The following is a 57,671-nucleotide window of genomic DNA, read 5'->3' as shown; positions in this document are numbered from 1 at the left end:
AATCTGATTGCTCTTTTGAATATTCTCTTAGTTTCTTTGTATCGTTGACCACATCTGGGTCACTAAGCAATTCATTTAAATTATTATAACGATCTTCTACCGATTGTAATCGATCAAACATCGAGCTCACCTCGTTCGTTTCAGTCTATATCAATTTAAAAGCGTAAGCGCCTGTCACTGTCCCGACAAGCAAATGTGGGATAGCGAGGAGGCAGTTCCCCAGCCACCACAGCTATTTCACATTTGACCTCGAGGGACAAGGCGCTGAAGTCTGGACAACTACTTTCTACTATTATAAAGAAAAATTCCACTAACCGCTACCTTTTCTATTTCAGTATTGTTACTGGTGCCTGGCACCAAAACAAACGTGAAAGTTGAAACAAACACGAATGTTTAAACATTCATGAAAGTTTCAGTGCCAGGCACCAATCACCAAAAACAAAAAAGAGCAGCTATTGCTACTCTCTTGCGTGTTGTTGTTGTAATGTTGTTGTACCAATCGGTACTTCATGGTGATGACGGCATCTTGGTTCGTAAGCTTCTGATGCTCCTACAAGAATAATTGGATCCTCGGCACCGGCAGGTTGTCCATTGATGAGTCGCTGTGTTCTGCTTGCTTCTGAACCACATACAGCGCACACTGCATGAAGTTTCGTTACTTGTTCTGCCATACATAAAATGGCAGGCATCGGACCAAATGGCTTTCCACGAAAATCTTGGTCAAGCCCCGCTACAATTACACGATAGCCATGGTCAGCAAGTTTTGCGACAACATCCACTATTCCTTCATCGAAAAATTGTGTCTCATCTACAGCAATTACATCGATTTCATCGGAAATATGGAGCCAAATTTCTTCTGATTGTTGGATTGGAATCGCAATCGTTGAGGTTCCATCATGACTTACTACTGCCTCTTCACTATACCTATTGTCAATCATCGGCTTAAACACGACAATTTTCTGTTTTGCAAATTGTACACGTCTAATACGACGAATTAGCTCTTCTGATTTACCAGAAAACATACTTCCACATATTACTTCTACCCAGCCCATTTGGGACGTAATAAACATTCAGATACTCCCTTTCAAACAATCTTTACTCATCATACCGAAAAACAAATTAAAAATCTTGTCTTTTATTTATTATGAAAATGTGCTATTGGAAACTTGTTTCCATACACTTCAAATTTTGTATAGATGTTTATGCTGTTTTTTCCTCTATCTATTTATAACATACGAATCTAACTGTCGATACTTAAAAAAATATTTTCATTTTTATGTCTGTTCTTTAGAAGCATCATTTTTCCAAATAAAAATACCTGCAAAACACAATGTGCTTTACAGGTATTTGGTACTTAGTTTTTAGCTTCTTCTTGAATACCGTATTTTTTGTTGAAGCGATCAACACGGCCATCCGCAGCTGCGAATTTTTGACGTCCAGTATAGAATGGATGACAATCGTTACAGAACTCGACTTTAATGTCTGATTTTACAGAACCTGTTTGGAATGTGTTACCACATGAACATGTTACTGTTGCTTCTTTGTAATCTGGATGAATTCCTGCTTTCATCTTTATCTCTCCTCTCGCCCTGAACCATCTGGAACAGAGTTGGTTATGAAACTGATACCTTACACGATCCGAATGATGCCAATCGTATATGTAGCAGAAATTTGTAAACTTACGAAGAACATAATACCATATATTGTTTTAATATGCAAGTTGTTTTGATATGAACTTTTCTTCTTACAGCGTAACTTTTCCGCTACGATGTGCTTTCATTTCTTCCGTAAGTTGTTCAAAAAACGCTTCGTTCGTTTTTGATTGGCGTAACTTTTTCAAGAAGCGCTCTGCAAAATCGGATGTGTCTGAAAATGTTTTGCGAATAGCCCATAGTTTATCAAGCTGCTCTTTTGGAATAAGAAGCTCTTCTTTTCTTGTACCTGAGCGACGAATGTCGATTGCAGGGAACACTCGACGTTCCGCAAGACTTCTATCTAAGTGAAGTTCAAGGTTTCCTGTTCCTTTAAACTCTTCATAAATTACTTCATCCATACGAGATCCAGTGTCAACTAATGCTGTTGCAAGAATTGTTAAGCTACCACCTTCTTCAATATTACGTGCTGCTCCAAAAAATCTTTTTGGACGGTGGAATGCAGCTGGATCAATACCACCGGAAAGTGTACGTCCACTTGGTGGAATAACTAAGTTATAAGCACGTGCTAGGCGGGTGATAGAATCCATTAAAATAATGACATCTCGCTTATGTTCTACTAAACGCATTGCTCTTTCTAAAACTAGTTCCGCAACTTTCACATGATTTTCTGGAACCTCATCAAAAGTAGAGCTGACAACATCAGCTTTAACAGAACGCTCGATGTCCGTTACTTCTTCTGGACGCTCGTCTATTAATAAAACAATAAGCTCTGCATTTGGATGATTCGTTGTAATAGCATTTGCTATTTCTTTTATTAATAATGTTTTACCCGCTTTTGGAGGGGCAACGATTAACCCACGTTGACCATATCCAACTGGTGCGACTAAGTCCATAATTCTAGTTGATAACTTTTCTGAAACAGTTTCTAGTTTAATATGGCGATCAGGATATAATGGTGTAAGTCCTGGAAAATGTACACGTTCTTTTGCAATTTCCGGATCTTCCCCATTTACTAATTCCACATGTAGAAGTCCATAGTAACGTTCACTTTCTTTTGGCGGTCTTACTTTCCCTGTTACTTTATCTCCGTTACGAAGATCAAATCTTCTAATTTGAGAAGCTGAAATATAAATATCCTCGGAACTAGGTGAATAGTTAATAGGACGTAAGAAACCAAAGCCTTCCTGCTGGATAATTTCTAAAACGCCTTCCATAAAGAAAAATCCTTCTTGTTCCGCACGTGATTTTAAAATAGCAAAAATAAGTTCTTTTTTTGAGAGTTTGCTATATGCTGCAACTTTAAACTTCCGTGCCAGAGCATAAAGTTCTTTTAGCGTCATATTTTCTAATTCATTTATTGTCGTTTGTGTCATTGGCAAAGCACCACTCTTTATAATATTTTGTTGTGAAATATTTTCTGGGTTAATTAGGGATGAAGTTTATTAAGAGGATACCCGACCAGATACAGTCGGGTATACATTAAGGAAGTTTAGTTTTATAGAACTAAATTCGGTTTTTTATTTAAGCTATGACGTCCTTCTACAAAACGAATCGTACCTGATTTTGCACGCATAACGATTGAGTGTGTAGAACCAAAAGCTCCTTTAAATTGCACACCGCGAAGTAACTCTCCGTCCGTTACACCAGTAGCAGCAAAAATAGCATCGTCGCCTTTTACCAAGTCTTCCATACGTAAGACCTTGTTTACATCTAGCCCCATTTTGATACAACGAGCTAGCTCAGCATCATCATGTGGTATAAGTTTCCCTTGAATTTCTCCACCTAAACATTTTAATCCTACAGCAGAGATAACTCCTTCAGGAGCTCCACCCATACCGAATAAAATATCTACACCTGTGTTATCGAATGCTGTATTAATAGCTCCAGCAACATCACCATCTGTGATTAACTTGATGCGAGCGCCAGCAGCTCTAATTTCATCGATTATTTTTTGGTGACGCGGACGACCTAAAATCGTTGCCACTACGTCCTCGATATCTTTATTTTTTGCTCGAGCAACTGCTCTTAAATTGTCAATAACAGGTGCGTTAATATCCACTTGGCCAACAGCTTCCGGACCTACAGCAAGTTTTTCCATGTACATATCTGGAGCATGAAGTAAATTTCCGCGATCAGCAATTGCAAGAACTGCAAGTGCATTCCATCCACCTGAAGCTACAATATTCGTACCTTCTAAAGGATCTACTGCTACGTCAACTTGAGGACCACCAGTTCCATGTCCAAGCTTTTCTCCGATATATAACATCGGTGCTTCGTCCATTTCACCTTCCCCAATTACTACGACACCTTCCATTGGAATTGTGTCAAAAACAGTTCGCATTGCAGTAGTTGCTGCATCATCTGCTTCATTTTTTAATCCGCGTCCCATCCAACGAGCAGATGCGATTGCTGCCGCTTCTGTTACACGAACTAACTCCATTGATAAACTACGTTCCATCTAATTTTGCCTCCCGTTTTACGGTTATAATTCCGCCCTGTCTTTCTTCCTGTTACATTGTAGCATATTTTATAAATAAATAATGATGGAAATTATTCATTGTTTATTTCGATTTCTTTTACTTCCACTCTTCTAATGTCAGCACCAAGTCCTTGAAGCTTTTCAATAATTGAGCTATAGCCACGTTCTATATGAAAAATATCTTGTATCTCTGTTTCTCCGTCAGCGATTAACCCTGCAATTACTAGCGCTGCCCCTGCTCGTAAGTCACTGGCACGTACTGTTGCAGCTTCCAAACTCACTGGACCAGTAATAGAAGCCGTTCTGCCGTCTACTCGTCCATTTGCATTCATCCGGCGTAATTCGTCAATTTGTTTAAATCGCGCTGAATAAATACTATCTGTAATTACGGAAGTTCCAGTAGCTTGTGTCATTAATACTGAAAATGGCTGTTGCAAATCAGTCGGAAACCCTGGATATACAAGTGTTTTCACATCTACTGCCTGTAAACTTCTAGGTTTCGGAATAAAAATCTTTTCTTCATACTCTTCTACTTCCACACCCATTTCACGAAGCTTCGCTGTTAAAGCTTCTACGTGAAATGGAATAACGTTATCGATTGTGACGCCATCCCCTGCAACTGCTGCCATAATCATGAATGTTCCTGCTTCTATTCGATCTGGAATTATCGTATGCTTCGTACCATGCAGTTCTTCCACTCCGTCAATACGAATAACATTCGTTCCGGCACCTTTAATGTTTGCTCCCATATTAGATAATAGAGTAGCAACATCAATGATTTCAGGTTCTTTCGCAGCATTTTCAATGATCGTTCTACCTTTAGCAAGTACAGCAGCAAGCATAATATTAATAGTTGCACCTACACTTACAACGTCTAAATAAATTTTAGAGCCAACCAATTCTTCTGCGCGCAAATATATAGCACCATGTTCATTTGATACATTAGCCCCTAAGGCTTCAAAACCTTTAATATGCTGATCAATTGGTCGTGGTCCTAGGTGGCATCCTCCTGGTAAACCTATAGCAGCTTTCTTAAATTTACCGAGAAGTGCTCCCATTAAGTAATACGATGCACGCAGCTTTTTTATATTGCCATTAGGAAGCGGCATATCTACAACATTTGTTGGATCGATTATCATCGTGCCATCTTTAAATGTGACTTCCGCTCCTACTTCTTCTAAAATTTCTTTCAAAGTCCATACGTCTAAAATTTCAGGTAATCCTTCGATAGTAACAGGAGAGTTCGCCAGCAAGGAAGCAGGAATAAGTGCTACTGCACTATTTTTTGCTCCACTTACTTTAATCGTACCGTGTAGACGATTTGCCCCTTTTATTTTGTAAACTTCCATACCATACGTTTCTCCTTCGTCTTGTTACTCGCTTTTACGATTGTTCCAATCCGCTAGAAATCCTTCAATTCCTTTATCCGTTAATGGATGGTGGAAAAGTTGCTTTAATACTTTAAACGGTGTTGTAGAAATATGTGCACCATTTAACGCTGCATCTGTAATATGTTGTGGGTGTCTGATAGAAGCAGCAATAATCTCTGTATCAATATGATGGATTTCAAAAATTTGAGCAATCTTCGCAATCAATTCCATACCATCATGCCCAATATCGTCCAAGCGCCCTAAAAATGGAGATACATATGTTGCACCCGCACGTGCTGCAAGTAGTGCTTGGTTTGCACTAAAAATAAGTGTTACGTTTGTTTTAATTCCTTCTGAACGAAATACGGAACATGCTTTTAATCCTTCTGGTGTCATTGGAAGCTTAACTGTAATGTTCGGTGCTATAGCAGCAAGTTCTCTTCCCTCTTTAATCATGCCTTCAGCATCTAAAGAGATTACTTCTGCACTAACTGAACCGTCTACCAATGCCGTAATTTCACGAAGACGGTCATGGAAAGAAATATTTTCTTTCGCTACTAGCGATGGATTCGTTGTCACTCCTGATAGAATGCCCCAAGCGTGCGCTTCTTTTATTTCTTCAAAATTAGCTGTATCTATAAAAAACTTCATATTAATAATATCCTCCTTGATAATGGAAAAATAGGAGAAGGTTCCAGTTAAACCGAACGCTTCTCCTGTAAATCTATTTATGTTAGTAAATTAGGCTTTGTTTGCACTTCCAAATTCACGCATTTTACCGATAACCGTTGCTTTAATCGCCTCACGTGCTGGGATTAAATATTTTCGAGGGTCATATTGCGCTGGATTTTCGTCTAAATAGGCACGAATTGCTTTTGTAGCAGAAATTTGGTTTTCTGTATTCACATTAATTTTCGCTGTTCCAAGAGAAATAGCGCGTGTAATATCATGTGTTGGAATTCCAGTACCACCATGTAACACTAATGGTAGGTCTGCTAGTTGTGATATTTCTTCCATCTCTTTAAATCCTAAGTTTGGTTCACCTTTGTATGGACCATGAACAGAACCTAATGCTGGAGCTAAGCAATCAATTGCAGTACGTTTTACTAGTTCCGCGCACTCTGCTGGATCTGCATAAATAACACCATCAGCCACTACGTCATCTTCCTGTCCGCCAACTGTACCAAGCTCTGCTTCTACAGAAACATTATGTGCATGCGCATATTCCACTACTTGTGAAGTAATTTCTACATTTTCTTCAAACGGATGATGTGAAGCGTCAATCATTACAGAAGTGAATCCTGCGTCAATTGCTGCTTTACATTTTTCAAAGCTAGAGCCATGATCTAAGTGAATTGCAACTGGAACAGACGTTTTATAGTCTTCCATTAGTCCTTTTACCATATGTACGACTGTAGTGAAGCCACCCATATATTTTGCTGCACCTTCGGAAACACCTAAAATGACTGGAGACTTTTCTTCTTCCGCAGCTTGTAAAATAGCTTGAGTAAATTCAAGATTATTTATATTGAATTGCCCTACTGCATATCCTTCTTTTTTCCCTTTTTCAAGCATTTCTTTCATCGATACTAAAGCCATTTAAATGGACCTCCTCTATTTGCTTTTACACTCATTTAAATTCTTATATCTATTTTTCTAGCTACAGACGCCGACTATTTGAACTCAAATAGCACACTTTATAGCGCCTTCCACTTTTCTTGTTTCATCATAACAAAAACAGGCGATGTTTTCCACTGCCTGCCTATATGCTATTCATTTAATAAGTTACTGACGGAATCACGGACTTCAAATATATCAAAAGGTTTCGTAAAGTACAGTGATGCTCCTAAATCTTTTGCTTCTTGGATAATATTTAATTCTCCATATGCTGTCATCATCATAACAGGTAGAGCAGGAAACTTTTCTTTTAAGTATTTTAATATTTGAATTCCATCCATTCCAGGAATTTTCATGTCTAGTAAAACACCATCAATTGATTCCTTACTTGCAATATCCAATGCTTCTTGACCATTTGAAGCCAAACTCACTTTATAACCTTCTTGTGAAAAAACTTCTTTCAAGAGCATCCTTATTCCTAGTTGATCATCTACTATTAAAATGTGTTTCATGATGTCTAAGCCCCTTTTATTAAAATTTCCCCTTCTTATACTATTCGCTACTAATTTCCACATTCCTTCAAAAGAATCTAATAATTTCCCGTTTTACGTTAACCATCCACTACTTTATAATAACAAAGAGGTGAAAATATCATGAAAATATTAACAACACAGCTTTATGGTCTACTACAAAGAATTGCAACTTCCGAAGAAGAGAATATAGAAGAAACAGCTCGATTACTTGCACAAGCTGCAGCTCGAGAAGGTACTATTTATTTTGCGACGTTCGGAGAAATGCAGAGTATCACAATTAACGCAAAATATGCTGTAGAGCCCTTTCCTAGTATGCAGGTTTTTACCGAAGATACTAAGCTTACTAGTGCGGATCGTGTTTGGATTATTACACGATCTAGCGAAAACGAAGATGCATTGGCACTTGCAGAAAAATTAAGTGATGCTTTCATTCCATTTAGTGCAACTGCCGCAGATCCTACAAGTGATGAAAATAAACTCGCAAACCTTGCATATACATATATTTCGTTGAAGCTATCAAAAGGTTTAATCCCCGCAGAAGATGGAAGCAGAGTTGTACAGCCCTATGCATTAAGTGCCATGTTCGTATATGAAGCAGTAAAAATGAAACTCGACGAAATGCTCTTCGTTGAAGAAGAATAAGAAAATGCCCAAGGAGATTCTAACTTTCTTTGGGCATTTATTTATTTGTTTAAGCTTAGTACACATTGGTCTCGGTCACCAGTCATTTAGTCGCTGTTGCGCATTTATTACGTAATATGCGCAACCTTCCTTTAAGTGCATCTTCTTTCATCGTTTCTAGCGTGCTTTGGACAGCATGTAGGCCATCTTATTACCGGATAAGTAAATACTTTATTATTTCTAGAAAATCGTTGAAAAAGGCGACACTCCTGCGGGAATAGCGTTAGCCGAAGACCCCGCAGCGAAGGAGGTCACTGAAAAACTCTATTACAGAATTTATTCATGATAAATATTTGATGTGACTATATTACGTACTATAGGATTTAGTACGGCGGCGTGAGACTCCTGTGGGAAAGCGAGACAGACGAGACCCCACACGAAGCGTAGCGCAGGAGGAGGCTCGGCGCTCGCCCACGGAAAGGGAACAGAGCCGTGCTAAATCCAATTATAAAGTCTTTTCTGCGACGAGATTTTCGCAGTAGCAAATATTTATCAGAAAAATTATGAGAACTGCACTTTTTCAGTGGCCACCAGCGAAGCGAGGAGGCTGAGGCAACGCCCGCGGAAAGGGAGCCATTTCAACGATTTTCTTATCTATGGAGTTATTGTACAACTCCGTCTGGCAAAGCTGATTAAAGGTACTTTTTCAGTGCCCTCGAAGCGAAGGACTATTTGATAGATAATTTATTGGAATGACACTCTTTCTGCGCCATTATTACTATCCCTAGTAAAAGGTTCATAGTACATCAATTTTATATACTTTTTTATTTAAAAAAGCAGTTCGACAAGTCGAACTGCTCTGCATTTATTATTTTTCTACTGCTGCTTTGATGAACTCACGGAATAATGGTTGTGGACGTTGTGGACGTGACACAAATTCCGGATGGAACTGAGAAGCTACGAAGAATGGGTGTTCTGGAAGCTCGATGATTTCGATTAATCGACCATCTGGGCTTGTACCAGAGAACACGAATCCAGCTGCTTCGAATTGCTCACGGTATTCGTTGTTGAATTCATAACGGTGACGGTGACGTTCGTACACAAGCTCTTCGCCATATGCTTCGTGTGCTTTTGAACCAACTGTCAATTTACATGGGAATAATCCAAGACGAAGTGTTCCACCTAAGTCTTCTATGTCTTTTTGTTCTGGCAATAAATCAATAATTGGATGTGCTGTATTTGGATCTAGTTCTGACGAATGAGCACCTTGTAATTCTAAAATAGAACGTGCGAATTCAACTGTTGCAAGTTGCATTCCTAAACAAATACCTAGGAAAGGAATATTGTTTTCACGAGCAAATTTTGTAGCAGAGATTTTCCCTTCTACACCACGGTCTCCAAATCCACCAGGAACAAGAATTCCGTCAACATCCGAAAGAATTCCTGCAACATTTGCGTCATTGACATGCTCTGCATTTACCCATTTCACTTCAACATCTGCATCAAATTTGTAACCAGCATGTTTCATTGCTTCTACAACTGAAATGTATGCATCTTGAAGTTCTACATATTTACCAACTAAACCAATACGTACTTTTTTCGTTAAAGATTTCACTTGATCAACTAATGCTTTCCAGTCTGTCATATCCGCTTCTTTTGTATTAAGTTGGAAATGATCCACAACGATTTGGTCTAAATGTTGTTGTTGAAGCATTAATGGAATTTCATATAACGAATCTGCATCGATACATTCAATTACTTCTTCTGGTTTAATATCACAGAAAAGAGCAATTTTATCTTTCATATCTTGAGGAACAGGCATTTCCGAACGAACAACAATGACATTTGGTTGAATACCTAGACTGCGTAGTTCTTTCACACTATGTTGAGTTGGCTTTGTTTTCATTTCACCAGCTGCTTTAATGAAAGGAACTAATGTACAGTGAACGTACATCACATTATTGCTACCTACGTCACGTTTCATTTGACGGATTGTTTCTAAGAATGGAAGTGATTCGATATCTCCAACAGTTCCACCGATTTCCGTAATAACGATATCTGCATGTGTTTCTTTTGCAGCTAAAAATAAACGTTGTTTAATTTCGTTTGTAATATGTGGAATTACTTGTACTGTTCCACCGTTATAATCACCACGACGCTCTTTTCTTAAAACAGAGGAGTACACTTTTCCTGTCGTGATGTTCGAGTACTTGTTTAAATTGATGTCGATAAAACGCTCGTAATGACCTAAGTCTAAATCCGTTTCTGCACCATCATCTGTAACGAAAACTTCTCCGTGTTGATACGGACTCATTGTTCCAGGGTCTAAGTTAATGTATGGATCAAATTTTTGAATTGTTACATTCAACCCTCTGTTTTTTAATAAACGGCCAAGTGAAGCAGCCGTAATTCCTTTTCCTAGTGAAGATACAACCCCACCAGTAACAAAAATAAATTTAGTCATTTTTTGTCCTCCTCTATTAATAATAAATTCGCCTTGGGGAATTTTGTTCCTGCACAAAGCTCGTCGCTGGAAACATATCAATTGGTTAGCCAATTGCACTTCTTGACAAAATCTGTGGAATCCGCCGGAGGCTTTATCCTTATACAGCATTCAGCAAAAGTGAAAATTCTATGCTCCTGTCGCTTCGCTTTCGTCGCAGAAAAAAATTTGCTCCTGTCGCTTCGCTTTCGTCGCAGAAAAAAATTTGCTCCTGTCGCTTCGCTTTCGTCGCAGAAAAAAATTTGCTCCTGTCGCTTCGCTTTCGTCGCAGAAAAAAATTTGCTCCTGTCGCTTCGCTTTCGTCGCAGAAAAAAATTTTGCTTCTGTCGCTTCGCTTTCGTCGCAGAAAAAAATTTTGCTTCTGTCGCTTCGCTTTCGTCGCAGAAAAAAATTTTGCTTCTGTCGCTTCGCTTTCGTCGCAGAAAAAAATTTTGCTTCTGTCGCTTCGTTTTGTCGCAGAAAGTAAATTGCTGATTAAGGTAATACAATAACAAAAAGCGCTCCGCCTGCTATTTTGGCAGGGGAGCGCATATGCACATAAGTACTGTCTCTTAAAAAGAGCCCAATAGAATTTTATAGCGTATAGATAAAGAAGTCAAGAATTATTCTTCGTCTTCCAAATCTTCGTCGTCGAGATCCTCTTCGTCATCGATAATTTCAAATTCATCTTCATCTTCATCGATTAAGTCTTCTTCAATCACTTCATCAATTTCTTCTTCAACGAAATCTAATGTTTCATCATCATCTTCTTCTTCGTCGTCTTCAATAAACTCATCGAATTCTTCCTCGAAAATGATTTCATCTTCGTCCACTTCTTCTAAATCGTCATCCTCTGTTGCTTTAGCTTTCTTTTTACGTACCTTCACAGTAGGAGCTGTCTCTTCTTCAATTTGTTCTACTGGGTACCATTCTCTTAGTCCCCATTTATTTTCAGCTGTTGCTAAAAATCGTCCATCAATATTCATATCTGTATAGAACTGAAGCTTGCGGGATTCCATGTCTTCATCCGATAAACCATTCATATTTTGTATCTCATTAAACAAATCATTTAATGTTAAGGAATTTTTCTTATCTTCTAAAATCGCGAATCCTAAGTCTATTAATGATTCTTCTTGTAGTTGTGCTTTTGTCATTTCACGAAAATTCAAATCGTGCACGTCCTTTCTATGTCCGTTTGCATACTTCCCATTATATACAAACAATTATGTAATATGCTACATTCATTTATTCTTTTTGAATAGAGAAATTTTCACCCCTGCTAACGCAAACAAATAAAATGAAAGGGAGAGCAAAGGAATTGATCCCAGTTGTTTATTATATAAGAAAATAGTAAGTAGTAGGAGTATTATAATGACCATTATGTGAATAGGTTTTTTCATGCCATTTCTCCTTTACTACATATTAGCTTTATTATACAAAAAAATAAGTAAAAAGTGTCCCGATAATACATCGAGACACTAGTTTTTTTTACATATTTCTTCTATATTGCCCTCCGACCTCATAAAGAGCGTTCGTAATTTGCCCTAGACTAGCCTTTTGAACGGTCGACATTAGCTCTTCAAAAATATTTCCACCAGTGATTGCTACTTGCTTCAGACGATCCAGCGCTTCGCTTGACTCTAACTTGTGCTTTTCATGGAAATTGCCAAGGTTAGTAATTTGCGTTTCTTTTTCTTCTATTGTTGCACGTGCAAGCTCCATATTATCAATGTCTTCTGCGGAAGGTGGATTCGGATTTAAATATGTGTTCACACCGATGATTGGAAGTTCACCTGTATGCTTTTTCATTTCATAGTACATAGATTCTTCTTGAATTTTTCCACGTTGGTACTGAGTCTCCATCGCACCAAGCACTCCACCACGGTCGTTGATTCGGTCAAATTCAGAAAGAACTGCTTCTTCTACAAGATCTGTCATTTCTTCGATAATGAAAGCACCTTGAAGTGGATTTTCATTTTTCGATAATCCATGCTCTTTTGTAATAATCATTTGGATCGCCATCGCACGACGAACAGATTCCTCTGTTGGAGTTGTGATAGCTTCATCGTACGCATTTGTATGAAGAGAATTACAGTTATCTTGTAATGCCATTAATGCTTGTAGTGTCGTTCGAATATCATTAAAGTCAATTTCTTGTGCATGTAGACTTCTACCAGAAGTTTGTACATGGTATTTTAGTTTCTGACTTCGATCATTCGCACCATATTTATCGCGCATTACTACCGACCAAATTCGACGAGCAACACGTCCGATAACTGTATACTCTGGGTCTAAACCATTTGAGAAGAAGAATGATAAGTTTGGCGCAAAATCATCTATATGCATACCACGACTCAAATAGTATTCCACATAAGTAAAGCCATTTGCAAGCGTAAATGCTAGTTGTGAAATTGGATTTGCTCCTGCTTCTGCAATATGGTATCCAGAAATAGAAACCGAATAATAATTTCGAACTTTTTGATCAATAAAGTATTGTTGTATATCGCCCATCATACGAAGTGCAAATTCTGTAGAGAAAATACAAGTATTTTGTCCTTGGTCTTCTTTTAATATATCTGCTTGCACTGTTCCTCGAACTACTTGCAATGTTGCAGCCTTCACTTGTGCAAACTCTTCTATAGTAAGTGTACGACCAAGCTCTTCCTCACGAATACGTACTTGTTGATCAATAGCAGTATTCATGAACATCGCTAAAATAATTGGAGCTGGCCCATTTATCGTCATCGATACCGAAGTTGATGGCGCACATAAATCAAAACCATCATATAGCTTTTTCATATCTTCAAGCGTACAAATACTTACACCTGATTCACCGACTTTTCCATATATATCAGGACGATGGTCTGGATCTTCTCCGTATAAAGTCACTGAGTCAAATGCAGTAGAAAGACGTTTTGCATCATCGTCTTTTGATAAATAGTGAAATCTTCGATTAGTACGTTCCGGCGTTCCTTCTCCAGCAAATTGTCGTTTTGGATCTTCCCCTTCTCGTTTAAAAGGGAATACTCCTGCTGTATATGGGAATGAGCCTGGTACATTCTCTTTGTAAACCCATTTTAATATTTCACCGTAATCGACAAATTTCGGCAGAACTACTTTTGGTATTTTCAAACCGGATAAACTTTCTGTACGAAGTAATGTACGAATTTCTTTATCACGAATTTTCGTGACGAATTCATCCCCTGCATATGCTTCTTTTAAAGTTGCCCAATTTTCTAATATACGCTTCGATTCTGCAGTTAGTTCGTCACGTATTCCGGAAGCTAGTGATTCTAATGATTGTACTAATGCGTCATTAGCCGCTTTTTCATTAACAGCTTCAATTGCTCCTTCTAATTGAAACAATCTTCTCGCAAATGCCACTTGCTCTTCTGATTTTTTATGGTACCCACGAACCGCATCTGTAATTTCGCGGAGATAATATCGTCGATCATTTGGAATGATCACGTTTTGCTTTTGTGTTTTAATAAATTGTTCGTACGATGTTTCCCAATTTGAACCCGTTTTTTCATTTAAGACTGCAACTAAAGCTGCAAATAAAGAATTTGTTCCTTTGTCATTAAACTGGCTAGCAATTGTACCGTAAACTGGCATAGTGTCTAACTCATCATGCCATAACTCACGACTACGTTGATATTGCTTTTGCACTTGGCGCAGTGCATCCTCCGAGCCTTTACGTTCAAATTTATTGATGACAATTAGATCCGCATAGTCAATCATGTCGATTTTTTCTAATTGAGAAGGTGCTCCGAACTCACTTGTCATTACATACATCGAAACATCTGATACATTTGTAATTTCAGCGTCCCCTTGTCCGATACCACTAGTTTCCACAATGATTAAATCGTATCCCGCGACCTTTACAACATCTAGAACATCCGCTATTGCACCAGATAATTCCGTGCGAGATCCTCGTGTCGCTAAACTTCGCATAAATACTCGATTATTGAAGATTGCATTCATACGAATGCGATCACCAAGCAATGCTCCACCTGTTTTTTGCTTCGTCGGATCAATGGAAAGTACAGCAATCTTTTTATCAGGCAATTCATGAAGGAATCTGCGAATTAACTCATCCGTTAGTGAACTTTTACCTGCTCCACCAGTCCCCGTAATACCTAGTACCGGTGTACCTTTAGAAAGGCTTTTTGCTTGCTCCATCATTCCTTTTGCTTCGGAATCCCCTGTTTGGTGTGCTTCCTCGGCTACTGTTATCAAATGGGCAAGAACTTCTGGATTTTCTGTAGAAACAGATGTAATTTCATCTTTTACACCAGAAGCTTTTGTAGGTACATCACATTCTATTAACATATGATTAATCATGCCTTGAAGGCCCAATTTACGACCATCTTCAGGCGAGAAAATACCGGAAATTCCGTATTCTTGTAATTCCTTAATCTCTTTAGGGATAATTACTCCGCCGCCCCCACCATAAATACGGATATGTGGTGCACCGCGTTCTACGAGTAAATCCTTCATATATTTAAAATACTCAACATGTCCTCCTTGATAGGAAGAAATTGCAATCCCTTGAACATCCTCTTGAATAGCAGCATTTACTACTTCTTCTACCGAGCGGTTATGACCTAAATGTATAACCTCTGCTCCACTCGCTTGTAAAATACGACGCATTATATTAATCGATGCATCATGGCCGTCAAATAGGCTTGATGCCGTTACAAAACGAACATGATTTTTTGGACGATATACTTCTACCGTAGACATGTTGTTCCCCCTTTGTTTTATTTAAACATTTACTGTCCAGCTATAGCGCAATGCTCTTCGCAGAAGAGCGTGCCTGCCAGGGCAGACATAGGCGCTTTCGCTTTTCTTATTTCCCCATCCCATTGAGTACGAATTCGATTTGAAGGTCTGAAAATTGTTCCATTGAAAATTCCTTGCGCAAAGCCCATCTTCTAAATGCCCACATTTGCCCTTGTACGACTAACGTATGTGCATAGAGTTTTGCTTGTGCATTTGTCAGCTTAAGCTCCCCAACTTGTGTACAGCCGACAAGAATTTTGTGAAATAATTCCACCATTTCTAGTTCTTTTTTATAAACATATTCAAGAGCACTTTTCGGTAAAGATTTGGACTCTTGATACATAACAACGAACTCATCCTGCATATCGTCAATCACCCCATAATAATGACGTATTGCAGTTTTTAAGTCCTCTATCGTGCCATTTTCCAACGTAATCTGCGATAATTTGTCGTGCACTTCATTGTAAATACTATCGCAAACTAAATAGAGCACATCTTCTTTTGTTCTAATATATTCATAGAGTGTACCTATACTAAAACCAGCTTCTTTTGCAATTTCTCTCGTTGTGGTACGGTGAAAACCTTTTTCTTTGAATAAAGTAACAGCTGCACGAATTATTTGGAGACGCCTTTTTTCGATAAGACTTTCATCCTTTACAGATGTCTGCACTTCATGCTTTTTTTCCATAGGCATCTATTACTTTGTTAACATACGAGAAATAACAAGACGTTGAATTTCTTGAGTTCCCTCGTAAATTTGAGTTATTTTTGCATCACGCATATAGCGTTCTACTGGGTAATCTTTTGTATAACCATATCCACCGAAAACTTGCACCGCTTCTGTTGTCACTTTCATCGCTGTATCACCTGCCATTAATTTAGCCATGGCAGACTCTTTACCATATGGAAGTCCATTTGACTCTAACCAAGCTGCTTGATAAGTAAGTAGTCGTGATGCTTCCGTTGCAGTTGCCATGTCTGCCAGTTTGAAAGACACCCCTTGGTTCGCAACGATTGGCTTACCAAATTGAACACGTTCTTTTGCATATCCTACTGATGCATCCAGCGCCCCTTGCGCAATCCCTACAGCTTGAGCAGCAATCCCGTTACGTCCACCATCTAATGTCTTCATTGCAATGATGAAGCCTTCTCCTTCTTCTCCAAGAAGATTTTCTTTTGGTACTCGGCAATTATCAAAAATAATTTCTGTCGTTGGTGAAGAACGAATACCTAGTTTCTTTTCTTTTTTCCCTACAGAGAATCCTTCAAATCCTGCCTCTACGATAAATGCGCTTGTACCTTTATGCTTAGATTCTGCATCCGTTACTGCAAAAACTACATAAATGTCTGCAATTCCACCATTTGTAATGAAAATTTTGGAACCATTTAATACATAGTGATCGCCGTCTAACTTAGCAGTTGTTTTCATGCCTCCTGCATCAGAACCTGAACCGGCTTCTGTTAAACCGTACCCACCAATTTTTGATCCTTCCGCCATTGGACGAAGGTATTTTTGTTTTTGCTCTTCATTCCCATATTTGAAAATTGGCCATCCAGCAAGTGAAGTGTGTGCAGAAAGTGTTACTCCTGTAGATGCACAAACGCGTGAAAGTTCCTCTACAGCGATGCAATACGCAAGATAATCAGACCCGATTCCACCGTATTCTTCTGGCCAAGGGATACCTGTTAATCCAAGCTCCGCCATTTTATCAAAAATCTCACGGTCAAAGCGCTCTTCTTCATCACGCTCTGCAGCAGTTGGTGCTACTTCATTTTCTGCAAAATCACGTACCATTTTACGAATCATTTCATGTTCTTCTGAAAGTTGAAAGTTCATTTTTTCCCCGCCCTTTTTGGTAGTAGTGTAGATTTGCTTTTGTATATATCATATTTGTATAGCCAATTACCTGGGAGTTTTAATTAGTTAAATATTTACTAATTACAATCCTCTGAATTTCACTAGTTCCTTCGTAAATCTCTGTAATTTTTGCATCTCGGAAATAACGTTCTACAGGGTAATCCTCTGTGTATCCGTATCCTCCAAACACTTGAACGGCTTCAATTGCTACATCAACTGCGGTTTTAGAAGCAAATAATTTAGCCATCGATGCTTCTTTTCCACATGGAAGTCCTTGCTCACGAAGATTAGCTGCACGGTACACTAGAAGTCTAGCAGCTTCTACCGCTGTTCCCATATCTGCAAGTTTAAAACCTACCCCTTGGTTTGCTGCAATCGGCTTACCAAATTGCACACGTTCTTTTGAATATGCTACTGCTGCTTCAAATGCTGCTTCCGCAATACCTAATGCTTGCGTAGCGATTCCGATACGCCCAGTATTTAAATTTGCCATTGCAATTTTAAATCCATCGCCTTCTTCACCAAGTCTATTCGCAACAGGTACTTTCATATCTTCAAAAGTGATTTGCACTGTTCTTGAGCCATGCAAGCCCATTTTCTCTTCATCTTTTCCGATAATAAAACCTGGTGTATCCTTCTCTACGATGAAAGCGGAGATTCCTTTTGAACCTTGTGACGAATCTGTCGACGCAAATACGATATTCACATCCGCTTCTCCACCATTCGTAATAAATACTTTTGAACCGTTAAGTACATAATGATCACCTTGCTTAACTGCTTTCGTTTTCAATGCGCCTGCATCCGATCCTGCGGATGGCTCTGTTAAGCAAAATGCACCTAAATATTCACCCGTTGCTAGCTTCGGTACGTATTTATTCTTTTGTTCTTCATTGCCAAAATAAAGAATTGGATTTGTTCCTACCGAAGTATGAACAGAAAGAATAACACCTACAACCGCACTAACTTTTGAAAGTTCATTAATCGCAATAACATAGCTAGTGAAATCCATCTCAGAGCCACCATATTGTTCTGGGACTGTTATGCCCATTAAACCGAGTTCACCCATTTTCTGAATGATCTCACGAGGAAACTCTCCTTGCTCCATCCGTTCTATAAAAGGTTCAATTTCTGTTTTAGCAAAATCTCTGACCATGTTGCGCATCATTAGTTGTTCTTCAGTAAACTTTAGCTCCATCTCATATTCCCCTTTATTCGTAAGTGTAGAAGCCTCGGCCCGATTTTTTTCCTAACCAACCAGCTTTTACGTATTTTCTAAGCAATGGGCATGGACGGTATTTACTGTCCCCAAACCCTTCATGTAATATTTCCATAATGTATAAGCATGTATCTAAACCGATGAAATCGGCTAATTGAAGTGGTCCCATAGGGTGATTCATACCTAATTTCATCACATCGTCGATTGCTTCTTTCGATGCTACTCCTTCGTAAAGCGTGTAAATTGCCTCATTTATCATCGGCATTAATATACGGTTGGAAACAAATCCTGGGAAATCGTTTACCTCTACAGGTACTTTACTAAGTTTCTTCGTCATTTCTTCAATAGCTGTATAAACCTCATCAGATGTTGCTAATCCTCTAATAATCTCTACTAGCTTCATCACTGGAACTGGGTTCATAAAATGCATTCCAATCACTTGCTCAGGTCTATTCGTTACAGCAGCAATTTCTGTAATTGGTAGTGAAGAAGTATTTGTTGCTAAAATAGTGTGCTTTGGTGTAATCGTATCTAGCTGTTTAAAAATAGATTGCTTAATTTCCATATTTTCAACGGCTGCTTCGATCACTAAATCTACATCATTTGCATCTTCGATCGATAATGATTTTGTTATATTGTTTAGTACTGATTGTTTTTCTTCCTCTGTCATTCGACCTTTTTCGACGTTTCTAGTCAAGTTTTTCGTTATTGTTTGAATGCCGCGCTCGTAAAATTGTTCTTCTCGGTCATTTAACTTTACTGCAAATCCAGCTTGTGCACATACTTGAGCAATTCCCGAACCCATTTGGCCTGCACCAATTACCATTACTTTTTGGATTGTCATTCGTTACTTCCCCCTGTTTTTGGAACTTCAATCATAATAGCGTCTCCTTGCCCTCCACCTGAACAAATGGATGCAATTCCAACTCCACCGCCACGGCGTTTCAACTCATAAGCTAGTGTTAAAATGATTCGTGCCCCAGATGCTCCAATTGGATGACCTAATGCAACTGCTCCGCCATTTACATTCACTTTTTCTTCATCTAAACCAGCGATTTTACTACTTGCAAGCGCAACCGCTGCAAATGCTTCGTTAATTTCAAATAAATCAATATCCGCTAGTGTTTTACCTGTTTTTTCTAGTAGTTTATTGATTACTAAACCAGGAGTTTGCGGAAAATTTTCCGGCTCAATTGCTACTTCTGCATGCCCAATCACGTAGGCTAAAGGTTCCTTGCCTAGCTCTTTTGCTTTATCTTCACTCGTTAAAACAATTGCGCAAGCACCATCATTTATTCCAGGTGCATTACCTGCTGTAATCGTCCCATCTTTGCCGAATGCTGGCTTTAGTTTAGCAAGCGATTCAAGTGAAGTATCACGGCGAGGCGCCTCGTCTACTTGGACGATAACGGCTTCCACTTTTCGCTGAGGAATCTCAACTGGAATAATTTCTTCTGCAAAAATTCCGTTGTCAATTGCTTTTAATGCACGGTCATGACTTCTAAATGACCATTCATCTTGCTTTTCACGAGATAATTCAAATGATTGTGCTGTTATGTTTCCGTATGTTCCCATATGCACATGTTTCGGATGAAATGAACAAGAAAGTCCGTCATAGACCATGCCGTCAACCATTTGCGCATCTCCCATTCGAAGTCCAAATCTTCCTTTTGGTAAATAATATGGAGCATTTGACATCGATTCCATTCCACCGGCTACGATGATTTCTTCATCTCCTAGGCGGATTAATTGATCTGCTAAAGTAACACTACGCATACCAGAAGCACAAACTTTATTGATCGTTTCTGTTTTTACAGACCAAGGAATTCCTGCTTTAGTAGCCGCTTGTCTAGATGGAATTTGTCCCTGTCCGGCTTGTAAAACTGTCCCCATAATTACTTCATCTACTTGCTCTGCATTTACTCCAGCACGAGTCAAAGCTTCTTTTATCGTTACTCCCCCAAGATCAGAAGCTGTTAAGCTGCTAAGTGCCCCACCGAACTTTCCAAAAGCTGTACGTGCCCCATCTAAAATTACTGTCTTCGTCAAAATAGCCACCCCTTTGTAATCGCTTTCATCACTTGTAAAATAAAAAATCCAGTTGACTGAACGCTCGCTCGATTTCATTTGTTAGAAAAAAGGGAGTGCCTCCACTCCCTCTATTGTTATTTCTAGTTTACGAAACTATTAAACTATTTGCAATATAATTTGTCGAATTATTGAACAACTTGCTCAGCATCTTCCTCTTCTACTGACGGAACATATTCTCCAAAAATAGAGCGTTCTAAAAGTTCCGCAATATCGTAAGTGCCTACAGTTTCTTCTACTTCTTTCGCTTTCGTACCATCTGACAACATAGTTAAGCAATACGGACATCCAGAAGAAATAATAGTTGGATTTACCTCTAGCGCTTGTTCTGTTCGAGCAACGTTAATACGATTTCCTACATGTTCTTCCATCCACATAAGTCCGCCACCTGCTCCACAACACATTCCAGTTTCGCGGTTACGTTGCATTTCTACTAGCTTCACACCAGGAATTGCTTTCAATACTTCACGAGGTGCATCGTACACATCATTGTATCGACCTAAATAACATGAATCATGGAATGTAATCGTTTCTTCCACAGCATATTGTGGTTTCAAGCGACCTGCTTGAACTAAATCGTATAGCATTTCTGTATGGTGAAGCACTTCACCATTCCAACCAAAATCACTATATTCATTTTTAAAGATATTATATGCATGTGGATCAATTGTTACGATTTTTGTTACGCCAGCTTTTTCAAATTCGGAGATATTTGAATTAGCTAATTCTTGGAATAAAAACTCGTTTCCTAGACGACGTGGTGTGTCTCCAGAGTTCTTTTCTTTATTTCCAAGAATCGCAAATTTTACTCCAGCTTCGTTCATCAAATGCGCAAAAGCTAATGCGATTTTTTGTGAACGATTATCAAACGATCCCATTGAACCAACCCAGAATAAGTACTCGAATTCATCTCCAGCTTTTGAAACTTCTTTCACTGTTGGAATATGAATATCTGGACGAGCATCTCTCCAGTTTTCTTTTTCTTTACGATTTAAGCCCCATGGATTTCCTTGTCGCTCAATATTCGTCATTGCGCGTTGTGCATCTGGATCCATTTTCCCTTCCGTCATTACTAAGTAACGGCGAAGGTCGATAATTTTATCTACGTGCTCATTCATTACTGGACATTGATCTTCACAGTTACGGCAAGTTGTACAAGCCCAGATTTCTTCTTCTGTGATTACATCGCCAATTAATGATGGGCTATAAATGTCCTCTATAATTGCTCCTTCTGCACCAGCAGCCATAGCAAGTTGGTTACCTTTCGTTCCTTGGAAAGCTAGTGCTGGAACCCAAGGTTTTTGTTTTGTTTCTACAGCTCCTGTGAATGTTAAGTGGTCACGAAGCTTTGTTATTAAATCCATCGGAGACAGCATTTTTCCTGTTCCTGTAGCAGGACACATATTCGTACAACGACCGCACTCTACACATGCGTAGAAATCGATCATTTGTGCTTGTGTAAATTCATGAATGTTCCCAACACCAAAAGATGGCATTACTTCTTCATCTGATTCTTCGTCTTCTTCCTCTTCAAAATTGATAGGACGTAGTTTTCCAACATTGTCTAAACGATGGAAGTAAACGTTTGCAGGACCAGTTATTAAGTGGAAATGCTTCGACTGCGGTACGTATACTAAGAACGTTAGTAAGAACAATAAATGCGCCCACCACATGATATAGAAAATGACTGCTGCAGCTGTTGGCGGTAAGAAACCGAAGATAGTTCCAATAGATGATGCAATCGGTTCTGACCAAACTGCTTCATGACCATGCCAAACCATTCCCATACCATTACCAACTAGAACTGAAACCATTAAACCACCAATGAAAATCAGTACAAGTCCACTTTTCCATCCGCGTTTTAGACGAACTAACTTTTCAATATAGCGTCGGTAGAAAGCCCACACAACTGCTATTAAAATAATAAATGTAACGATTTCTTGGAAAAACGTGAACGCTGGATACACTGGACCTAAAGGCAAGTGTGAATCAGGTGCTAATCCCTTCCAAATAAAATCAATTGCCCCAAACTGAACAAGTAAAAAACCGTAAAAGAACATGAGATGGATTGCTCCACTTTTTTTGTCTTTTAATAGCTTCTTTTGTCCGAAAACATACACCCAAATTTTGCGAAGTCTTTCTTTCACATTATCTTCGAATTCGACTTTTTTCCCCAATTTGATATAGGCATATCTAGTTTTCAACAAATATGCGAATAAACCGATAGCATACAAAGTTACTGCAAGAAACAGCACCCAGTTTGCGATTAACAATGAACTCATCTTATTCTCCCCCTCTAAGATGTAAAATGATGTTATGCATAGAATATACCACTAGGTTAATAGAATTTTAAAGAATTAATTTAATATTAAAACTGAATGAGCATTCAGTCAACAGTTATTTATTGAAAATTTACATTTGGAAGAAAACCGATGATCGAAATAAATTCATCGGTATTCAAGACCAATTTACATATAATCGAGACCAAATCAATCATGAAAGCAATCATTTCTCACAATAAAGAGCTATCTCTATGCGAGATAGCTCCCTGTAGATAAACTCCAAGAAATAGGATAGCTCAGGTTCTCCGAAGCTTTCCGCGGACGTGACTCGAGCCTCTTGGGTCGCTATGCTGGAGGGCACTGAAGAAGTGCCTATAATTCGACTTTGCCAGAAGGATTGTCCGATAGTCCAATAAATAAGAAAAAGTAAAGTAGAGTGTGGGAATTGTTGAAGTTCCCACTCAAGAGGCCGGGCTGCCAAGACCCCGCAGTGAGGTAAGGAGGACACTGAAAAAGTCCCCATAATTCGACTTTGCCAGATGGGTTGTCTAACAGTCCAATAAATAAGAAAATCGTTGATACTGCTCCCTTTCCGCGGGCGTTGCCTCAGCCTCCTCGCTTCGCTGCGGGGTCTTCGACTAACGCTATTCCCGCAGGAGTGTCGCCTTTTTCAACGATTTTCTAGAAATGATAACTAGTGTTCTGAAAAATAACCGAAGTGATGGATAGGATGACGAAGAACAAATCAATTTACGCTAACAGTAGGAAATGCTAACAATAGCCATTACGAACTTTCTATTAGAAAATCAGATGTATTATGGTTTGAAGAAGCGTCTGCTCGACTCCTGCGGGAAAAGCGAGAAAGACGAGACCCAGCAGGAGAGTAGCGACGAAGCGGCTCGGCGTTCGTCCGCGGAAAGCGAGCTGTAAGCTTCGGAAAACCTAAGCTATTCTATATAAAAATAAAAAATAAAGTAGACAACTACAATCAACTAATTATTTCAAAATACTTTCCAAAATGCAGCTTGGCTTCTTCTATTCGATTATTTGCAATGCCGAGAAGGACAGAAGTTGCTGGTCCTGCCGATTTTTCCACATCCCAGTTTTCCAATTCTCCACGTAATCCAATTCGTTTGCACTCTTCTGCTATTCCAGTTGAGCCAACTGGCCAAACTCGCTGAACTAGCCCACAATTCAATGCATCCCAGATTTTTTTCGTGTCAGCGATTTTCTCGGATTCCTCCAAAACTTCTCCGCCGACACATGGCATTCCATACACATACCATGTAAAATCTTGGTCGCTTTTTTCCTTTTTTTCACCTATCATCGTGACCGCCATTGCGGATTGTAGCATTTCCATATTCGATTCAGTACTTCCTGTTATTACTGGACAACTCTGACCTAGATCTACAAATAATTTCTCAATACCTGCCACATATTTGTTCCAGCTTTTACTTCCAGAAAAATTATGCACAATAATCGAAACTGGATGTGCGCCTGCTGCCCACTGTTCCATTAATGTTACTCTACCTGCAAAATAAGAAACTACATCATCATCTATGGAAACAACATCATCTAATTTTTCTCCAATACCTGCAGAGTTATCTGTCGTCAACACTAATCCATTTGGCAATATAACGGCATTACGCATGGGTTTTCACTCTCTCCATTACCCTCACAATAACTGGTGAGACGGTCATTGCAATTCCAGCATTCAAAATGGTTGCAATCGTAATTCCCGGTAATGCACTTGCAAAAAATGCGGGTGAAATAATCCAGTAAAACGGAAGCGTTGCAAGTACGCTGTTCGCAAAAATGAAAAACACCCATTTCAGCACATATCGTCTTGCTTGATGTAGCCTCGTATACACGAATAAAATCAAGAACATTTCCGCGGCAATGATTATATGCAGTGGTCCGAAAGGAAATCCAGCATAAAGAGAAGATGATAAGTGACCGATTAATGATGCTGCTCCTGCATAGGCTGGTGGCAAAAATGCAGCTGACACAAGTGCTGGTACTGTATCAAGTGCCGCACTCCCTATCCCTACTGGAATTTTTACGAACGCACCAATTGCCGATAGTGCCGCAAACATTGCTGCGAGCGTTAGTAAACGAAGCTTCACCCTTCTTACTCCCCCTCTTTTTTCACACTTCCTACGTTTTTAAATACTTTTGCACTGCGTACGTATTCGACATCTGAAACATTTACTCGAGCGTTAGCTACACGAGCCGCTGCGAATAAATAGTCAGATAGACGATTTAAATAGCGCTGTACAACTGCCGGAACATCTTCTTCTGCCTTCGTCAATGTCACGACTTGTCTTTCCGCGCGTCTCGTAATTGTACGTGCAATATGAAGTGTTGCAGCTGCTGGTGTTCCGCCAGGTAGGATGAAACGCTCTAACACTGGTCCCTCTTCCACTAGCACATCAATTCGTTTTTCCATAGCTTCGATTGGTTCATCCGTCATTTTATATACTCTACGATTCGATACGTTTGCAAGATCTCCACCACAATCAAATAGTTCATGTTGAATAGTTTCTAAGTCTACTAAAATATCTGCAAAAATAGCTGGGTCTAGTTCTGTTACGGCTTTTCCGATAAATGAATTTAACTCATCGATTGTACCGTACGCTTCTACACGTACATTATCCTTGTCCGTTCTTCCCCCAATTAAACCTGTTTGCCCTTTATCCCCTGTTTTTGTATAAATTTTCATCTTTACACATCTCCCTTTATCGTTTGTGAAATACCATACCAAATTCTTGTAACCCGTTCCGCTTTTGTAAAAAGTTGTTGATAAAATCTTCCTACATCATCTCGAAGCTTGCGCATCCCTGCCTCCATTGGTACGATTCCACGCCCAATTTCTGTTGCTATTACAATAATTTCTACTTTTTCTTCCCATTGCTCGATTTGTTTTAATAACATATTCAAGCCTTCCTCTGGAACATTTTCCACGCCATACACGACAATCGTTTCTGTTTTTGGAGATAAAACAGGCGTATTTACAGTGGCATCTAGCCACTCGACAGATTGTTGATGACGTTCTTGTAACATTTTTTCTACATACGTTCGTTTTCCATTAAATGCTCCACCGAAAATGACATGCACTGCTTTCCCTCCAATACGTCACTTTTATTTGCCCATTGTAGTGTGAAACTGCATCCATGTAATACATCCCAATCCCAAAAACTCTTTTCAACATTTGCAAACTTTGTTAATAAAAAACGAATTGGCCCCCCATGCGTTACAATAGTTGGAAACTTCAATTGCTCCACTACTTCATAAAATGCTAATAACACTCGGGCTTCCATTATTTCCAATGACTCTCCATTTGGAGGTGTAATTTGACGAGGGTTATTAATCCAATCCCTATAGTGCACATCTTCTTTTAATTCATTATATGTTTTTTCTTCCCAATCACCAAAGGAGCATTCTCGAAAATTTGCATTCACAGTATAGAGAGTTTCTCCGTATAATTGTTCTGCCGTTTGTTTACATCGAAGCAAATCACTACAGACAACTTGTTTCATATCTTGAGACAATTTTTTCGGTTTCATGCCAGTAATGATTGGCTCATCGGTCCAACCAATATATTTTTTCTCCTGATTCCCTTTCGTTGGAAAATGCCTTACGAGAGTAACAGTAAAAGTGTCAGCCATAGTACTACCTCCGAAACTTCTAAACTAGCTCCAAGCAAATCACCAGTAACTCCACCGAAATTTTTAAGTGACCAATTGCGAAATAAACATACAAAGAGTACTAAAATAATTGCAAATGTTAGAGAAACCGTCCAATTCGTCAGCCACCCTAAAATGATGACGCCGATTACAAAGTTGAGTACATTTGCAACTATTACATCCGATGCATTCATTTTTTGCTTAAAATAACAAGCAAGTCCACTAGCTTTTGCACTATTCGTTAGAGAAAATAACATAGCAAGTGTAGTTCGAGAGAAAAAAGGGATCAGCAAGATAAAAACCCAATGAAACGATTCTGCCAACAACACTTCGGACACAATAATAACTTTACCAACGACTAATAATACAACAGCCATTACTCCAAATGCGCCAACTCTTGGATCATCTAGTATTTCAAATCGTTTCAGTCGATCCTTATAAGAAAAAAAAGCATCTGAAGTGTCAATAAATCCATCCATATGGAGTCCCCCAGAGAATATGATTCCTAAAAGGACAATACTAAATGCAGTCATCAAATGACTCCATTCAAAATAAAGCAATAGGCAAGCAAATGCTCCAATGACAGTACCTACCCATGGAAAAATACTATACATTCCTGTAATCGAACGTCTTTCCATCGGCAAATTTTTATGCACTGGAACAATAGTAAAAAATTGAAGAGCTAACAATAGACTAGTCATTTACTCACCACATCACTATTTAAAATTGCTATGATTTTATCCCACTTTATATACTTTTTAAAATGACTAGCCCATTCATTAATATGTTCATCGGATGCATTTTCGCTACTTTTTGCTTCTCCGTCTTCTTCTTCAAATTCATTCTGAAAATAAGGAACTACTCCTATTACGTCTATCCCTGTATACTCTTCGATGAAGTCAATTCCTTCTTGAAATAATGAAATGTCTCCCCGAAACTTATTAATAATAATCCCTTTTACTCGAGCTCTCTGCGCTTCCGGTAAAAGTGCAAGCGTGCCAACAATGGACGCAAACACACCACCATATTCAATGTTTGCTACTAATAAAACCGGAACATTCGCCAAATCAGCAACTCTCATATTTACTAATTCCCGATCCCTTAAATTCACTTCTACAGGACTGCCAGCACCTTCTAGAATCAAGTATTCATAGGATGCAGAAAGAGTCTTTATACTGTTTGTAATGAGTTTTTGACCTTCCTCAAAGAACTGATCTCGATAACGCATTCCATTCAGTCTATTTTCTTTTTTTCCAAGAATAATAATGTCAGATTCCATATTTCCTGTAGGTTTTAATAATATTGGATTCATTTCTGCTAAATAAGGAGTCCTTGCAGCTCTTGCTTGCAGCGCTTGAGAAACACTTATTTCCAAACCTTCTTCTGTGCGTGTGCTTAAGCTAGACATGTTTTGTGATTTAAAAGGTGCCACTTGCTTCCCTTCATTTGAAAGAAGTCGACAAATAGCTGTACAAACTAAACTTTTCCCTACGCTAGAAGCGGTTCCTTGTACCATCAAGCCTTTCATATTACCCCTCATTTCCACTGATGACTTAAGCCGTATTCCATTTCGAAGGCATGATCTGCTCTTTCCACAAGCTTTTGATGAATTCTTCCTATCCATTTTTGATAGAGAACAACACTTTCGTATTTGGATAATGGTTCGTCCAGCACTTCATTCGAAACAATAACAACTACTTTTGCTTTTTCTAATAACTGGTCAATTGCTACATAGAGTTGTTTTTCTACTTCCTCTATTTGTCCTTCATACAGCTCATTTGCGAGCCAAGTTGTTACACAATCCCAAAGGATGCCGTCCCCTTGATTAATTTGCTGAACTACCTCTTCAAAGCGTCGCGGTTGCTCGATTGTTACCCATTCAACCGGATAATTTTCACGATCATCTCGATGCCTTTTTATGCGTTCATTCATTTCATCGTCTACTGCAACTCCAGAAGCGACATACACATTTCGTTTTGCTTGTTCATTCATTAAGTAATGTTCGGCAAAGTTACTTTTTCCACTTCTCACTCCACCTGTTATGAAGACAAGTTTTCCTCGAACCATGCGGTCATCTCCTTTTGCAAGTGCTCCATTTGCGGCTTTTGTTTCATTCCAACCCTAAACCATTTTCCGTCGAGTCCTTTAAAATTTTCCGTATGGCGAAGTACGCAACCATTTGCTAATAAATACTCAAAAAACTCTTTAGAAAGGGAGGGATTGGGCAGTTGAAAGCAAATGAAATTAGCCGTAGACGGAAGAACAATGCAGTTCCATTTTTCTAGAAACACAGTCATTTGCTCCCGCATTTCTTTAGCAAATTTTATTGCCTGCAGTCGATACTGTTCTTCTTCTAAACAATCTGCACCAATTGTTGTCGCAATTGCATTACTATTCCAATGGGGCATTCTAGAACGAATCTCGTCTACGATTGGTTCACTAGCCACTGCGTAACCAAGTCGCAAGCCTGGAATCGCATACATTTTCGTCATCGAACGTACAACAATAACGTTCGAAAAATCCTTTAAATATGGAATAAATGATTCTTTTTCGTCTATAAAGTCAAGAAACGCTTCGTCTAAAACGACTTCACACTTATATCTTTTTGCATAATCTGCGATTCGAATAATTTCTTCTAAAGGCATTAAATAGCCGGTTGGATTATTTGGTCTACAAATATAAATAACTTCTGCAAACTCTATTTCACCAAATACTTTTTCTAAAGGCAAAGCCCCAGTTGCGATTATTTCTTTTATGTAAACATTATAAGGGGCAAGTGTTGCGGCGTATTCCGAAAAAGTAGGGTGAATCAAAACTGCACGTTTATTTTCATATCGTTTTGCTAGGCTTGCGAAAATTTCAGCGGCACCATTACTCACGATTACTTTATCAGCTGACACATTGTGAAACTTTGCAACTGCTGATAAAAACGGCTCTCCATGTGGATCTGGATACTTAGTGATTAGCGGTGCATACGAGTCCCACCGCTCCTTCACAAATGCTGGAGGTCCAATTGGATTCACATTTTCACTAAAGTCAATAACCGTTTCTGGCATTTCGAGACCTAGACGTTCATATACATGATGAGCATTTGCTCCATGATTAGGTAAAGACAAACAATATCCCTCCAATCACCATCATCCAAAGCCAAAACAGAAATACTGCTGTATTCAAATGCGAGATGGCACTTAATATATGATTTGGTGTTAATGGAACCTCGCCAATCCCCATTAGCGCTCGGTTTGAAACGATACCCTTGTAAGTATTTATCCCTCCGAGTTGGATTCCGAGCTGATAAGCTGTTGCTGCTTCTAGATAGCCACTATTCGGGCTTGGATGCTTTTTCGCATCAAGCCACCAGCCCTTTATTCGTTTATTAAAAGGTAAGCTGCTCTCTTTTTTGCCCCACAACATAATGATATATCCCGTTAAACGGCTTGGTATATAGTTCACAATATCATCTAGCTTAGCTGAAGCGTATCCAAAATCCTCGTATTTCTCATTTTTGTATCCAACCATCGAATCGAGCGTATTTATTGCTTTATACACCCAAAGACCAGGTGCACCAGCAAAAACAAATGCGTAAAAAAGTGGAGCAGTAATCCCATCACTAATATTTTCGGATACTGTTTCCACAACGCCACGTGTGATTTCTTTTTCATCTAACTGTTCCGTATCTCTTCCGACAATCCACGAAAGTTTTTCTCTTGCAGCAGAAAAATCATTTGCCATCAATGGTTTGTATACGTCCATCGCTGCTTCTTTTAAACTTTTTTGAGCGAGTCCTGAAGCGATTACAATGCTTTCCACAGCAATTCCAACCCACATATGAATGGAATAAGCACTTATTAAAATAGCTAACGTAACGGAGAAAGTTATTCCAATTACTATAAAAACAAGTAGAAACCCTTTCGCTTTCCGTGCACTACCTTTATTCAACCAAATTGTTAGCTTTGAAATGAGCGAACCTATAAAACGGACTGGATGAGGCCAATTTGGTGGATCGCCAATAATCCGGTCTAGTACTAGTCCAATCGCTATTGCGATAATATGTGGACCCATTACTAATCCCAGCCTTTCGCTTTTTTGTAAATTTGAATCGCTTCGACTGTACATTCATATACGCCAAGTCCGATTTTTTTACCGATTTCCGTGATTGGTCCTGCATACGGAATATGCACTCCACGTTGTGTTGCTGCAACTAATATACTATCAGTTGATGTTCCTGTTGCAATCGTTCCAGTACGGGGATCCTTTACTTGTTCAAATGCGAGCGCTTTTGTTTTCGCTTCTGTTGCAGTAATGACGGATTGTATAAACGCTTCATCAGAAAGCTCTCCGTTTACGATAATCCATGTATTGATCGTCCCAATTGCAGGTAGCATTTCTACTTCATGCGTTCTCGATACGTCTACTGCGTTTCCTACTCCAGCAGTTACCATGATGACAACATTTCCAAATGGAGTTTTATACTCTTTAATAACTGCATCCGTAGTATTTACAGCTGTCATCATACCAACTGTATCTGCCTCGGAAAACCCTCGGTTCACTAGAAACTCTAACATTTCCTCATGTACATTATCACATGCATAATTTGCATCCACTCTTCTATTGACAAAAGTTCTATACCAACCACTACCAGCATTTGTTACTGCAGATGACCAAGTTTTTAGTTGCGTTTCTGCTTGAAAAACAACTAGTTCTCCTGTTACTTGAAAATTTTCTGTTGTAATTAGCTTATCATTGTTCTTTTCATTTACGTCCGAAAGAATCGTAATTTGAGGCTTTGGACGTTCAGGATGTGGATTTGTGCTAATACGTGCTTCGTAAACCGTTTCAATTTGATCTTTCGTTACTACTTCATGTGGTGCACCAATTACTTTTATCTCTCCTTGATCCATTAACAACAACCGATCACAGTATAAAGACGCAAGATTTATATCATGAAACACACTAACAATCGTGATTCCTTTTTCAATCGCTTGCGTTTTGATCGTATCGAGCAATTGCTTTTGATGTGCTATATCTAAATGATTTGTTGGTTCATCGAGTAGTAGTATAGGTGCTTGTTGGGCAAGTGCCTGTGCAACAAATACGCGCTGTTGCTCGCCACCGGATAAAAGGTCTAACATTTGACTCTCATATCTTTCGATAGCCGTCAGTTTCATTGCCTCCACAACCGCCGCTTCATCTTCAATTGACCAAGATGAAAACAAACCACTTTGATGAGGGTACCGACCAAGTGCAATCGTGTCCCTGACTGTATGTGAAAATGCATGACTATGTAATTGTGGAAGAACCGCCATTTTCTTGGCTAGATCTTTTGATGAATAGGATTTTAAGGGCTTTCCCTCAATGAGAACATTCCCAGACTCCATATTTAATATTCCACTTATTACCTTTAACAAAGTGGATTTCCCGCTCCCATTTGGTCCAAGAATACCAAGCATTTCACCTTTTGCAACGAAAAAGGAGACATTTTTAATAATCAATTTGTTATCGTATCCACCCGATAAACCTTCTATTTTTAACATATTAATTGCCTCCTTTTTTTCGTTGTCTGAAGAAAATATAAGCAAAAACCGGTGCTCCAACAAATGAAGTAATAACACCAATCGGTAACTCTGTTGGAGAAATAATCGTCCGGGACACTAAATCGCAAATGATTAATAATGCCGCTCCGTTAATGAAGCTAAGAGGAAGTACGTGACGATTGTCAGAGCCAAATAATAGTCTTGTCATATGCGGAACAACAAGACCAACAAACCCTATCGTTCCCGATACAGCAACCGCCGTTCCAGTAAGCATGGAACCACCAATTAATATCATCATTTTTCGCTTTTTCACATTAACGCCTAAATGCTTTGCACGTTCTTCTCCAAAAAGCATCGCATTTAGTTCTCTTCTGTTTAGCCATAATAAAAGTGTACCAATTACTACAAAAGGAAGTGCCATCTGCACAAAACTCCAACCACGCATCGACACACTACCGAGTAACCAACTAATAATTTGACGTAGCTCTTCACCAGTAAGTGCAATCATCAAAGAAATGACTGAGCCTAAAAAAGAACTAAAAATAATACCGGTTAAAATAATTGTCTCCATTTTCATCGCACGATCGACTAGCTTTGCAAAAGAAATAACAAGAAGCATTGTAACTAACGCGCCGATCATACTGAAAACTGGCAGCGTGTATATCCCTAAAAAAGGCATCGAAATACCGAAAAAGAGCGTAGCCACGGCACCTACTGAGGCACCGGACGACACTCCTAACGTATAAGGATCGGCAAGCGGGTTTTTTAATAACCCTTGAAACGCAGCACCTGCAATGGCTAGTGATGCACCAACTAGCCCTGCAAGTACTACACGCGGCATGCGAATTTTCCAAACTATATTGGTCGCGATTGCATCTGCTCCCGTGTCCCATAATGTACTGATCGGTACCTTTACGGATCCGACCGATACACCTAGCCAAATTGCTACTATAAGGGCAGCAATTGACAAGATGTAGCCGATCATGGCTTTACTCACTAAATGCCTCTGGATAAATTGCTTTCGCTACTTCTTCTAGACCTTCTGCTAGACGAGGACCTGTACGACTTGTTAAGTTTTCATCTACTTGTACAACTTCATTATTTTTCACAGCTGTAATAGTATCAAATCCATCACGAGCCTTCACGCTATCCACAATACCTTCTACATAGCTATACATAACAATAATCACATCAGGATTGCGGCTTACAATTTCTTCTGGCTCAATTTTGAACCAACCTTCTTGGTCTGCTGCAATATTTTCAGCATTCACCATATCTAAAATCTCTTGCATAAATGTTCCTTTACCAGGTGTGTAAATTTCAGGAACATCCGATGTTTCTACGAATACTGTTTTCTTCGTTTCTACTTTTGCAACTTTCTCTTTTACTTCTTCTACTTTAGCTTTCATATCTTCCACAATTTTTTGTGCTTCTGCTAATTTTCCAGTAGCACGTCCAATTTGTTCAATTGTAGTGTATGTTTCATTAAAGTCCGCTGCATTTTTTACAACGAAAACTTTCACACCAGCATCACGAATTTGTTGCAGACCAGCCTCACCCATTCCTAGGCTAGATTCATGTGCGAAAACGATATCTGGATTCATTCCAACGATTTTTTCTACGTTGAATTCCATTCCACCGATTTTTTCTTTTTCAAGTGCTTCTGCTGGATAATTATCAAAGTCATTTACACCAACAATTTCATTATTTAATCCAAGTGCAAACAAAATTTCCGTATTACTTGGCATCATTGAAACAATTGTCTTTGGAGCTTCTTCTAATGTAATCTCATTACCAACTGCATCGGTTATTGTTAACGGAAATGTAGCTTCATCCGCAGCAGTTTCCTTTACAACTTCCTCTTTTGGCTTATCCGTATTTTCGACAGGTGTCGCTTCTTTTTGGCCACACCCTACTAGCAATAGCACTGCTAATGCGGCTGTCATCCATAATTGCCATAATTTCTTCAAGTTCCATTCCCCCATTGTTCTAAAAATAAAAAACTCTCGTCCTTATGAACGAGAGATAGAATAGGTATAAATCTGCTAGGATCACACTTGCCAAGCTGACTTACACGAAACCTATCCTCGTAGGCACTAAAGTGTAACGCATAAAGGCAGGTTTTCTGACTCGTGATAAGTTCTATCACATACAGTGGCGGGACCGTGCTGGACTCGAACCAGCTTCCCTTTTAACTTACTAGTAATCTAGCAAGCACCTTTATGTTCAAAATATTCTTGATGCATCGACTTCATTATACAATAAAATAGCAAGCTGTCGACAAACTAATTTTCGTCTTATATCTTTGTGCCTTCCACTCATGTCGCTCTGTTGAACGAGCATATCCATAAAAACCTCATCAAAGGATAACTATTCTCTCGGATAACCGCCTGGTTGTCTCGGATAGTCCATCTATTCTCTCGCATAAACTCCTGTTTCTCTCGGATAACTTTTTATTCTCTCGAACCGGATTTTATTTCCAAATAAAAAAAACACTTCTTTACTAAATTTGTTCGCAGTTGCTCTCACATTAAAATGAATGAAAAAGTGGAAAGTAGCATTGTATTGGTTTGGAGAAGCGTCCGATCGACTCCTGCGGGAAAAGCGAGTCAGACGAGACCCTGAAGGAGCATAGCGACGAAGCGGCTCGGCACTCGCCCGCGGAAAGCGAGCGGTAAGCTTCGGAAAACCTGATTTTCCTTTATAAAAATAAAAAGACTGTAGATAAACTCATTTTTTGAGTTTGTCTACAGTCTGAACATCACTACCGAGATCGAAGTGTTTAAAGTAGTATTACATTTTTTCTGGAGCAGCAACACCGATTAAGCGTAGTGCGTTTGCAATTGTTTGACGAGCTGACGTTACTAGTGCAAGACGTGCTTCAGATAGTTCTACGTTTTCTGCGTCGAGTACTTTATCCGCATTGTAGAAGCTATGGAATGTTGCAGCTAGTTCTTGGATATATGTTGCTACACGGTGAGATGCACGAAGTTTTGCAGCATCTGCCACTACTTGTGGGAAGTCCCCGATTTTTTTCAATAAGTCTAACTCTTTTTCACTTTGTAATAAGTGAAGTGAATCTGTAGAAGCTTTCATCTCTTGAGTTTCAGCTGAACGTAAAATCGAACAAATACGTGCATGTGCATACTGTGCATAATACACTGGGTTTTCATTTGATTGTGAAACAGCTAAATCTAAGTCAAAGTCCATATGAGAATCGCCAGAACGCATGCCGAAGAAATAACGAACTGCATCGAGTCCAACTTCTTCAACAAGCTCACGCATCGTAACTGCTTTACCTGTACGTTTACTCATTTTCATTTTTTCTCCGTCTTTATACAGCTGAACCATTTGAATAACGGACACTTCTAACTTTTCACGTTCATAACCAAGTGCTTCTATCGCTGCTTTCATACGTGGGATATATCCGTGATGATCCGCTCCCCAAATATTGATCAACTGATCGAATCCACGAACCAATTTGTCCTCGTGGTATGCGATGTCTGGTAGTAAATACGTGAATGATCCATCACCTTTAATCAATACTCGATCTTTATCATCACCAAATGTTGTAGAACGGAACCAAGTAGCTCCTTCTTCTTCAAAAATATGTCCATTTGCTTTTAATTTATCTAATGCTACCTCGATTTTACCGTCTTCATACAATGATGTTTCGGAGAACCAATTATCAAAACCAACGCGGAAATCTGCTAAATCTTTTTGTAATTTGGCAAGTTCTACTTTTAAACCATGTGCACGGAACGCTTTATATCGCTCTTCGTCTGACATCTGAACAAATTTATCCCCATGCTCTTTTACAAGATCCGCTGCGATATCGATAATATCTTGACCACGATATCCATCTTCCGGCATTTCTTTTTCAAGACCTAATGCTTCAAAATAGCGTACTTCAATCGAAACTGCTAAATTGTGGATTTGATTACCAGCATCGTTAATATAGTATTCACGTGCTACATTGTATCCTGCGAAATCCAACACATTACATAATGAATCCCCAACAGATGCACCACGAGCATGCCCTAAGTGCAAGTCGCCAGTAGGATTAGCAGATACAAATTCTACTTGAATTTTTTCACCAGCTCCTGAATTTGTACGACCGTAGTTTTCATTTTCTGATAAAACTGCTTTCACAACTTCTTGTAAATAATCTTTACGAACAGTAATGTTCATAAAACCAGGTCCGGCGATATCGATTTTCTCCATCATTGTTCCTGCCATATCAAGATTTTCAACAATTGCATCTGCAATTTGGCGAGGTGCTTTTTTCGCTATTTTTGTTAGTTGCATTGCAACATTCGTTGCATAATCACCATTTGCTTTATCTTTCGGTGTTTCTAAATGAATAGCTGGAATTTGATCTTCCGCTACTAATTCTGCTTTTACAATCGCATTTTGCAACGCTGTTTTAATCGATTGCTGTACTTTTTCTACTGCATTCATTTATTTCGCCTCCGTATAAGTTAGTTCTAATGTATATGTACCTACAACTTCTTCATTCATTAAAAGTTCATATTCTACTCGAAAATGACCATCTTTAAAATGTAGTTGTTTCGTATTTGTTGTGATCATCATTGTGCCGTATCCGGAATCGTAACTTCCTGTTTGAAGTTCTCCTTTAAAGAAAGGCAACCGCATTTTTACGCCGCCGCTTCGAATAATTAAAGCGGATTCACTATTTAACTTCACAGTTGTTTTAATCGCTTTTTCATCCTGCACTTCTTCGTAAACTAAATAAGGTTGAGCTCCTTTTATCGTTAGCTCACCTGTCGTTTTCATATCGAAAGTTTCTGCTGCTGCATTTGGATGTTGAATCGTCGATAATAAGCGAACAATCACTGCTTTTTTTATTGGTTGAGACATTGCTTTCATCCTTAATACATTTTTAATATAACCTTTTTATTATAAAGCTAAAAGCATTATAATGCCAACTAAACATTAACTAGAAGCAAAAAACGTGATGCCCTTATGGACATCACGTTTTCTTATTATTTAACCCAACCTAAAAGCATTTCGCGTATTAACTTCGAAGCTGTATTAGCTGTTTGCTCCTGCGCAAGCTCGTCGCAGTAACACTGAATATTCACTTTCTATTTAACCCAACCTAAAATCATTTCGCGTATTAACTTACTAGCAGTGTTTGCAGTTTGCTCAGATGAATCGTAAATAGGTGCAACTTCTACTAGGTCAAAGCCGACAACGTTTACGCCTGAGTTTGCAATGGCATGAATAGAAGCAAGTAGCTCGCGACTTGTAATTCCTCCACAATCTACAGTTCCTGTACCAGGTGCATGTGCAGGGTCTAATACGTCAATGTCAATAGTGACATAGACAGGACGACCTTCAAGTGTTGGAAGTACTTCTTTTAAAGGCTCTAATACTTCAAACTTAGAAATATGCATACCATTTTCTTTTGCCCAGTCAAACTCTTCTTTCATTCCAGAACGGATACCAAAAGAATATACGTTTTTTGGACCGATATACTCTGCAATTTTTCGAATTGGTGTAGAGTGTGAAAGTGGTTCCCCCTCATATTCCACACGTAAATCCGTATGCGCATCCATATGAATAATCGCAAGGTCTTTATAGTTATCCGCCACAGTTTTCATTACTGGCCATGACACTAAATGCTCGCCACCCATTCCGACAGGAACTTTCCCGTCTTTCATGAGTTGACCAATAAATTCTGCAATTATATCCAAACTTTTCCCTGCATTTCCAAATGGAAGTGGAATATCGCCAGCATCGAAGTAATTCACATCATCTAGCTCGCGATCTAGATACGGACTGTACTCCTCTAGACCAATTGATACTTCACGAATTCGCTGCGGGCCAAAGCGTGAGCCTGGACGGTAACTTACTGTCCAGTCCATTGGCATGCCATAAATAACTGCTTGCGCTTCTTCGTAATTTTGCTTGCTTTTAATAAATACATTTCCTGAGTAAGCTTCATCAAATCGCATTGGCTTACTCTCCTGCTAAGTCTTTCACAAATTTCGGTAATACGAATGCTGCTTTGTGAAGCTCTTTTGTATAGTATTTTGTTTCGATATCATGGAACTGCTCGTCTGGAACTTGAAGTGGATCGTATTTTTTCGAACCAATCGTAAAGCACCAAAGACCACTTGGATACGTTGGAATATTCGCCAAATACATATTTGTAATCGGGAAAATTTCTTTTACGTCTTTTTGTACTTGTCGGATTAAATCCGCTTTGAACCAAGGGTTGTCCGATTGTGCAACGAATAGTCCGTCTTCTTTCAAAGCTTTCGAAATTCCAGCATAGAAACCTTTTGTAAATAAGTTTACAGCAGGTCCTACTGGTTCAGTTGAATCTACCATGATTACATCGTATTCATTTTCAGACTCTGCAATATGCATGAAACCGTCGCCTACATGTACTTCTACACGTGGGTTTTCTAATTCACACGCAATTTCCGGTAAATATTTCTTAGAGTACTCGATAACTTTTCCGTCTATATCAACAAGAGTTGCTTTTTTTACTTTCGGATGCTTCATAATTTCACGAATTACTCCGCCGTCTCCGCCTCCAACAACTAATACGTTCTCCGGATTAGGATGTGTAAATAAAGGAACATGTGCAACCATTTCATGGTACACAAATTCGTCTTTTTGCGATGTCATTACCATGCCATCTAAAAAGAGCATATTCCCCCACTCAGCAGTCTCCGCCATTTCTAATAATTGAAAATCTGTTTGTTCCGTATGAAGTGTACGATTCACCTTCATCGTAATGCCAAAATTCTCGGTTTGCTTTTCTGTAAACCAAAATCCAGCCATTTATCTATCTCCTCGCCAATATGATTTATGTGTAATGTATCAAAAAAATAAATACAAAGAAAGTATAGAGGTTTTTGAAGAAAGTGCAATAGTTTTTTCTTCCTCTGTTTAATTTGAATCTATTGTTCTCATACTAATAAAAACCTCAAAAGAACGGAGTAGATTTTTATGCGTCGCGTACAATACCGAAAAAAAGTCATTCGATCAAAACGCATGAAAAGGATTTTTCTACTAAGTATTGCTGCTGTTTGTGCTTTTCTCAGCGCTTTTTTGACCCTTCGTATTTATGCACAAATTGTTGGAGCACCTATTATCCAAGTTCCTATTTCTTCAGTCTTTTTAGATAATCAAGGAAATGTCATTGGTGATCGATTTAAGGAACAGCGACGTTACTGGGTTTCTTTGGACGAGATTTCACCTTTTGTATCCCAAGCCGCAATTGCAGTGGAAGATCAAGAGTTTTATGAGCATCACGGGTTTGATTATACTCGAATTGCTTCTGCTCTTTTAAAGGATGTTAAAGCTGGGAAAAAAGTAGAAGGTGCAAGTACGATTACTCAGCAATACGCACGAAATCTGTTTTTAACTCATGAAAAGTCATGGAATCGGAAAATTAATGAGGCGTTGTATGCATATCGTTTAGAAATTTTTTACGAAAAAGATGATTTGCTAGAAGGATATTTGAATACCGTTTATTTTGGACATGGAATGTACGGTGTGGAGGCAGCAAGCAGGTTTTATTTTGGTAAGAGTGCAAAATCTTTAACTCTTTCAGAATCTGCCTTATTAATGGCCGTACCGAAAGGGCCTACTCACTATTCCCCATTAGTGAATGAGGAAAAAGCCGTTAACCGCCAACAACTAATTTTAAAATTAATGGAAAATCAACAATTTATCACTGCAGATCAACGTAAAAATGCACTAGAGGAAAATTACGTTTTAAAAACGGAAGATTCCATTGTAACGCAAAAAATGGCACCTTACTTTTTAGAAGAAGTTTGGAAAGAAGCAAGTGAAATTGTTCAGAAAAAAGGCCATCGCATTGAAGAAGGTGGCTGGACAATTGAGACAACCTTAAATAGACAACATCAGCAAGCAGCAGAAGAAATTATCGACAAGTGGATGCCTGAGGGTGAGCTTCAAATCGGTTTTGTCAGTATGGAGCCAAGAACTGGGTTTGTAACAGCGATGGTTGGAGGACGAGATTTTGCAGAAAGTCCATTTAATCGAGTGACACAAGCGAAGAGGCAGCCTGGTTCAACTATTAAACCATTGTTGTACGCAGCAGCATTAGAAAATGGATTTTCTCCTCTCACGTATATGAAGAGTGAGCGAACTATTTTCACTTACGATAACGGACGAAGAGAATACGAACCGAAAAATGTTAACGGCGAATTTGCTGAGCATCCCATCTCGCTGGCACAGGCTCTCGCCATTTCCGATAATATTTACGCTGTAAAAACATTTGAACAAGTTGGTTATAAACCATTCCAACAACTGATTGAACGTTTTAATATTAATATGGAAGTCAAGAATACCCCAGCAACTGCACTAGGTACGTCTGAGGTATCCCTTCTTGACATGACAAAGGCATACAATACGATTTCTGCGGACGGCATTCAAAAGAAACCAACATATATTAAGAAAATTACGGATAATGACGGCAATGTACTTTACGATGTAGAAAAAGAAAAAGTAAAAGATAAAAAAGTATTAGTAGAGCAAGATGCATTTTTGTTAACACATTTACTAACTGGTATGTTCGATCCTATTTTCAATGATTACTCTCCAGCGACAGGTATTAGCATTCGCTCCAAGCAGTCACGACCATATGCTGCTAAATCAGGAACTACTATTTCCGATCAATATTTGATCGGGTTCTCCCCACAACTGACTGCAGGTGTCTGGAATGGGTACGATCAAGGAAAACAAGTAAGTGATGCAGAAGCAAAACAAGTGACAAAGCAGGTTTGGATTGAATTTATGGAAAAGGCGCATCAAGGCTTACCAGTAGAACCTTTTATAGCTCCACCTGGTGTTCGAGGAGTCATAGTAGATATTGAAACTGGTGGAATTGCTACTTCAGCTTGTGAGAAGCAAAGACTTGTCTATTTAAAGGAAAAGGACGTACCGACAAAATTATGTACTGATCCAAAATTAAAGCAACAAACGTTTGAAGTGGATTCTGAAGAGGATTCTGACCCATGGTCACTTTTCCCATTCTCATTTTTCGGAGAGTAACTAGAAAATAAATTAAAAAGCTTTCTACTACCTAACAAGAGGTAATAGAAAGCTTTTTCTTAGTGGTACATATTGCAGAAAGCTTGCAGTTATCGGAATGGGTTGTCTCAATTTCTACGAACAATTTGCATGTTCACTAAGTGTCCTAGCATTACTTTGAAGTAAGCTTTAAGTAAATTGTACTTTCTTTTCGCTTAATATTCAACCACATAAAGTGAAGCTATAAAATTGTCATTATTTATTCGAATTCACTTGTAAATCATTATGCAACTTTTCATCACTTCTATCCCATATCTCACGGTTATGCGTTTGTAGAAAGTCACGCAAAATATTTTTAGAACGATCATCCATAAAATCTACAAGAATATGGCGTTTCATGGATTTATCCATTCGATTCACATGATCTGCCAAAATTTTATACCCGCGACGTTTTTCACGATTAACAACCATTTCGCATGCTGTAACTCCAGCATAATATGGACCTTCCTGTTTTTGGTCAATTGTTACCCAAACTAACCAGTACGGTTTTCCGCCTTCGGAATCCTCCCGATTAGTCGTAAACTTAACGCCTCTCTCTGTGTCGCTTCTTGCATGCATCGCACCAATTTCTACTCTTGCAACGCCTTCCTCTATATCAATAATGACTGGTGACACATTTTCAAGAGATAGAGAACCAATCCCATATCCTTTATGTCCATCAGTCGGATCATTTTTTATAATCGTAAAGCCAATTTTTTGTTTTGGTTTTTCTTCATTTGCCATTCGAAAGTTCCCTCCGTTCTGTTATGATATCTAGTATACAGAAGATTTCACTAAAGGAGGAAATGAAATGCCATATGTAACAGTAAAAATGCTAGAAGGTCGTACAGAAGAACAAAAAAGAGCATTAGTAGAAAAAGTGACAGCTGCAGTATCTGAAACAGTAAACGCTCCAGTTGAAAATGTTGTTGTATTCATCGAGGACATGCCGAAAAATCATTACGGCGTTGCAGGTAAATTATTCAGCGATAAATAATCAGAACGATGAAATAAGGGATTCTTCTCTCAAGTTATGAGAGAACGAATACCTTTTTTTGTTGGAATCTTGGGTTTGTCTGGTCAGGTTACTAATTAGTTTGTCTCATACTTTTACTTTCATAAAAAAAAGAACTATCTTAATGGATAGCTCTTTCATTCATTAAATTCATCACAAACTCAAATGCTTCTTCAATTTCTTCTTCGGTGAAATTTAACTTTCCCTTCACGACATGCAACTTTTCGATTTGTTCTTCTTTTGGAAGATGATCAAAATATAATAAAGTTGATACTAGCTCTAAAAATCGAGAGCTTTTCTGCTTCATTTGTTCAATACATGCTATTAAAGAAGGACTTACTTCCTCCACTTGAGCCATTTGTGTGAAATGTTCACCAGCATCGGTCATTTGATATTTGTATTGAACGTACGAGCCCTTATCTTGTCTTTCTTCGTTCAAAAATCCCATATTACAAAGCTCTTCTACACGCAATGTCAGCTCTTCTGAATAAGGGCCGTAAAAATGAAATTCAAATTTTTCTTTATAAGGAAACTGTAGTTTTTTTGCAATATAAACCATTTTCTGTAGTTTTTTTCTGCCAGTAATCCCGTCAGCTACTCCGATAAATTGTATAATTTTTGCATGTTCTCCTAGCAATTCAAACCCACCTTTATTTTAACAGTTCTAAAATCTGTTTCTTCAAAGCTTTTTTCTTTCCGTCTTCTGTTAAGAAATCTTCTGGAAAATACAACTTATGATCCGTTCTACGTTTTCCGGATATTGCTTCTACTATTTCAGATTCACGTGATAGCTCTCTTATTTCGCCTGAGGGCATTAACAAATGAATCGGGATTCGTTCTCCTTCTTCCCCTGGACGGTAAAAATCGTACGGCAAGTCCGATGACGAATCAAAAACTAAATAATATTCTGGATCAATCCCTGCTCGTTTAAATAATTGCTCTAGTTCTCTCATTTTCATATAGTCTTTTGCAAGATCAAATTCAATGTACTGGAATAACTTTCGATTAACAAATCTATCACTTAAATCAGATAAAATAGGATCTTTTTCGTTGATCCAATACTGGAAATACGTCAATAACACTCCTTCATCTAATGCAAGATAATCTTTTAATGAAAAAGTTCCTTCAAAAAAGGATTTAAAATGAGTAGGCTGCTGCTCAAAATCATAGCCGCTTTCACTTAAAGCTTTTGCTCGATGTAAAATTTTCGTTAAAATAACTTCTGCACTACGAGACACTGGATGAAAATAAACTTGCCAGTACATTTGATATCTACTCATTATGTAATCTTCTACTGCATGCATTCCACTCGATTTAATAACGACTTGATCTTCCCGAGGACGCATCACACGTAAAATTCGTTCCATATCAAAATGTCCATAGCTTACTCCTGTAAAATAAGCATCACGCTGCAAATAATCCATACGGTCTGCATCTATTTGACTGGAGATTAAGCTTACAACTTGTTTGTTTGGATATGTTTTTGCAATAGCATCCGCTACTTTTTGAGGAAAATCATTACTAACTCTTTTTAATATCTCATTAACTTCGGTATCCCCAAGTAGTATCGCTCTCGTAAACTCTTCATGGTCTAAATCAAAGACATTTTCAAATGCGTGTGAAAAGGGTCCATGCCCTAAATCATGAAGAAGAGCAGCACATAATACTACTAGTCTCTCAGAAGCATCCCATTCTGGACGTCCGTTAAAACTATCATCCACTATTCGTCGAACAATTTCATATACTCCAAGAGAGTGATTAAAACGGCTATGTTCTGCACCATGAAAAACTAAATACGTAGTACCAAGCTGTTTTATACGACGGAGTCTTTGAAATTCTTTCGAACCGATAACATCCCAAATTACTTGGTCGCGAACATGAATATATCGATGAACTGGGTCTTTAAACACTTTCTCTTCTGCTAGTTTTTGCGTTGCATAGCTCATTTACCCACCTCCATTATTTATAAACGTAACACCTGTTTTTGCTGCAACGATTTACACTAGTATAAAGAAAAAAGCCGCTTATGAAAAGCGGCGAAAGTTCTGATTCAAGGACATCTATTTATAACTCTTCTAATTTAATTACTGTCTAGTCGCTTGAAGTCAAATGTCCATTTTCTGCTCCTACACAAATTGTCCCTTTGCACTCTTCTTATACTTCTAGTTTGGCGCGTACTTTTTCCATTAATTCGTCTTCTGATAATGCAGCAACCGGACGATTATTAATAAATGCGAACGTCTTTTTCCGACCTGGTCCGCAATACGATTGGCATTCTTTAATTTCAATTTCTGCTTCTGGATCAATCGCCTTTAGCTTTGGAATTAATGTTTTTAAATTCACGGCCTGACACTCATCGCAAACTCGAAAATGGTTTGCCATTTGTCCACAACCCTTTCTATGAATAGTAATAGTCTACAGGTCATTGTATCTTAAAGCTTATATTGCTATCAAGTGTATTTTACGTGAATAAAAGAGCAATAAGTTGTCCATTATGTTAATAGAACAACGAAACTATGAACATGGTAGGAGGACAAACATGGTAAAAATTAGACAAGATGCATGGATGGATGAAAATGATGAAATGTTAGCGGAAATGGTGCTTCGACACGTCCGCGAAGGGAGTACTCAGTTAAACGCATTCGAAGAAGCTGGAGACGAATTAAATCGAACTGCTGCAGCATGTGGATTTCGCTGGAATGCGGTCGTTCGCCATCAATATGAAACAGAATTAAAAGAAGCGAAAAAAGAGCGTAAAGAAAAGCTTCGTATATTAGGAAAAGATTATAGACGAAGAGGAAACGGCATTTATCTAGCAAAACCTCAGGAAAATGGAGAACGTACAGCAGCATCTGTTCCAGTCTCTGCATTATCAATTGATATTATCATTGCATATCTCGTTCGATTACAGCATAGTGATTCGGATATATCGAGATATCGACATTTAGCTTCTATATCAACAGAAAAAATTCGCAAACTAGAAAGTGAACTTGCAAAACTGGAAAAAGAAAATGCTGCGATTAAACAAGATTATGAGCAATTTGTGCAAATCATGAACCGCGCACGACGACTTGTTACATTAAACGATGAGGAAGTACCGGCTGTTCCTATTTTCCAAATGGAGAAAAATGGTAACCTTGTATCAAAAGAACCACCAACCATGTAGGGATTGGTGGTTTTTTCTTATTCCTTTGAAAGCATTCTTTTATTTCTATCTATTACCCTTTGCATATAAAACTGATAAAGATCCATCTCATCCCGCATGACAGATTGAGAAACTACTCTAGTAGATAGTATCTGTAATACTTGTTGAAGGCGAATGACAATATCTTCAACTGTAAAGGTTGCATGAAGCAATTCATTTAAAGATGCCATCACTTCAGGTTGGATTACTGGATAACTAAATTTTGTTTCCTCTCCTTGCACACCAATTTCGTAAAACTGACGAATCAAATCTGCTCGCTCACTTCCACTACCCTCTATACATAAATACACTTGAACGGCGATTCCCTGGCGAAGTCTTCGTTGAGATATACCCGCGAATTTCTTTCCGTTAATACTTAAATCATATGACCCTGGGCAATATGATCCTACAATTTCATAAGCTTCTATTTTACCTTCAGCCTCTGGAAATAAAAGCTGAACGAAAGCTAGCATGACATCATAACCAGTTGAAATATCAATCGATTCTTCTATTTCAGAAAGGACAATTGATATATTCAGTACTCCTTCATCTAATACAACTGCAAGACCACCTGAATTACGCACGATGGGAGCAAAACCTTGTGTGCGTAAGAACTCCTGCGCATCGTCTACAAATGGAAGTCGGTGATCTTGAATTCCTAATACGACTGTATTATGGTGAACCCATGTCCGAACAGTTGCTGGAGATTGCCCTTGTCCAACTAAATGGCAAAGCAAATCATCTGCTGCAAATGATTCTAATGCAGAGCGGCTTTTACCACTAAGCGATTGATCCCAAAACCGCCAAATCTCTTGCTGTAATAACATTTCTACTTGTGACATTCTACTACTCCTTAATCTCAGACTGTTGACAAACGCTTTCATTCTTCGTTGCTTGCACATCGTTGTAAGCTCATGAACTAAGTTCTATTCGCTTCCGCCTCGTACTGGCGCGCCTCGACTGACAAGCGTTTTCAAGACAGTCTGAAGTATCCACATTCGAATTTAGATTTTACCCATAGCCTTAGAATTACTCCTTAATCTAATACTTGCGCTGCTGTTATGTAGGCAAGCTTATATACATCTTCTGCTGAACAACCTCTAGATAAATCATTTACAGGAGCATTTAACCCTTGTAAAATAGGACCGATTGCTTCAAAACCACCTAGTCGTTCTGCAATTTTATACCCAATATTTCCTGCTTCAAGTGATGGGAATACAAATACATTCGCATCTCCTTGAACAATAGCCTCCGGAGCTTTTTTGGCTGCAATTGCAGGCACTATACTTGCATCGAATTGTAGTTCTCCTTCAATTGCAATATTTGGAGCCATCTCTTTAGCAAGGGCTGTTGCTTTTACTACCTTTTCAGTTTCTTCTGATTGCGCAGAACCTTTTGTAGAGAACGAAAGCATGGCTACTTTTGGTTTAATACCAAATGCTGATGCAGTTTTTGCACTTTCTACTGCTATTTCTGCCAAATCTTCACTTGTTGGGGCAATTGTAATCGCACAATCAGCAAACACATATCGAAGATTTTCTTTCACCATGATGAATGCTCCACTTGTTTTCGATATACCTGGCTTTGTTTTAATAATTTGAAGTGCCGGACGAACTGTTTCGGCAGTTGTATGTGCTGCACCACTTACTAACCCATTCGCTCTCTTTGAGTATACGAGCATCGTTCCAAAATAGTTAACGTCTTTCAAAAGTTCTTTTGCTTCTTCAGCCGTCACTTTCCCTTTTCGTCGTTCCACAAACGCTTGCACAAGCTCGTCCATTTCCTCATATTTTTCTGGATCAATCACCGTCAAATATTGAGAAAGATTATTGGCAGAGCCTATAACAATAGGTTTTATGATTCCCTCTGCTTGTAATTTTTCGGCGGCTTCTAGAATTCTCTCATCTGTTCCTTCAGGTAAAACAATGGATATATTAGCACCTTTTAATTTGTCTTTTATTTCTTGAAATAATTCTGCCATTTGCACTCCTCCTACAGAAGTTATCGATAGTTCAAGCATACACGAGATTGTCACAGATTGTCATGCGATATCGAGGACATTACGAGATATGAAACAGTTCTTATGATACACTAAAGGTGCAATTTCTTATTTAAAAGGAGTGTCTTATATAATGAATGAAGCAGCAATTACATTAGATGGTTGGTACGTTTTACATGATTTCAGACAAATGGACTGGGCGTCATGGAAACAAATTGATCCAGAACTTCGTAAACAAGCAACAGATGAATTTGTAGCATTTTTAGATGAATTACAACAAGCTGATGATGCAAAAACAGGCGCGCATGCTTTTTACACAGTCGTTGGTCAAAAGGCAGACTTCTTGTTAATGACATTACGTCCAACAATTGACGAGTTACAAGAAATAGAAGCTAAATTTAATAAACTAACAATTGCAGACTTTACGATTCCTGCATATTCGTATGTGTCAGTTGTTGAATTGTCTAACTACTTAGCTGGTGAATCAACGGATGATCCATACCAAAACCCACATGTGCGTGCTCGTTTATATCCAGAGCTTCAACGTTCTCAATACATTTGCTTCTATCCAATGGATAAACGTCGCAATGGCAATGATAACTGGTACATGCTTTCTATGGATGACCGCCGTGCTCTTATGGCAAGCCATGGAAAAATTGGACGAAGCTACGCTGGTAAAGTAAAACAAATCATTTCAGGTTCTGTTGGATTTGACGATTTCGAATGGGGCGTAACATTATTCTCAGATGATGTTCTACAATTCAAAAAATTAGTATATGAAATGCGATTTGACGAAGTAAGTGCTCGCTATGCAGAATTCGGTTCCTTCTTCATTGGTACAATTCTTGAAGATGAAAAACGAGAAAAATTCTTTCATATTTAATTAACATGAAAAAGGCGATTTTCCGTTCTTAGTGGACTGAAGATTGCCTTTTCTTTTTCTCTGGCTACTCCTACTATTTTTCCAACTAAATCCTCCGAAATTCCAACTAAAATCATTTCTCATAAGTCACAGGTATTAATGAATCATTTGTCATTTACAAACATAGTGTAGGTATAGGAGGTGATGCCTTGGCAGTAGTTCAATCCACGTCAAAGCAACTAGATTTACTAGCAAAGCTAATGCGTGCAGAAGCAGAGGGTGATGGTCAACTGGGCATGCTGATGGTAGGAAATGTTGGCGTGAATCGAGTTCTTGCTAATTGCTTAGATTTCAAAGATATCCGTAATCTTGAAGAGATGGTTTTCCAATCACCAGGTGGTTTTGAAGCAACAACGAAATCATATTTTTATCAGTCAGCTCGCGAGGTCGACAGAAAACTAGCAAGACGTACGATAAACGGTGAGCGGTTTCATCCAGCAACGCGTTCTCTTTGGTTTTTCGAACCTTCGGGAGAGTGCCCCGCTCAGTGGTATAACCAATGGAACTCTGGACGCTACAAATCACATTGTTTTTACTCCCCATCAACTGAAGATTGTCCAAATATTTAAGTAAAGAAAGGATGTATGAATGGTTCAATATTACTGGTACCCTGGTGGTTATCCACAGCAAATGCCACAGCAGCAACAACAAATGACCCCTCCCGCTCAACCACCAACCCCACCAGGCCGACAAGAAGAATCCTATATCGAGAACATCTTAAGGCTGAATAAAGGGAAGCTTGGTACATTTTATTTTACTTTTGAGAACAATAAAGAATGGAATGCCCTAATCGTTAAAGGTTATATAGAAGCAGCAGGTCGCGACCACGTCATTATTAGTGACCCAAATGGAAAAAGATACTTAATGCTTATGATTTACTTAAACTACGTTACATTTGATGAGGAAATTAATTATTTTTAATGACAGAAAAGAAGCTTTCCTAGTTTAGGGGGATGCTTCTTTTTTGTTGATCTCAACTTTTGGGTTTTGGTTTTTTACCACTAGCGAATTAGTCTCGATGGAAGAAGATTTGGTCTCAATTCCAAATAAGGAAAGCGCAGAGCGCCATTTAAGTACATCTTGTCTTCACTGTTTCTAGCGTACTTTGGACAGCATGTCGGCCATCTTATTACCGGATAAGTTTTAAGAGGGGGGAAGTGGCAAGCCGAAGCGTGGGTACTGAAAAAGTCCCTATAATTCGACTTTGCCAGATAGGTTGTCCAATAGTCCAATTAATAAGAAAATCGTTGAAACGGCTCCCTTTCCGGAGGCCACTGAAAAAGTCACTTTTTTTCAAAAAATAAAAACGAAATCCCATAATTCCTTCACTTTTTAGGGTGTTTATGGGGACGTCATGCCAATTTTGATACAAATATACTTCTCAAGTGGTGACTTTATTTTCTGAATTTTGGTTTTTCAGTGGCCTCCCTTTCCGCGGGCGTTGCCTCAGCCTCCTCGCGCAGCACGGGGGTCTTCGACTAACGCTATTCCCGCAGGAGTGTCGCCTTTTTCAACAATTTTCTAGAAATAATACCTTAACCCGAGGAAAGTGAATGTCAAAGCGCTAAATTTTCCTAGCGGCTATTTGATAAATAATTTATTGGAATGACACTCTTTCAGCGCCCCTACAAGTCTTTACTAATCCTAGTAAAAGTACTATGGGTTCATAGTACATCAATTTTATATACTTTCTTATCTAAAAAAAAACCAGATCTATTTAGATCTGGTCTCAGCTTGTCGACAAATGCATTTTTATGAATCAAAATTGTGCCTTTCCTGTAGCAATCGCTCCAGGCGGCGCTTTCCGCGGGCTCGCGCCAAGCCTCCTCGGCTTTGCCTGCGGGGTCTTGGACTGTCTCGCTGTCCCGCAGGAGTCGCCGCCTTCCGCTTATTTTTAACTTCAATAAACAGAAAAGTGGACAATTAAAGCCTTTTCACTTGATGAAATAGGATAGTCAATCCGTTATTTTATCAGATATTCCGAGAAACATTGATTGATCACAGCATCTTCAGATTTCCACTTTCAACTTTTGAAAAATAGGCAGGGCCCGCCACGGAGACTCCTGTGGGAATAGCTTGAGCTGAAGACCCCGCAGGAAAGACATTGGCCGAACTTTATTTGGCCAGTGTCTTTGCGACGAGTAACCGCAGGAGCACATGTTTTTCCAGTGACGAGGAGGCTGAAGCCAAGCCCACGGAAAGCGAAGTGGCTGGCCCCTCTGATTCTCTTATACATCTCTATTCATTGTAAAACGAATTTGTCTACAGTCTGAAACCAGATCCATTTAGATCTGGTCTTCTCATTAATTTGCAAATTTCATTGCAGCAACAATTAGCATAATCCATCCTACTAAAAATGCTACTCCTCCAATTGGAGTGATGGCACCTAAAACGCCTATTCCTGTTAAACTTAATACATATAGGCTTCCTGAGAATAAAACGATTCCAACTAACATTAAATAACCAGCTGTATTTAAAGACGTTACTGGACCAAGTAATTTACTACTCATCAAAATTCCGATAGCCACTAGTGCTAAGGCATGGAACATTTGATATTGAACAGCTGTTTCCCAAATAGCTAAATATTTTTCAGAAAGTCTTTCTTTCAAAGCATGTGCACCAAATGCACCTAGTGCTACAGATAAAAATCCATTGATTGCCCCTGCGATAATAAAGAATTTCACAAAAGTCTCCTACTTTCTATTAAAAATCGAATAATGATTCTCCGTTTGCATCGTCTTCTTTTACGGCAGTCGATTGAGTGGACATAACTTGGTTCGTTTGAACAAAACTAGATGAAGGTGTTACAGGTGTGGAAGAATCTAATGCCACTTCGCATAATGCTCGTATTGCTGCAAACGCCTCTCTTGTAGTTTGTTCATTTGTTTCCAACTTAGCCTTATGTAATTGCTTCTCTATTTGAATAACAATTTGATTATAAGAAATCATTGTTTGTGTCCCTCCCCTTGCTTTCGTTCGAATTTTAAGCACTCAATGCCAGAGGTTCGCTTTACTAATGCTGATGGGAGCTCTTTCGTTTTAAACCCATAGGCTCTACAACCACGGGGATGATTAGCATCCCATGTAGTAAAAAAGTGTCGGCATTTAAAACAATTTACAGCCAATTCACTCCCCCACTTTCATTCCATATAGTAGCATAATTACAAACAAAAATCGATTGGCTTTTCACCCCAAGCTTGTAGTTGTTTATTTATCTTGGAATATGGCTTGCTTCCAAAGAAACCTCTATGTGCACTTAGCGGACTAGGATGAGGAGCTTCTAAAATAGTATGTTTACTTAAATCAATTAGCTTCTTTTTCGCTTGTGCAGGTCTTCCCCACAAAACAAAAATTATTGGTTCTTCTCGTTTCGATAGTTTCTGAATTACTGTATCTGTGAAAGCTTCCCAGCCCATCCCTTTATGCGAATTTGCTTCTCCAGCACGAACGGTTAATACTGTATTTAACAATAAAACACCTTGCTGCGCCCATTTCCCCAAATATCCTTCCATTGGAATAGGACACCCAATATCTTCAGAAAGCTCCTTAAACATATTTCGCAAACTCGGAGGAATCGCTACTCCTGATTTTACGGAAAAACTCATCCCATGTGCTTGTCCAGCACCATGGTAAGGATCCTGCCCTAATATAACAACTTTTACATCTTCAAATGCTGTTACTTGAAATGCACTTCCAATGTCATCTCTAGAAGGATAAATCGTATATTCTGCATATTCCTTGTCCAAGAAATTCTGTAGCTGTACAAAATATGGTTTCTCCAATTCTTCTGCTAAAACTTCTTTCCAGCTAGTCATTATACGTCACTCCTTAAATTCTACTTGCACGTCATAATCTACTAATTGGAACATTTCTTTTACAGACTTTGCAGCGTTATCTTCGGCCAGCTGTAGTAACCCTTGTCCTGTTGTTTCTTCAATCATCATCTCTTTAGCAGTTTCAGCAAGTTCATATGCTTCTTTAATATCTGCTTTTTCTCGGAATAGTCCCTCGTATGAAAATACTTCGACTTGATCGAATAAAATCTCAGGTCCACCTAAAAATTGTGGCTTTGGTAGTGTGAGTGTTGCTGTTTTATTATTTTCATCTAATTTAATATCAGACTCTGTAACTTGTGAAAAATCAACTCCAGCTTTTACTGAACCAGGAACTACAACGAGCAGTTGTCTTTTTGTACCGGGTAAATCGATACCAATTTCTTTTCCAAATAATGCATTATCTTGTCGTTCAATAATTACTTTTGTAAAAGCTTGCGCAGTGGATAATTCATTTAAGGCTTGTACTTGCTCCACAAACGATCCTTTTTTTTCTGTAAATGTACTTCCTTTAATTGCCCAAAAAGCAACAAATGGTAATGCCGCTATTAATAGAAAAACAATTATCGCAATAGCAAGGAATGATTTAGAGCCGAGTCTGGCTATAACTTTTGGTACTTTCCAAAACCTGAATCCCCGTCTAGAAGGATATTCAGCAATCGTAGCAGCAGTTTCATTTTGCGCTTTTAGTTCCTCTAATAGTTTCTCCATCTCACGGATCTTTTTATCATTTTTCATGTCATCCCTCTTTTCCTCTCATTCTATTACGTTAACAGTACCTAAAAGTTTCTCTATTAACAACTATTCCATACGTGTTACGATGAAAAAAAGGAGATATGCAGATGGCAGATTTACATTTTCGCGAAAAGTTGAAAACAATTGAGAGAGCTGCAACAACGTCTAATGAAGTTCCTGAAAAGGCTAAAAATATTGGTATGGGTTGCTTTACTTTGGGAACCATTGTATTTATAGCTTTTCTTCTCTTTTTAGCTTTTTCATTATTCACAAATGGCATAATGGTTGGATCAATTATTACATTTCTCGTTGCGATTATTTCTATTTTTGTCTTAATTAAATTATGGACAGCACCTAAACTTCCTTAATTTAAATGTTCCCTCCAATCTGATACAATAAAATAATATTAAAAGGTTTTTGAAAAAGGAGAAAATTGTCATGTCTATTAAAAAAACATTAACAATCGCAGGCTCTGATACTTCAGGAGGAGCTGGAATACAAGCCGATTTAAAAACTTTCCAAGAACATGGTACATACGGTATGAACGTTCTAACAGTTGTCGCTACAATGGATCCAGACAATGGTTGGAGCCACGGCGTATTTTCTCTTCCAGTCGACGAGATTAAACGACAAGCTAAAACGGCATTATCTACAAACGTAGACGCTATCAAAACAGGAATGTTAAGTACAGAAGAAATTATCGAAACCGCAGGTAATATTATTGGGGAATCAGGAGTTAAAAGTGTCGTTATTGACCCAGTAATGGTTTGTAAAGGAGAAGATGAAGTATTAAATCCAGGTACAGTGGATGCGATGATCACACACTTACTTCCACGTGCTTTAGTTGTGACACCTAATCTTTTCGAAGCTGGACAACTTTCAGGATTAGGAGCATTAAAAACAATTGAAGACATGAAAGCTGCTGCTGAAAAAATTCATGCACTTGGCGCAAAAAATGTAGTCATCAAAGGCGGTAAGCAATTAGCACATGAAAAAGCAGTAGATTTATTCTACGATGGACAAACACATACACTTCTGGAAACAGAAAAAACAGATACAACTTACAACCATGGTGCTGGTTGCACGTTCGCTGCTGCTGTTACTGCTAACTTAGCAAATGGTTTTACAGTTGCGGATTCAGTTTTTGAAGCTAAAGAATTTGTTTCTGCTGCTATCGCACACGGTTGGAAGCTAAACCATTACGTTGGTCCGGTTCTACACGGCGCAAAAGGAAAATTTGGTGCACCAGAAGTTACAAAAACTACAGTATAAATAGTTGAAAAACCATTCAAGATTCTTTTTCTTGAGTGGTTTTTTATTGTCCAAGTTTTAGTGGAGATTGTCCAAACTTCGGTATTTATTGTCCAACTTTTACTAAAGATTGTCCAAACTTCAATGTTTATTGTCCAACTTACACTAAAGATTGTCCAAACTAGCCAATCACAGGAAACTTCTTCACTTAAAGTCATGCTTTAAGTGTTTTTTGTTTAACTCGAGAATCCTTCCCTTTTTTCTTAAGGGCACTGAAAAAGTCCCTATAATTCTACTTTGCCAGAAGGGTTGTCCAATTAATAAGAAAATCGTTGAAACGGCCCCCTTTCCGGAGGCCACTGAAAAACCAAAATTCAGAAAATAAAGTCACCACTTGAGAAGTATATTTGTATCAAAATTGGCATGACGTCCCCATAAACACCCTAAAAAGTGAAGGAATTATGGGATTTCGTTTTTATTTTTTGAAAAAAAGTGACTTTTTCAGTGGCCCCCCTTTCCGCTGGCGTTGCCTCAGCCTCCTCGCTTCGCTGTGGGATCTTCAACTAACTATATTCCCGCAGGAGTGTCGCTTTTTCAACGATTTTCTAGAAATAAAAAAAGTATTTACCTTAAAAAATTGACTGTTTTTCAGTACCCTATTTTTCTTTTCGTGTAGTTCAATCATTCGCTTCCAAAACTATTTTTCATTATACTAATGAAAGACAGTATGTTAGGAGGCAATATATAGATGGAACTTGTTAATGTTGAGCAATTACAAGAGCTTTTGAATAACTTTGCAAACGAAGATGTATATATACATTTAGAAACTACAAATGGTGCTTATGCATCCCATTTTAACGAGAATGTGTTTAACGCTGGTGCATTTATTCGCAATGTTATGCTTCGTTATGAACTTGGAAAAGTAGTTGGTGAAGCACCACATCGAATTGGACTAAAACTTCCACACGGATGGGTGTATGCACAAGGAATTACGCATTTCGAATTAGACGAGCATGGTCGCTTACTAATGGCGGGCCACGATCAGAGTGGAAAACTTGCAGTTGCACTACAAATCAGCAGAACCCCATTCACTTATTAAGGAGGAAAAATAAATGACTTTACCAATGGAACGACATGTATTAGTCGTATTCCCTCACCCAGATGACGAGGCTTTCGGTGTTTCCGGTACGATTGCCACTTATATTAAACAAGGAATTCCTGTTACTTATGCATGCTTAACTTTAGGAGAGATGGGACGTAACTTAGGCAATCCTCCTTTTGCAACACGCGAAACATTACCACATATTCGAAAAGAAGAGTTACTCGCATCTGCAAAAGCTATGGGAGTGACCGATCTTCGTATGATGGGACTTCGTGATAAAACAATCGAATTTGAAGACGATGAAAAAATGGTCGGAATGATGGAAAACCTAATTGCTGATACGAATCCTTCTCTTGTCATAACGTTTTACCCGAACTACGCTGTTCACCCTGACCATGATGCGACTGGTCGTGCTATGATTCGTGCAATACGTCGCATGCCAGAATCATCAAGACCAAAAATTTATGCACTTGCATTTTCGAACGATTCAAAAGGTGTTTTAGGAGAGCCCGATGTTGTGCATAATATTAAAGAATCTAAAGAAGAAAAAATGGGTGCAATGCGAGCACATATTTCCCAAACTGCATGGATGCTTGAAGAAATGGATAAACGATTAGCAGATGGTGAACCAGAAGCGGAAAACTGGTTACATTTTGAACGCTTTTATACGTATGATTTCAGCAAAGATTTTGAATAATAGAACATAAAGTAATACTATAGACTTAACTCTGTAAAAGAATTATTATGTAAAAACAATAAAGATTTTGCATAATTATTCAAACATAGAAAGTTGGTCATATACTTGAAAAAGTTTTCTCTATCTACATGGATTTTATTTCTATTACCATCCATAGTAGGTGTTATTTTATTCATGATTCCACTACCTACTTCGGACGGTTTTAAGATTCCGATTGCGTTATTTTCTAATATCTTATCCACTGCTATCTCTCCATACGTTCAATGGATAGCACTAACAATGATATGGATCGCAGCAATTGGATCGGTTGTGTTTGTGTTTGTCCCTAAAAAGGACACGTTTGTAAACCAATTATTTAAAGTATCTTTATTTTGGACAGCTACTCGTGTAGTTGGTGCTATTTTTGCTGTATTAATTATTTTCCAAGTGGGACCTGAAGCGGTTTGGAATGAGAATACTGGCGGAATGCTACTTAGCCCAGACGGTTTAGTGTCCTTCCTATTCACTATTTTCTTATTCGCAGGCTTATTATTGCCATTTTTATTAAACTTCGGATTGCTGGAGTTTTTCGGAACGATGATGGTAAAAGTTATGCGACCGCTTTTCAAGCTTCCTGGACGTTCTGCAGTAGACGCACTTACTTCTTGGGTCGGTGACGGAACTATCGGAGTTTTACTTACAGCTAGACAATACGAAGAAGGATACTATACGAAGAAGGAAGCAGCTATTATCGGATCAACTTTTTCCGTTGTATCCATCACGTTTTGTATTGTAGTACTTGATGAAGTTGGGCTTTCCAATTATTTCGTTCCATTTTATTTTACTGTTTTGCTTTGTGGACTTGTTTTAGCATTCATTATGCCACGTATTTACCCACTGAAAGGTAAACCAGAGGAGCATATTGATGGTCGTCCACTTGATTTGAAAGCGGAGGATTTTCCTGAAGGCTATAATGCTTTCACACATGGTTTAGAAAATGCATTGATGAAAGCGGACAATAACCGTTCAATCAAGAAATTTTTCTCAGATGGATTTAAAAACGTAATCGACTTGTACATTGGTGTTGCGCCAGTTGTACTAGCTTTTGGTACGACCGCGTTAATGCTTGCAGAATTCACACCTATCTTCACTATTTTAGGAAAACCGTTTGAACCATTATTAATGTTATTCGGTATTCCAGAAGCTGCTGAAGCTGCTCAAACAATGGTTGTAGGATTTGCGGATATGTTTCTTCCGACACTACTAAGCAGCGGCATTGAATCAGAGGTTACTCTTTTCTTTATCGCAGCAATGTCTGTTACTCAGCTTATCTATATGTCTGAGGTTGGTGGACTGCTACTTGGTTCGAAAATTCCGGTTAATTTCAAGGATTTAGTCGTGATTTTCTTATTGCGTACACTTATTGCTTTTCCAATCATCGCAGCAGCAGCACATCTTTTATTTTAAACAATTAAAAACAGCTGACACTTTTTATAAGAGTGTCAGCTGTTTTTATATTAGATAAAAATAGGGTGTCCAATATTCCAATAAATAAGAAAATCGTTGAAACGGCTCCCTTTCCGGAGGCCACTGAAAAAGTCCATATAGTTTCACTTTTAATGAAGTTCCCCCGTAGTTTTCCGAAGCTTACCGCTCGCTTTCCACGGGCG

The 57,671-nt window shown here is 38.6% G+C and carries 57 protein-coding genes and 1 riboswitch (1 of these 58 running past the window's edge); of the genes, 12 read left to right on the top strand and 45 right to left on the bottom strand.

What is annotated here, in order from left to right; all coding sequences use genetic code 11:
* The 9 genes from prfA to FG384_RS02780 form a co-directional block, all read right to left on the bottom strand.
* Window positions 1-121 carry the 5' portion of a peptide chain release factor 1 gene (gene prfA, locus FG384_RS02820; protein ID WP_142641046.1) on the bottom strand. The gene continues 959 nt to the left of window position 1, outside the view, so 121 of the gene's 1,080 nt are visible here — the first part of the coding sequence; its start codon is at window positions 119-121; the stop codon falls past the left edge of the window.
* Window positions 122-458: 337 nt separating this feature from the next.
* Window positions 459-1,070, bottom strand: a complete 612-nt coding sequence (locus FG384_RS02815; protein WP_142641045.1) for a thymidine kinase — start codon at window positions 1,068-1,070, stop codon at window positions 459-461.
* A 284-nt stretch (window positions 1,071-1,354) separates the two neighbouring features.
* Window positions 1,355-1,570 (bottom strand): 50S ribosomal protein L31, encoded by a 216-nt coding sequence (gene rpmE, locus FG384_RS02810; protein WP_142641044.1) that lies wholly within the window; start codon window positions 1,568-1,570, stop codon window positions 1,355-1,357.
* A 174-nt stretch (window positions 1,571-1,744) separates the two neighbouring features.
* Window positions 1,745-3,028, bottom strand: coding sequence for a transcription termination factor Rho (gene rho, locus FG384_RS02805; protein WP_142641043.1), 1,284 nt, complete (start codon window positions 3,026-3,028; stop codon window positions 1,745-1,747).
* 122 nt (window positions 3,029-3,150) lie between these two features.
* Window positions 3,151-4,113: a class II fructose-bisphosphatase gene (glpX, locus tag FG384_RS02800; RefSeq protein WP_142641042.1), complete on the bottom strand. Its 963-nt coding sequence runs from the start codon at window positions 4,111-4,113 to the stop codon at window positions 3,151-3,153.
* Between the two features lie 92 nt (window positions 4,114-4,205).
* Window positions 4,206-5,483, bottom strand: coding sequence for a UDP-N-acetylglucosamine 1-carboxyvinyltransferase (locus tag FG384_RS02795; protein ID WP_142641041.1), 1,278 nt, complete (start codon window positions 5,481-5,483; stop codon window positions 4,206-4,208).
* A 24-nt stretch (window positions 5,484-5,507) separates the two neighbouring features.
* Window positions 5,508-6,155, bottom strand: coding sequence for a fructose-6-phosphate aldolase (fsa, locus tag FG384_RS02790; RefSeq protein ID WP_142641040.1), 648 nt, complete (start codon window positions 6,153-6,155; stop codon window positions 5,508-5,510).
* A 90-nt stretch (window positions 6,156-6,245) separates the two neighbouring features.
* Window positions 6,246-7,103, bottom strand: coding sequence for a class II fructose-bisphosphate aldolase (locus FG384_RS02785; RefSeq protein WP_142641039.1), 858 nt, complete (start codon window positions 7,101-7,103; stop codon window positions 6,246-6,248).
* Window positions 7,104-7,273: 170 nt separating this feature from the next.
* On the bottom strand, window positions 7,274-7,633 hold the full coding sequence (locus FG384_RS02780) for a response regulator (protein WP_142641038.1): 360 nt from the start codon (window positions 7,631-7,633) through the stop codon (window positions 7,274-7,276).
* Between the two features lie 141 nt (window positions 7,634-7,774).
* Here FG384_RS02780 and FG384_RS02775 point away from each other — a divergent pair, with 141 nt between their 5' ends.
* Window positions 7,775-8,296: a DUF2529 family protein gene (locus FG384_RS02775; RefSeq protein ID WP_338101311.1), complete on the top strand. Its 522-nt coding sequence runs from the start codon at window positions 7,775-7,777 to the stop codon at window positions 8,294-8,296.
* 847 nt (window positions 8,297-9,143) lie between these two features.
* On the opposite strand, the gene FG384_RS02770 is transcribed toward FG384_RS02775, so the two are convergent.
* From FG384_RS02770 to speE, 26 genes are all read right to left on the bottom strand, one after another.
* Entirely contained in the window at window positions 9,144-10,739 is a 1,596-nt protein-coding gene (locus tag FG384_RS02770; RefSeq protein ID WP_142641036.1) for a CTP synthase, read from the bottom strand.
* A 641-nt stretch (window positions 10,740-11,380) separates the two neighbouring features.
* Entirely contained in the window at window positions 11,381-11,926 is a 546-nt protein-coding gene (gene rpoE, locus FG384_RS02765) for a DNA-directed RNA polymerase subunit delta (RefSeq protein WP_205961734.1), read from the bottom strand.
* A gap of 319 nt (window positions 11,927-12,245) precedes the next feature.
* Window positions 12,246-15,503 carry a fused isobutyryl-CoA mutase/GTPase IcmF gene (gene icmF, locus FG384_RS02760; RefSeq protein ID WP_142641035.1) on the bottom strand — a complete coding sequence of 1,086 codons (3,258 nt, stop codon included), beginning with the start codon at window positions 15,501-15,503 and terminating at the stop codon, window positions 12,246-12,248.
* Between the two features lie 106 nt (window positions 15,504-15,609).
* On the bottom strand, window positions 15,610-16,230 hold the full coding sequence (locus FG384_RS02755) for a TetR/AcrR family transcriptional regulator (RefSeq protein ID WP_142641034.1): 621 nt from the start codon (window positions 16,228-16,230) through the stop codon (window positions 15,610-15,612).
* A gap of 9 nt (window positions 16,231-16,239) precedes the next feature.
* Entirely contained in the window at window positions 16,240-17,379 is a 1,140-nt protein-coding gene (locus FG384_RS02750; protein WP_142641033.1) for an acyl-CoA dehydrogenase, read from the bottom strand.
* Window positions 17,380-17,458: 79 nt separating this feature from the next.
* Window positions 17,459-18,595 carry an acyl-CoA dehydrogenase gene (locus tag FG384_RS02745; protein ID WP_142641032.1) on the bottom strand — a complete coding sequence of 379 codons (1,137 nt, stop codon included), beginning with the start codon at window positions 18,593-18,595 and terminating at the stop codon, window positions 17,459-17,461.
* A 13-nt stretch (window positions 18,596-18,608) separates the two neighbouring features.
* A complete protein-coding gene (locus FG384_RS02740) occupies window positions 18,609-19,460 on the bottom strand; it encodes a 3-hydroxybutyryl-CoA dehydrogenase (protein WP_142641031.1) in 852 nt (283 codons plus the stop codon).
* A complete protein-coding gene (locus FG384_RS02735; protein ID WP_142641030.1) occupies window positions 19,457-20,665 on the bottom strand; it encodes an acetyl-CoA C-acetyltransferase in 1,209 nt (402 codons plus the stop codon). The genes FG384_RS02740 and FG384_RS02735 overlap by 4 nt, the downstream gene beginning before the upstream one ends.
* 167 nt (window positions 20,666-20,832) lie before the next feature.
* Window positions 20,833-22,986, bottom strand: coding sequence for a (Fe-S)-binding protein (locus FG384_RS02730; protein WP_142641029.1), 2,154 nt, complete (start codon window positions 22,984-22,986; stop codon window positions 20,833-20,835).
* A 988-nt stretch (window positions 22,987-23,974) separates the two neighbouring features.
* Window positions 23,975-24,637, bottom strand: a complete 663-nt coding sequence (locus tag FG384_RS02725; RefSeq protein ID WP_142641028.1) for a hypothetical protein — start codon at window positions 24,635-24,637, stop codon at window positions 23,975-23,977.
* Window positions 24,630-25,112: an ECF transporter S component gene (locus FG384_RS02720; RefSeq protein WP_142641027.1), complete on the bottom strand. Its 483-nt coding sequence runs from the start codon at window positions 25,110-25,112 to the stop codon at window positions 24,630-24,632. Before FG384_RS02720 ends, FG384_RS02725 begins: the two co-directional genes overlap by 8 nt.
* A gap of 5 nt (window positions 25,113-25,117) precedes the next feature.
* Window positions 25,118-25,708 (bottom strand): cob(I)yrinic acid a,c-diamide adenosyltransferase, encoded by a 591-nt coding sequence (locus FG384_RS02715; RefSeq protein ID WP_142641026.1) that lies wholly within the window; start codon window positions 25,706-25,708, stop codon window positions 25,118-25,120.
* A gap of 2 nt (window positions 25,709-25,710) precedes the next feature.
* On the bottom strand, window positions 25,711-26,103 hold the full coding sequence (locus FG384_RS02710; protein ID WP_142641025.1) for a bifunctional adenosylcobinamide kinase/adenosylcobinamide-phosphate guanylyltransferase: 393 nt from the start codon (window positions 26,101-26,103) through the stop codon (window positions 25,711-25,713).
* Complete coding sequence (locus tag FG384_RS02705) at window positions 26,055-26,654, bottom strand: histidine phosphatase family protein (protein WP_142641024.1); 600 nt, start codon at window positions 26,652-26,654, stop codon at window positions 26,055-26,057. Before FG384_RS02705 ends, FG384_RS02710 begins: the two co-directional genes overlap by 49 nt.
* Window positions 26,624-27,373: an adenosylcobinamide-GDP ribazoletransferase gene (cobS, locus tag FG384_RS02700; protein ID WP_142641023.1), complete on the bottom strand. Its 750-nt coding sequence runs from the start codon at window positions 27,371-27,373 to the stop codon at window positions 26,624-26,626. The genes FG384_RS02705 and cobS overlap by 31 nt, the downstream gene beginning before the upstream one ends.
* A complete protein-coding gene (locus tag FG384_RS02695; RefSeq protein WP_142641022.1) occupies window positions 27,370-28,200 on the bottom strand; it encodes a cobyric acid synthase in 831 nt (276 codons plus the stop codon). The genes cobS and FG384_RS02695 overlap by 4 nt, the downstream gene beginning before the upstream one ends.
* Window positions 28,201-28,208: 8 nt before the next feature.
* Window positions 28,209-28,739 carry a bifunctional adenosylcobinamide kinase/adenosylcobinamide-phosphate guanylyltransferase gene (locus FG384_RS02690; protein WP_142641021.1) on the bottom strand — a complete coding sequence of 177 codons (531 nt, stop codon included), beginning with the start codon at window positions 28,737-28,739 and terminating at the stop codon, window positions 28,209-28,211.
* On the bottom strand, window positions 28,712-29,788 hold the full coding sequence (locus FG384_RS02685; protein WP_142641020.1) for a pyridoxal phosphate-dependent aminotransferase: 1,077 nt from the start codon (window positions 29,786-29,788) through the stop codon (window positions 28,712-28,714). The genes FG384_RS02690 and FG384_RS02685 overlap by 28 nt, the downstream gene beginning before the upstream one ends.
* Window positions 29,775-30,734, bottom strand: coding sequence for an adenosylcobinamide-phosphate synthase CbiB (gene cbiB, locus FG384_RS02680; protein WP_142641019.1), 960 nt, complete (start codon window positions 30,732-30,734; stop codon window positions 29,775-29,777). The genes FG384_RS02685 and cbiB overlap by 14 nt, the downstream gene beginning before the upstream one ends.
* Before the next feature lie 2 nt (window positions 30,735-30,736).
* Window positions 30,737-32,206, bottom strand: a complete 1,470-nt coding sequence (locus FG384_RS02675) for an adenosylcobinamide amidohydrolase (RefSeq protein ID WP_142641018.1) — start codon at window positions 32,204-32,206, stop codon at window positions 30,737-30,739.
* 1 nt (window position 32,207) lies between these two features.
* A complete protein-coding gene (locus tag FG384_RS02670) occupies window positions 32,208-33,191 on the bottom strand; it encodes a FecCD family ABC transporter permease (protein WP_142641277.1) in 984 nt (327 codons plus the stop codon).
* A gap of 4 nt (window positions 33,192-33,195) precedes the next feature.
* Window positions 33,196-34,176: an ABC transporter substrate-binding protein gene (locus FG384_RS02665; protein WP_142641017.1), complete on the bottom strand. Its 981-nt coding sequence runs from the start codon at window positions 34,174-34,176 to the stop codon at window positions 33,196-33,198.
* A 128-nt stretch (window positions 34,177-34,304) separates the two neighbouring features.
* A riboswitch (cobalamin riboswitch) is annotated at window positions 34,305-34,443 on the bottom strand.
* Window positions 34,444-34,999: 556 nt separating this feature from the next.
* Window positions 35,000-36,667 (bottom strand): arginine--tRNA ligase, encoded by a 1,668-nt coding sequence (argS, locus tag FG384_RS02660; protein ID WP_142641016.1) that lies wholly within the window; start codon window positions 36,665-36,667, stop codon window positions 35,000-35,002.
* The gene (locus FG384_RS02655) at window positions 36,668-37,087 is read right to left on the bottom strand and encodes a YwiB family protein (RefSeq protein ID WP_240793329.1); all 420 of its coding nucleotides are present in this window, start codon (window positions 37,085-37,087) and stop codon (window positions 36,668-36,670) included.
* A 227-nt stretch (window positions 37,088-37,314) separates the two neighbouring features.
* Complete coding sequence (gene speB / locus FG384_RS02650) at window positions 37,315-38,187, bottom strand: agmatinase (protein ID WP_142641015.1); 873 nt, start codon at window positions 38,185-38,187, stop codon at window positions 37,315-37,317.
* A gap of 4 nt (window positions 38,188-38,191) precedes the next feature.
* Window positions 38,192-39,025 carry a spermidine synthase gene (gene speE, locus FG384_RS02645; protein ID WP_142641014.1) on the bottom strand — a complete coding sequence of 278 codons (834 nt, stop codon included), beginning with the start codon at window positions 39,023-39,025 and terminating at the stop codon, window positions 38,192-38,194.
* Between the two features lie 168 nt (window positions 39,026-39,193).
* Between speE and FG384_RS02640 the strand changes: the two genes are divergently transcribed.
* Window positions 39,194-41,266, top strand: a complete 2,073-nt coding sequence (locus FG384_RS02640) for a transglycosylase domain-containing protein (protein WP_142641013.1) — start codon at window positions 39,194-39,196, stop codon at window positions 41,264-41,266.
* Between the two features lie 234 nt (window positions 41,267-41,500).
* On the opposite strand, the gene FG384_RS02635 is transcribed toward FG384_RS02640, so the two are convergent.
* Window positions 41,501-42,028: a YwhD family protein gene (locus tag FG384_RS02635; RefSeq protein WP_142641012.1), complete on the bottom strand. Its 528-nt coding sequence runs from the start codon at window positions 42,026-42,028 to the stop codon at window positions 41,501-41,503.
* Between the two features lie 67 nt (window positions 42,029-42,095).
* On the opposite strand from FG384_RS02635, the gene FG384_RS02630 reads away from it, so the two are divergent.
* On the top strand, window positions 42,096-42,281 hold the full coding sequence (locus FG384_RS02630; RefSeq protein WP_093267743.1) for a 2-hydroxymuconate tautomerase: 186 nt from the start codon (window positions 42,096-42,098) through the stop codon (window positions 42,279-42,281).
* 139 nt (window positions 42,282-42,420) lie between these two features.
* Here FG384_RS02630 and FG384_RS02625 read toward each other — a convergent pair whose 3' ends face one another.
* The 3 genes from FG384_RS02625 to FG384_RS02615 all read right to left on the bottom strand — a co-directional run bounded on the left by FG384_RS02625 (window position 42,421) and on the right by FG384_RS02615 (window position 44,681).
* Window positions 42,421-42,936: a YwgA family protein gene (locus tag FG384_RS02625; protein WP_142641011.1), complete on the bottom strand. Its 516-nt coding sequence runs from the start codon at window positions 42,934-42,936 to the stop codon at window positions 42,421-42,423.
* A gap of 13 nt (window positions 42,937-42,949) precedes the next feature.
* A complete protein-coding gene (locus FG384_RS02620) occupies window positions 42,950-44,245 on the bottom strand; it encodes an HD domain-containing protein (RefSeq protein ID WP_142641010.1) in 1,296 nt (431 codons plus the stop codon).
* A 208-nt stretch (window positions 44,246-44,453) separates the two neighbouring features.
* A complete protein-coding gene (locus tag FG384_RS02615) occupies window positions 44,454-44,681 on the bottom strand; it encodes a YuzB family protein (RefSeq protein WP_142641009.1) in 228 nt (75 codons plus the stop codon).
* Between the two features lie 157 nt (window positions 44,682-44,838).
* Here FG384_RS02615 and FG384_RS02610 point away from each other — a divergent pair, with 157 nt between their 5' ends.
* The gene (locus FG384_RS02610) at window positions 44,839-45,465 is read left to right on the top strand and encodes an RsfA family transcriptional regulator (protein WP_142641008.1); all 627 of its coding nucleotides are present in this window, start codon (window positions 44,839-44,841) and stop codon (window positions 45,463-45,465) included.
* A gap of 17 nt (window positions 45,466-45,482) precedes the next feature.
* On the opposite strand, the gene lipL is transcribed toward FG384_RS02610, so the two are convergent.
* The gene (gene lipL, locus FG384_RS02605) at window positions 45,483-46,325 is read right to left on the bottom strand and encodes an octanoyl-[GcvH]:protein N-octanoyltransferase (protein ID WP_142641007.1); all 843 of its coding nucleotides are present in this window, start codon (window positions 46,323-46,325) and stop codon (window positions 45,483-45,485) included.
* Window positions 46,326-46,519: 194 nt separating this feature from the next.
* On the bottom strand, window positions 46,520-47,464 hold the full coding sequence (gene pta, locus FG384_RS02600; protein WP_142641006.1) for a phosphate acetyltransferase: 945 nt from the start codon (window positions 47,462-47,464) through the stop codon (window positions 46,520-46,522).
* A 151-nt stretch (window positions 47,465-47,615) separates the two neighbouring features.
* Here pta and hemQ point away from each other — a divergent pair, with 151 nt between their 5' ends.
* The 3 genes from hemQ (at window position 47,616) to gerQ (ending at window position 49,325) form a co-directional block, all read left to right on the top strand.
* Complete coding sequence (hemQ, locus tag FG384_RS02595) at window positions 47,616-48,365, top strand: hydrogen peroxide-dependent heme synthase (RefSeq protein WP_142641005.1); 750 nt, start codon at window positions 47,616-47,618, stop codon at window positions 48,363-48,365.
* Between the two features lie 188 nt (window positions 48,366-48,553).
* Window positions 48,554-48,973, top strand: a complete 420-nt coding sequence (locus tag FG384_RS02590; RefSeq protein ID WP_142641004.1) for a cell wall hydrolase — start codon at window positions 48,554-48,556, stop codon at window positions 48,971-48,973.
* Between the two features lie 19 nt (window positions 48,974-48,992).
* Window positions 48,993-49,325: a spore coat protein GerQ gene (gerQ, locus tag FG384_RS02585; protein WP_142641003.1), complete on the top strand. Its 333-nt coding sequence runs from the start codon at window positions 48,993-48,995 to the stop codon at window positions 49,323-49,325.
* Window positions 49,326-50,707: 1,382 nt separating this feature from the next.
* On the opposite strand, the gene FG384_RS02580 is transcribed toward gerQ, so the two are convergent.
* The 4 genes from FG384_RS02580 to FG384_RS02560 form a co-directional block, all read right to left on the bottom strand.
* Window positions 50,708-51,088 carry a DUF423 domain-containing protein gene (locus FG384_RS02580; RefSeq protein WP_142641002.1) on the bottom strand — a complete coding sequence of 127 codons (381 nt, stop codon included), beginning with the start codon at window positions 51,086-51,088 and terminating at the stop codon, window positions 50,708-50,710.
* A gap of 19 nt (window positions 51,089-51,107) precedes the next feature.
* Window positions 51,108-51,353 (bottom strand): YwdI family protein, encoded by a 246-nt coding sequence (locus FG384_RS02575; RefSeq protein WP_142641001.1) that lies wholly within the window; start codon window positions 51,351-51,353, stop codon window positions 51,108-51,110.
* 212 nt (window positions 51,354-51,565) lie between these two features.
* Window positions 51,566-52,219 (bottom strand): uracil-DNA glycosylase, encoded by a 654-nt coding sequence (locus FG384_RS02565; protein ID WP_142640999.1) that lies wholly within the window; start codon window positions 52,217-52,219, stop codon window positions 51,566-51,568.
* Window positions 52,220-52,225: 6 nt separating this feature from the next.
* On the bottom strand, window positions 52,226-52,975 hold the full coding sequence (locus FG384_RS02560) for a DUF4230 domain-containing protein (protein WP_142640998.1): 750 nt from the start codon (window positions 52,973-52,975) through the stop codon (window positions 52,226-52,228).
* 104 nt (window positions 52,976-53,079) lie between these two features.
* Between FG384_RS02560 and FG384_RS02555 the strand changes: the two genes are divergently transcribed.
* The 5 genes from FG384_RS02555 to FG384_RS02535 all read left to right on the top strand — a co-directional run bounded on the left by FG384_RS02555 (window position 53,080) and on the right by FG384_RS02535 (window position 57,468).
* On the top strand, window positions 53,080-53,340 hold the full coding sequence (locus FG384_RS02555; protein ID WP_142640997.1) for a hypothetical protein: 261 nt from the start codon (window positions 53,080-53,082) through the stop codon (window positions 53,338-53,340).
* A 70-nt stretch (window positions 53,341-53,410) separates the two neighbouring features.
* Window positions 53,411-54,244: a bifunctional hydroxymethylpyrimidine kinase/phosphomethylpyrimidine kinase gene (thiD, locus tag FG384_RS02550; RefSeq protein WP_142640996.1), complete on the top strand. Its 834-nt coding sequence runs from the start codon at window positions 53,411-53,413 to the stop codon at window positions 54,242-54,244.
* A 727-nt stretch (window positions 54,245-54,971) separates the two neighbouring features.
* The gene (locus tag FG384_RS02545; protein ID WP_142640995.1) at window positions 54,972-55,322 is read left to right on the top strand and encodes a YojF family protein; all 351 of its coding nucleotides are present in this window, start codon (window positions 54,972-54,974) and stop codon (window positions 55,320-55,322) included.
* 13 nt (window positions 55,323-55,335) lie between these two features.
* Window positions 55,336-56,022, top strand: a complete 687-nt coding sequence (gene bshB2 / locus FG384_RS02540) for a bacillithiol biosynthesis deacetylase BshB2 (RefSeq protein WP_142640994.1) — start codon at window positions 55,336-55,338, stop codon at window positions 56,020-56,022.
* Between the two features lie 105 nt (window positions 56,023-56,127).
* The gene (locus FG384_RS02535; RefSeq protein ID WP_142640993.1) at window positions 56,128-57,468 is read left to right on the top strand and encodes a YjiH family protein; all 1,341 of its coding nucleotides are present in this window, start codon (window positions 56,128-56,130) and stop codon (window positions 57,466-57,468) included.
* Window positions 57,469-57,671: the final 203 nt, after the last annotated feature.

The organism is Psychrobacillus vulpis (assembly GCF_006861825.1).
Classification (GTDB): Bacteria; Bacillota; Bacilli; order Bacillales_A; family Planococcaceae; genus Psychrobacillus; species Psychrobacillus vulpis.
The sequence above is the reverse complement of the archived record's forward strand: the minus strand, read 5'-3'. Positions and strand labels throughout refer to the sequence as shown.

Bases quoted from the DNA above. Each gene is read 5' to 3' on its own strand.
- FG384_RS02555 (WP_142640997.1), top strand. From the start codon at position 53,080: ATGGCAGATTTACATTTTCGCGAAAAGTTGAAAACAATTGAGAGAGCT.
- FG384_RS02560 (WP_142640998.1), bottom strand. From the start codon at position 52,975: ATGAAAAATGATAAAAAGATCCGTGAGATGGAGAAACTATTAGAGGAA.
- FG384_RS02545 (WP_142640995.1), top strand. From the start codon at position 54,972: ATGGAACTTGTTAATGTTGAGCAATTACAAGAGCTTTTGAATAACTTT.
- FG384_RS02740 (WP_142641031.1), bottom strand. From the start codon at position 19,460: ATGACAATCCAAAAAGTAATGGTAATTGGTGCAGGCCAAATGGGTTCG.
- FG384_RS02725 (WP_142641028.1), bottom strand. From the start codon at position 24,637: ATGCGTAATGCCGTTATATTGCCAAATGGATTAGTGTTGACGACAGAT.
- FG384_RS02630 (WP_093267743.1), top strand. From the start codon at position 42,096: ATGCCATATGTAACAGTAAAAATGCTAGAAGGTCGTACAGAAGAACAA.
- FG384_RS02635 (WP_142641012.1), bottom strand. From the start codon at position 42,028: ATGGCAAATGAAGAAAAACCAAAACAAAAAATTGGCTTTACGATTATA.
- thiD (WP_142640996.1), top strand. From the start codon at position 53,411: ATGTCTATTAAAAAAACATTAACAATCGCAGGCTCTGATACTTCAGGA.
- FG384_RS02575 (WP_142641001.1), bottom strand. From the start codon at position 51,353: ATGATTTCTTATAATCAAATTGTTATTCAAATAGAGAAGCAATTACAT.
- FG384_RS02615 (WP_142641009.1), bottom strand. From the start codon at position 44,681: ATGGCAAACCATTTTCGAGTTTGCGATGAGTGTCAGGCCGTGAATTTA.
- FG384_RS02655 (WP_240793329.1), bottom strand. From the start codon at position 37,087: ATGTCTCAACCAATAAAAAAAGCAGTGATTGTTCGCTTATTATCGACG.
- FG384_RS02565 (WP_142640999.1), bottom strand. From the start codon at position 52,219: ATGACTAGCTGGAAAGAAGTTTTAGCAGAAGAATTGGAGAAACCATAT.
- FG384_RS02675 (WP_142641018.1), bottom strand. From the start codon at position 32,206: ATGTTAAAAATAGAAGGTTTATCGGGTGGATACGATAACAAATTGATT.
- speE (WP_142641014.1), bottom strand. From the start codon at position 39,025: ATGGCTGGATTTTGGTTTACAGAAAAGCAAACCGAGAATTTTGGCATT.
- FG384_RS02670 (WP_142641277.1), bottom strand. From the start codon at position 33,191: ATGATCGGCTACATCTTGTCAATTGCTGCCCTTATAGTAGCAATTTGG.
- FG384_RS02715 (WP_142641026.1), bottom strand. From the start codon at position 25,708: ATGAAAATTTATACAAAAACAGGGGATAAAGGGCAAACAGGTTTAATT.
- hemQ (WP_142641005.1), top strand. From the start codon at position 47,616: ATGAATGAAGCAGCAATTACATTAGATGGTTGGTACGTTTTACATGAT.
- FG384_RS02745 (WP_142641032.1), bottom strand. From the start codon at position 18,595: ATGGAGCTAAAGTTTACTGAAGAACAACTAATGATGCGCAACATGGTC.
- FG384_RS02610 (WP_142641008.1), top strand. From the start codon at position 44,839: ATGGTAAAAATTAGACAAGATGCATGGATGGATGAAAATGATGAAATG.
- FG384_RS02785 (WP_142641039.1), bottom strand. From the start codon at position 7,103: ATGGCTTTAGTATCGATGAAAGAAATGCTTGAAAAAGGGAAAAAAGAA.
- FG384_RS02755 (WP_142641034.1), bottom strand. From the start codon at position 16,230: ATGGAAAAAAAGCATGAAGTGCAGACATCTGTAAAGGATGAAAGTCTT.
- argS (WP_142641016.1), bottom strand. From the start codon at position 36,667: ATGAATGCAGTAGAAAAAGTACAGCAATCGATTAAAACAGCGTTGCAA.
- FG384_RS02750 (WP_142641033.1), bottom strand. From the start codon at position 17,379: ATGAACTTTCAACTTTCAGAAGAACATGAAATGATTCGTAAAATGGTA.
- FG384_RS02815 (WP_142641045.1), bottom strand. From the start codon at position 1,070: ATGTTTATTACGTCCCAAATGGGCTGGGTAGAAGTAATATGTGGAAGT.
- pta (WP_142641006.1), bottom strand. From the start codon at position 47,464: ATGGCAGAATTATTTCAAGAAATAAAAGACAAATTAAAAGGTGCTAAT.
- FG384_RS02705 (WP_142641024.1), bottom strand. From the start codon at position 26,654: ATGGCTGACACTTTTACTGTTACTCTCGTAAGGCATTTTCCAACGAAA.
- FG384_RS02695 (WP_142641022.1), bottom strand. From the start codon at position 28,200: ATGAAAGGCTTGATGGTACAAGGAACCGCTTCTAGCGTAGGGAAAAGT.
- gerQ (WP_142641003.1), top strand. From the start codon at position 48,993: ATGGTTCAATATTACTGGTACCCTGGTGGTTATCCACAGCAAATGCCA.
- speB (WP_142641015.1), bottom strand. From the start codon at position 38,187: ATGCGATTTGATGAAGCTTACTCAGGAAATGTATTTATTAAAAGCAAG.
- icmF (WP_142641035.1), bottom strand. From the start codon at position 15,503: ATGTCTACGGTAGAAGTATATCGTCCAAAAAATCATGTTCGTTTTGTA.
- FG384_RS02620 (WP_142641010.1), bottom strand. From the start codon at position 44,245: ATGAGCTATGCAACGCAAAAACTAGCAGAAGAGAAAGTGTTTAAAGAC.
- rpmE (WP_142641044.1), bottom strand. From the start codon at position 1,570: ATGAAAGCAGGAATTCATCCAGATTACAAAGAAGCAACAGTAACATGT.
- lipL (WP_142641007.1), bottom strand. From the start codon at position 46,325: ATGTCACAAGTAGAAATGTTATTACAGCAAGAGATTTGGCGGTTTTGG.
- FG384_RS02780 (WP_142641038.1), bottom strand. From the start codon at position 7,633: ATGAAACACATTTTAATAGTAGATGATCAACTAGGAATAAGGATGCTC.
- glpX (WP_142641042.1), bottom strand. From the start codon at position 4,113: ATGGAACGTAGTTTATCAATGGAGTTAGTTCGTGTAACAGAAGCGGCA.
- cobS (WP_142641023.1), bottom strand. From the start codon at position 27,373: ATGACTAGTCTATTGTTAGCTCTTCAATTTTTTACTATTGTTCCAGTG.
- FG384_RS02775 (WP_338101311.1), top strand. From the start codon at position 7,775: ATGAAAATATTAACAACACAGCTTTATGGTCTACTACAAAGAATTGCA.
- bshB2 (WP_142640994.1), top strand. From the start codon at position 55,336: ATGACTTTACCAATGGAACGACATGTATTAGTCGTATTCCCTCACCCA.
- FG384_RS02640 (WP_142641013.1), top strand. From the start codon at position 39,194: ATGCGTCGCGTACAATACCGAAAAAAAGTCATTCGATCAAAACGCATG.
- cbiB (WP_142641019.1), bottom strand. From the start codon at position 30,734: ATGGGTCCACATATTATCGCAATAGCGATTGGACTAGTACTAGACCGG.
- rho (WP_142641043.1), bottom strand. From the start codon at position 3,028: ATGACACAAACGACAATAAATGAATTAGAAAATATGACGCTAAAAGAA.
- FG384_RS02770 (WP_142641036.1), bottom strand. From the start codon at position 10,739: ATGACTAAATTTATTTTTGTTACTGGTGGGGTTGTATCTTCACTAGGA.
- fsa (WP_142641040.1), bottom strand. From the start codon at position 6,155: ATGAAGTTTTTTATAGATACAGCTAATTTTGAAGAAATAAAAGAAGCG.
- FG384_RS02690 (WP_142641021.1), bottom strand. From the start codon at position 28,739: ATGGTTCGAGGAAAACTTGTCTTCATAACAGGTGGAGTGAGAAGTGGA.
- FG384_RS02795 (WP_142641041.1), bottom strand. From the start codon at position 5,483: ATGGAAGTTTACAAAATAAAAGGGGCAAATCGTCTACACGGTACGATT.
- FG384_RS02730 (WP_142641029.1), bottom strand. From the start codon at position 22,986: ATGAGTTCATTGTTAATCGCAAACTGGGTGCTGTTTCTTGCAGTAACT.